This window comes from Alphaproteobacteria bacterium, from assembly GCA_016722515.1.
Classification (GTDB): Bacteria; Pseudomonadota; Alphaproteobacteria; order Rickettsiales; family JADKJE01; genus JADKJE01.
The window spans coordinates 1-40,940 of sequence record JADKJE010000012.1 but is presented as its reverse complement, the minus strand read 5'-3'; the positions used below and the strand labels follow the sequence as shown (position 1 = coordinate 40,940).

The window sequence follows — 40,940 nt, the reverse complement described above, 5'->3', positions numbered from 1 at the left end:
GTCACTACAACGAGTTTTGTCTCCATCACAGGTGCATTTCGACTCCTTGTTAGAGATACGGTCTAAAATCGCCTCCTTTGCTTTTCGTAAGTAATACTCTCGTTCGTCACTCTCAAAACAACCCTCACCTTTTGGCTCGGCCCTGTATATCGTGCCTCCACCACATTCGGGGTAATCAACTCTGAACTCTCCGTGTCGTAGACGTAAGTACCCTACCTGCTTGCCATCCATGAATGCATCGTACTGTTCAGGACAAGCTCCGCAGGTTTCTCTTAGTTCAATTTTATCCATGTTTATTTTACTTACTGATAAGGTCTTGATATGAGCTGGTGGGGAAAGGCAACAGGACTTACAAAGCTTCGTTACACTGTCTGCGGGGTTGTATACTTTTGCTTCCCCCTTTCATTCCCCCATCAACTCACATCTCAAAGAACTTATACCTTCTCCTGCTCAATAAAGTTGATTCCGTGTCTCTTGTCTACTCCGAATATGATTTCCAACAGCTTGTGAAACCATCGCTTCTTAAAGACTATAAACGTGCTGTGGGTTACATTTGATTCCTTCGTCAACCCGTTCCAAAACTCAAGCAAGTCCTCCTGCTTCTCGAAGATGAATATGCTCTTTGTTACGTTTGTTTTCTTCATACTTTTTCTTGCTCAATAAAGTTCACTTCTTCGATTGCGAGAGTCTTTAACCATGTTCCTAGTGGTAGACCCTTTTGGCGGGCGTATCGTTCCATTTTCCGCTTCTGTTCTGATGTATCCCACGTTAGGTAGGTACGGCGTTTCAACTGTGATTCTGGGTTAGTTTTTCAGGGTCCTGTTTAGCCTCATGTGGTCAGTCGGTCATCGTGGTCCACAGAGCAAACCTAGAGCGTCCAAGTCCTTTGCTTTTGCGTCGTTAGGGCTCTTGCTCATGCTCTTACACTTTCCTAGTATGATTTCACGGCCATTATTTGTAGGCGAAGCTGGAAACTGGTCTAGAGCTGTTTGATATGCGTCGTTCATGTTTAGTCAGTTGCTGATAAAGCAAGCATCGCGCCGAATATAAAGGCCCCCGTCACCCCGCCTGCCAGAAAGACCACCGAAAGAATAAGTACATCCATACTAATCAGGTTTTACTAGTAAAATCTCCCATCCTGCCAATTTGAAGTAGTGTCTCCATTGTGCGTCGGTTCCAAGAAAGATGTCCTCCTCATCTCGTGTCTCGTGCTAGTGTACAAGTCCCGCCTCCAAGTGAAGTTCAAAGTCGCGCTGTAGTTCGTCCATAATTAGTTCATTAGAAGTCCAATAATCCAGTTGCCCGCCGTCATCAAGACCGCAATCGTGAACATAACCATCCAAAACTTACGCGCTCCTGTCCATTCTTTTACCTTTCGTGTCTCCATTGTCTCTGCTTCTGGGAAGGGTTCTCCGTTTGGGTAAACGCTTCCACTCATATCTATAGGTTTCCAATGCGTTGCCTTTTTTGCTTTGTTCATAGTGTTTGTTTGAACTTACTGTCTAATACTTAGAGTATATACTAGATACTATAGGATGCAAGTAGGAAGGGGATAAGTCTAAGAATTGGCCTCAAAGAAGGCTTTTGCGAACTTCTGGGAGCAGAGCGAACGGAACTCCATATCGCTGTCAGGGTTGAAACAGGCGAACTCTGGTATGAATCGAACGTGGTTCTTGTGCATGAAGGCTAGGGACGGCTTACTGCGACCTGGTCGCTGATACAGACCTTCTAGCTTGGGTACGTCCTCCCATTTCTGGTAGACGCGCGACGGGATGTTGAACTTGCCCCACAACGCTGTCTTCTTTGTCCATGGGCTTCCATACCACCACGGCTCGTATTCGTAGGTTGGTTTTCCAAGATACTTTTTCAAGACACCCTTAGCAGGGTTTTCAATCACCCAAAACGTAGGGTTGCACTCCGAGATAATCCTCTGACACTCTTTGACTAGGAACATTCCCTCCTCTGGGTTGCGAGCCTTTCCGTTTGAGCGTGCGGTGGAGAACTCTGTGCATACGGGGTTGGCGATAATTCCGTATACATCCTGTGGTGGGTGGTAGTTTTCCACTCCAATATCTTTACCTACAAGGATTACTTCGTAGCCCGCGTCCTTCCACGGCTTTGTATCAGAACCCGTGTCAGCGCACAGTTGGAGAATCTTCTTCATCTATTACTCTTTATGTTTCTCTAAAAAGGAATATCTTGGGGGCGGATTCCTTCTTCTTCGGGTGTCGGATAGTCTGATGGGTCGTGAACAGTGATTTCTGGGCGACCCACGATATTCTTCTTCGTGTAGTCCACCAAGAACATCTTTACTGTGAGGAAGTAGAGCTTCCAGTCGTCTGTTTTCATTTCTGAGCGGTCTTTCTGTGGCTTTGGGAATCCGTGGAGTTCTTCTCGCTTGTCCCAGTCATAGAAGAAGTCTGAAATCTTGTCGTTCTGATAGACCGAGACTCCCTTCTTTGTCTTTCCACTATTCTCATCAGTAAATGCGTAAGGTTTGATAGAAACTTTCGCGGTGAAATCTAGGTTAGGCAGACGCTTCATCCAGTCAGAGCCGAAGTTCGTGCCTGTATTCTCTGACCATGTAACTTCATTCTCACCGTCAGTAAACGTGGTGCAGATGTTCTCGCCATATTCCGAATCTTCAAAGTAGATGCTCTTGATGTGGACATTCGACAGGTCTTTGTAGAGGAGTTCCCACTTACTGCCCTCGGTTCCGTCTTTTAGTTTGTATTCTCGAAGTTTTGCTCCTTCTGTTTCCTGACTCACTTTCTCATGGAACAAACCATCCGATTTTATGCTAATGAATCTCTTACCTTCTTCTTGTGGTGTAAGCATAATTATTGAGTTAAATCTGAAATAAGCATATCAAGTGTCGGCACAAGACCTTTTGCTTTGTATTCTTCATTCTTCTTTTTGAGAAATCCAAGGATGTATCCGTGGGCGAAGCTCGGCCCCTTGTCCATTTCTTCTCTAAGCTCCTCGTTCATCATGCGGGCGATAGACTCGGCATCCTTATCGAATACATCCGCGATTACGCACTTTGCCAATTCCCAATCCTTGTTGCCGATAGCCTCTCTAAAGTTCTCCTGTGCCGCCTTTAACCATTGTGTATCCATTTTGGTTTTGTGTTACCCCGTTAATAAGACCAGTATACCAGACGCGTGCGGGCGAGCAATCAAAAAGGGGATAAGTCGCTTGCATCTCCTAGAATACCCACTATTATAAAGGTCATATGAAGAAACCACAAAAGACTGTGAATATCAGACTTTGGAAAAAGACACGCGACAGATTAAAGATTCGGGCGGTCAAAGCGGGGGTCACTATGATGAAGTTACTAGACCAACTTTCACTAGTAAAATGACAATACCCTTTGCTGACAGCATCGCCAACCCAACAGCTTTCAAGACGGGGACGTTCGTAGACAAGCTGAGTGGTATTGGAGGAATCCCGAAGGGTTACATAACTGAACTATGGGGACGTTCTGGTGTCGGAAAGAGTACCCTCGCGTTGCAGATGGCTTCGGGCCTTCAGAAGAACGGAGTGAGGTGTCTGTGGGTTGATGTTGAAGTCTCATACACGCCTCTCTATGCTGACAAGCTCGGAGTAAACAGCTCAAAGCTCGGACTCTACAGAGATACGTTTGCGGAGGATATTCTCGACACCATTGAGGACGAGGTTTCGTCTGGTAACTGGGATGTCATCTTCTTGGACTCTGTGGGGGCGCTCATGTCTCGTGCAGAAGCAGAGAAGCGAAGCGGTGAGGTCGTAATTGCTTCGCAAGGCAAGTTGATTGCCCCGTGGGTACGCAAGGTTGTTCCACAACTCATTCTCAAAGGTGTCTCTATCGTCATTGTGAACCACGCCAAACAAGACCTGATGAGTGGAACGTGGCAACCATCGGCGGGAGAGAAACTTGTCTATCACAAAGCGTTCTCTGTGTACTTGAAGTATGCGGGTGAGACGATTAAACAAGGTGAGAACAAGATAGGTGAAGTAATAACAGCCGAGGTGAAGAAGAACAAGGTCGCCGCAACCAAGAACATGAAGATAAACGGCCACTTCATCTACGGTAGTGGGTTTAACACTGTGGCGAATCTGCTGGAAGATGCTATGGAGGCTGGGGTTATCACTAAGAAAGGCAACACCCTGTTCTTCGGTGAGGAGAAGCTAGGAATCGGCCTCCAAAGAGTCCGCAAGGCCATTGAGGAAGATGCCGACTTATCAGAAAGGATTAAACAAGCATTAGCGTGTAAAAATATCAAATGAAAACAATCTTTTACATAATATTCGGTGCGTTGATTGTTCTGTGCTTGCAGGCAATTAGAGCTGGGTATGTCCACGACCAACTCCAAGATGTCTTTGAGTTTGACCCTTGCCCGACCGTTTGGAGGGATATACAAACTTGGGACTCGAACACATGGTCTTGGACAAAAACTTATTGGCTTTGTAAGGAATAAATATGCCTTCATCCGACAGAATTGAGGATATGAAAAAACTAATTAGTCAACCTCCTATGAAAAACAAGATTAAGGTATGGGTTTGGAAGGGCGATTTTCCTGAAAACGTATACAATTGCCAGTCCATTGTGTACCACGAACTTGACGACTTGCTAGACACCTTGAAATCAGAGCTTGAGGAAGGTGGTTTGCACGATGTCATAAAGATTTCATGTAAAGAGATTACTAGGAAAGAGCTTGAGTCAATCCCTGAAGCGGATTAGTTACAAAACCATGCGAGACATCAAAAAAACAATCAGAGATTTCAAGGGTTACCTTGACGAAATAGGGAAGCTTGCGGAAAATTGTTCTCCTGAACAGCAAAAGGGACTAGATAACATTCTAAAAGTTCAGCTCACAATGATGGTTTCTTTAAGAAAAGCCAGCAAGCTCGGTGAAATCTCACTCTCATTCCTAGAAGAATGAAAACACTGACCATAAAACAGGCCATTCAACTCACTCGGCGTAACGGTCTAAAGATGGAACGGACGTGGAAAAGATTTTTAAGAAAAGACGCAAAGCGACCCTCGTAATGAAGAAAAAGACCTCTGAAATGAAAATCTATATATTCAAGCCATCGAGTAATTGGTCATACTGTGGGGGCGGTTTTGTGTGTATTGCAGAGTCTCTAGAACAAGCCCAGTCGCTCGCAGGCGACCACAAGTTGTTTCTAACACAAGAGGATGCAGATGATAAACCTGACAGTTATTACGCATGGGTTCTAATGGAAACTCTATATACCAACGAAACAGAGCAGCGAGTTGTTCTCTTTGACTATAACTGGGGCTAATGAGAATAAAGGGACAGAAGATACCAGATAATTGGGTGAGGTGTGACAAATGTTTGAAAAAATACGGCTTCATAAGCACTCGCGTATCACAGCCTCATAAGAACAGGGAAGTTTGCCTTACCTGTTTGGTGGAGGAAGATAGGGAGCGCGAGTTTCGCAGTGAAACTGAAAAGGCCACTCCTCCGTTACCAGAGAAGCGACCTTAGTTGAGAGATATATCTAGTGTCTTGGGTTGTTCCCGCAACGCGGACTGACCCGACACTTGACAGAATAGCATTTATACACAGAGTTGTCCACACAAAAGCTCTTTGACAGGGTTGTGGACGTAGTATAATTCTCTGTATGGACAACTTCGCTAGTTTAAAAACAAATATTTGTAGGCAGCATCCACAAGGTGGTTTAGGTTCTAGCGAGCCTGTCCAGCCGTCTTGTGGATTTTGCTTGTAAAACTATATGGCTAACCGACGAATGTTCAGCAATAGAATTGCGGGGTCGGCCAAGTTCCTTCAGATGCCAAGTGAGGCACAGCTCCTCTACTTTCACATGGTGCTTCGTGCCGACGACGATGGAGTGGTGGAGTCTTACCCACTTATGAAGCTACTAGGCTCTCCATCAGATGTGTTTAAGGTACTCGTGGCGAAGGGCTTTGTCCGACAGCTCAATGAAGACCAAGTGATTGTGATAACCGACTGGCTAGAGCACAACACAATCCGCGCCGACAGAAAGATAGACAGCATATACAAGAACCTGCTCGTTGAGGTCGCACCAGACATTCCACTCATAGAGGCCAAGCCCCGTTCAGACGTAGAGGATAACAGTAGGAGACTTGGTGGACAGTCCACGGACGGCTTAAGTCAAGTTAAGTTAGGTCAATTTGCCGAGCTTCGCTCGGACGGTGAGTACAAAATAGAAAAAGACGTAGACGAGAAACCTTCCAAAACCGATAACCGCGTCAATGACAAGCTGGCTGTCTTTCGGCTCTTTGGTGAAGAAAAGAAACCTTGGTGGATTCACAAGCAACAAAAGGTTGATGCACTCGCACTGTTTGACTCCTATAACCTTGACCAGTTGAAGAAGGCTGTCTCAATCGCTAGAGACAATCGTGATGACCAGTTTTGTCCGAAGATAAACACCCCGTCAGACTTGGCGAGGAGAATGGAGTCTCTGTTGGATTACAAGGAACGTAACCGAATCTCATGAGCCTCGAAAAATACAAAAGAATAGGTGAGGAGCTAGAGAACTCAGAGCCAAAGGTTGTAGACATCCTCCTGCTTTCGGAGGCGGCCAAGCTCCAAGCGCAAGACACAAGCAATCAAATTAGTTCGGGCTTCACAGACCTCGATGGCTGTATGGATGGAGGATTCCGAGAGGGTGATTTCACCATCATCTCTGGTGTCCCTGGCGACGGAAAAACGACCCTAGCCCGAATGTTCACCTTGAACTTCGGCAAATCAGATGTCCCATCGGTCTGGTTCTCACACGAAATGACCTCACGAGAACTCTGGGATTCATTCGAAAAGATGGGAGCCGACCCCAGCCTTGTATCCTACGTTCCAATGGAGCTAGAGGACGACATAGACTGGATGTTCGCCCATTGTGATAAGGCTATCGACGAGTTCGGAGTCAAAGCAATCTTCATCGACACGCTCGGCGACATCGTGAAAAGCGTAAAGAGCCAAAAGGAGCTACCAAACTATGCGACATTCCTCGCTCAAATCTGTAAAGACCTCCGTATGTATGCTATCCGTAGGAAAGTGATGATATTCGCAGTAGCCCACGCAACCAAGACAACCAAGAGTCGAACTAACGAAACAGACAACTCAGACATCGCCAACAGCAACGGCATCCCCGCCGCAGCGACCAACATCTTCCATGTTTGGAGAGATAACGATAGTGACAATCTGAGTTATGTGAAGATAGGAAAGTCCCGCCGTGATGGAACGAAGAAGAATCACAAGTTCAAGTTCCGCTTTATCGACAACAAGCTCATGCCCGAAGGTCGTTACGTTGATGTCGAGGGTGAGGGTGCTTTTAGAAAACTATAACTATGAAAAGAGAAATAGATTTTTCATGGATTGAGGAGATTCCTTTAGAGTTCAGACGAGAGAGGCGCAAGGAATACCTCCTAGAAACGATTAAAACCGTCAAGGCGAGGTTTTTCGAGGCTTGTAGGAAGCTAACCAAGTTCGATGCGTTTGAAGCCCTCCTAAAGAAAGAACCGTGGAGCACAGGAAAGATGCTTTTTTACGAACACGTTGGAAGAATCCACCAACAAGCGGAGCAAGAGGAGAGGAAACTCAATCGCCTCAACATGGAGGTACAAGTTTTCACTGGTAAAATCGAGGACATAACACCAGAGAAGATAGAAAGGGCGCGCGACTTCCCCATCGAGGAGATAATTGAGACAAAGAACGGCAGGGCAATCTGTCCATTCCACAACGACCACCACCCCTCAATGCACGTCACCAAGAATCTCTTTCATTGTTTCGCGTGTAACGAGGGAGGAGATTCAATCGACTTTGTGATGAAGCTAGAAAATCTGACCTTCCGACAGGCTGTGGATAAACTCAGCTATGGTTTGTAATTTTTACTGGTAAAATAAACACATGAACGAAGAATATCTAAGACAAACGAAAGAACTCGTTACCTCGATTCAAACCCGCTTCCTAGAACTCGGCGCACGCCTCTACAAAATCCATGAGGAAAAACTATGGGAAGGTTCCTTTGACAGCTATGTAGACTTCCTAGAATCCGCACGAATCAGCGAAAGCCAAGCCTCAATCTTCGCCAACATCCACAAATACTATGTCCTTGAAGGAGGAATACAGGAGGATAGACTCGCTCTCATAGGTTATTCCAATTTGCATCAAGCTCTGCCACTGATTCAAGCCGAGGGTGTGGAGTCAGCCGTCGTTAAAGCCCAGACACTTACGAGAGAAGAAATCAAAGATGACGTCCGAGGCATTAAGTTTGGTGACGAACACGCACACTCTCTTGGAGAAACCCGCTTCGCCTTTTGCACAGAATGTAAAAAACTTGTACGCCTTGAAGAAAAAGACCTCTAAAAAAGACCTCCTAAGACAATGGGGACTACCAGAGAAGTTCCAATGGCGTGGTCTTGCCTACAAACAGCCGTATCAAAAGGGTATTTACTGGTACTGGTTCAGCCTAGAAATCCGCAGGAGAGATGTAGAAAAGTATGGGACATGTGTAAGTTGTGGGAAGCCAATAGGGATGTACTGTGATGCGGGACATTTCATGCCCGCAGGAGATTGTGGGCGCGACTTAATCTTTGACCCACGCAACGTCAATGCCGAGTGTAAGGGTTGCAACGCCTTTGATAAGACACACTTGTTGGGGTATGCACAAAACCTAGACAAGAGATACGGAGCTGGTACGGCACAAAAGCTCCGTGACCGCCGCCAAGCCCACAAAGAATCCAAGACCCCCCTAAAAGATTTCACCGCAAAAGAGTATGAGGAACTGATTAAAAAACTACCCTCATTTAGAGAATCTTTCAAGTGCCTCCCAGATTAAGGCTTAACCAAGCCACCGTATGAGTTGTCCACTTTCTCGTTTTGAGAATCTTCTAAAACACTTGCACTATCCAAGCGGTTGGGATATAGTAAGGGTAGTTAGATATTGATATGGGTGTCTTTGAGAAGCACCTAGCGAAACGGGAGTTACTTCGAGTAAGGCTCGGCTAGCCATCAAGGCTACGACGAGATTGACCGCAAGTGAGAAGTCTTCCCAAAGCCCCTCATACCAGTATCTAACTTACTAGCACTAATACAAACACAATGGAAAATCTCAACAGTGTAATGGAACAGCTTAGCGAAGGAACGGAGTACGAGGTTACTTACTACAACGACAACGACGGACGCACTGACGACTTTGAGGATGATGGTAACTACCATGTTGTTCGCAACGGCCACCGCTTCTGCTTTGATGTCGTTCAAGACCGCGAAGTTCCCCTTAATGTCCAGCGTCAGCTCTCGACTCTCGTTGACACCGTTCTCAGCAATAACTAAACATGACAGATAAAAACCCCCACGCACAAGCCCTTGGGAGGCTTGGCGGTCAATCAAAGTCAGAAAAGAAGGCAGAGGCTTCTCGACGAAACGGAAGAAAGAACAAGCGCAAGCCAGTTTCACCAGTAAAAGTTAATAACTAACTTGCCGTCTTATCAGAACCACTTATCCACAGGTACTTCATAGTAGCTTGTGGTAGTATTAACCCATATGGAATCACTAACGCAAGACGACATCCGCAACATAATTGCACTTATTAACGCAGCACCAATTAAAGGCATGGAGGCAGGCACAGTCCTAGCAATCCAGCAGAAGCTATTTAAAATGCTCGATAAAACAACACCAGATGGAAAAGACACAACAGGAGAGGATAGATAGTTTCATCAAGGAATACGGCGAACTCGTAGAAAAGCACCAAGTAGACTTTGTAGCCTACCCACTTTATGTACCAGACGGACAGGGAGGCTTTAGAACAATCGTTCAGAACGCACCAGTAGACAAGACCGAGCGTCCAGTAGAATCACCATTTGTACCAGAACGATAATGTTCAAAAGGATTAAAAATCTGTGGAAGCTATCAGAGTTCAGGCCAGAAGAATCTGACCACGACGATTTAGTTCTAAAACGCGACATTTACAAGAAGAAGGAGCAAAAGTTGGCAACCATCGTGGAGGATGACCCAATAGAACAATTCCCAATAGAAGACCCAGAAAAGATATGATTAAACCCCTTAATAAGTTTGTACAGATTGAACCAGAGGCACACGAGGAGTTCGTTACCTCACAGCGTTCAACCTATGACGAGATTGGTATAGTGATTGAGATTGACGACGACCTTAGCGTCCCCATTAAGAAGGGAAGCAGGGTCTTTTTGATTCATGGATGGACGCCAAGTTTCCTAAAGGTGATGGAACGTACTACTGGCTAGTGCCTTACGAGAACATCAAAGCATACGAAGATGGACAGGTATCAAAAGAGTAACTGTCGCGGTGGCCACCTCCACAAGTACATCATCCTCAGTCAGCCACGAGGAGGTTTACTAGAAAGATGTGAACGATGTGGCGACCTTCAGTTCTTTCCATCAGATACGCCAAACTGGAAGTACATGGAATACCACATACGGCAGGCACTTCAACCAGACGACCCAATGTTTAAAAGAGAATATCCCAACGCATGATAGATAACATTTACAAAGGTTCAGAGGCACGAGACAAGATTATCAAAGGCATTCAACGATGTGGAGAGATTGTGGGTGGGACAATGGGTAGTGCAGGACACAACGCCATCCTTGAAACCTTTGAGATGCCAAACCATCTCGTTACCAATGACGGTGCAACAATCCTTGAATCCATACACTTTGCAGACCCGCTAGAGGAGATGGGACGTAGAATCCTCCTAGAAGCCGTCAAACGCGCAAACAAAGCCTCTGGTGATGGTTCTTCGACAACGTGCGTTCTTACAGCAAAGATTCTTCAAGAGGGGATTAAGCACCTCGGAGAAGTATCCCCAATGGAGATTAAGAAGTCCTTGGAGGAATGTGTGCCACTCATTGAGGAGTCAATCAACAAACAAAAGAGAGAGATTACAGTTGATGAGGTCGCAAGCGTCGCAACCATTTCAGCCGAGGACGAGTCAATAGGCAAGATGATTCAAGAGATTTACCAGCAGATTGGTAAGTCGGGCATCATTCATTGGGACATTTCAAAGACATTCAGCGACCACTACACCATTGGTAAAGGTATCACGGTGGACGGCGCAGGTTTCGCATCACAATACATGGCAGACATGGACGAGAAGACAGGTCAGTTCCAAAGTCTCGCACGTTGGACTAATCCTAAAATCCTTATAGTAAAGCAGAAGATTTCAAGCGCAGCAGACTTTAATGAGTTGTTTGGGGCCTTGTTTGCTAAAGAAGTGAAAGAAATCGTCATCTTCTGTGATGAGTACGAGGCAACAGTAATCCCAGACCTCATTCTTACCCGCGCCAAGAGAGGGTTTAAGACACTCCTTGTGAAGATGCCTGTCCTATGGAAAGACTGGTGGTATGAAGACTTGGCAAAAGCAACGGGCGCAACAATCATTGACCCACACGCAGGACTCAGCTTTAAGACTATGAAGCTAGAACACCTCGGAACGTGTGAGAACATCATTGTGGACAAAGAGAACACCTACTTGGATGGCATCAAGGACGTAAGTGAACACATCAAAGCCCTCGAAGACATAGCAACAGAGGATTCATTGCTCCGCGCATCACGCCTCAACACAAAGACAGCACGATACTTTGTAGGCGCAGCAAGTGATTCAGCACTTGCGTACAGAAGGCTCAAAATTGAGGACTCTATCTCGGCGTCGTGGCAAGCCCTGCAGAACGGTGTAGTAGCGGGTGGTGGTGTGACACTACTTGAAATATCAGAGAAGTTTCACCAGCGAAAGAATGTTGGTGAATCTGTACTAAACATCGCCCTAAGAGCACCATTTGAACAGATTGTAAGCAACGCAGGTATCAAACACGCTTGGGATGAACCATTTGATGGGCTTGGGTATGACACCCGCACCAAACAGCGTGTAGATATGTTTGAAGCAGGTATCATAGACCCAAGTCAAGTTGTTATAAATGCAGTAAGGAATGCAATCAGTGTTGCCGCATCAGTTCTCACATGTGACAGCATCGTTCTCTTGCCACGCCCTGACACAGCAGACCAAATCCTTCAAGCCATTATGAGTAAGAACATGCCTCGATGAAAGACATAATCGAAAAGCTCCTAGAAGAAGTTGATGCCGACATAAAGGAGCTTATGTTGAGTGTGGATGAGAATATTGGTGGTCAAGACTATTTTAAATGGCAGCTACTCTCTGACCCTATAAATGCAATTATCAACTGGCAAGCACTAAGAGATAGAAAACATGACTTGGAAACTCTACGCTAAATGTATGGGATGTAGAAAGAAGAAATTGTTTGTACGAACACGCAAAGTCGCGCTCCCAATAGGTAAAACAGCACAGTCAAAAGACTTGCTATGCACAAAATGCTTCAAAGCATTACGCAGTGTGTTATAATAATCACATGATTGAATACTCTCCTGAAAAGAATCCCAATGTAATTTCACTGGTGAAACAAACAGACGGTAATTGGATTGGCTACACACAAAAGTTCGGCCACTTCATAGAAATCAGAGACATAGGACCAGAGACAGTATTACAAAAGCTCCTCACACATGATGGAGTTTCACCCGTAAAAGAATAAATGGCTGAACTAGGTAGACCATCGGCAATAACGGAAGACGTACTCCGAAAACTAGAGGAGGTATTTGCATTGGGTGGAACAGACAAAGAGGCGTGTCTTTACGCGAACATCGCGCCATCAACCCTTTATAAATACCAAGAGGAGAACAAAGACTTTACGGAGAGAAAGGAAGCATTGAAGGAAACGCCTGTACTAAAGGCCCGCAGAACAGTATTTAATTCATTGGAGACAGATGTGAATAGTGCTTGGAAATATGTTGAAAGGAAAGACCCAGACCTCAATCCAAAGCAGACGATAGACCATACGAACAAAGGTGAGAAGTTTGAACCAAGCACAATAGTGGCTGATTTAACAACCAAGTTGAATGCAATACACAGAGGAGCAAGTCTCCCAAGCGATGGAGGGTCTGCCAGCCCTATGGACGATAAAGCATCAGATTAAGAATGAGGCTGGCTTCCCAATAGAGTTCACCAAGAGAAAGTTCTTGTGGGACATATACAACGACCTGTCTCCTAAACAGTGCCTCTTAAAGCCCCCGCAAATCGGGGCTACTGTTATGAATGCTATTAAGAGCTTCTATGTTGCTAAGAAGCTCAGACGACAGATTATCTATACGTTGCCAACAGCAGGTGACGTACAAGACATGGTCGGTGGTTCATTCAACCGCATCATCGCCCAGAACCCTGTGTTACTAGAGTGGGTTAAAGACCACGACACCGTAGAGCAGAAGTCAGTTGGCGACTCGATGATATTCTACCGAGGTACATTCACACAGAAGCAAGCGATGATGATTCCATCGGGCCTCAACATCCATGATGAGGTTGACGCTAGTGACCCAGACATTATCACGCAGTATCAGAACCGCCTCCAAGCACAGGAGGACGGAGGTTGGTCTTGGTATTTCAGCCACCCAAGCATTGCAGGACATGGTGTAGATGTGTACTGGCAACAGTCAGATATGAAGGAGTGGCAGATAGAATGTCCCGCATGTAAGGCTAAGCAAGTGCTCACATGGCCTGAAAGCGTTAATGTTTCCCGTGAAACATACGTCTGTAAGACCTGCAAGGAAGACCTACCAAACGAAGCCCGTGCCAATGGGGTATGGGTAAACAAGGATGGTGTTCCATGGTCAGGGAAGATAGAAGGTGACTACCAGTTCTCTGGGTGGCATGTTTCACAGCTCATGCTATGGAATAAGAGCGCAAAGGACATCATCACATCTTTCAACGACCCTCTAAAGGACAAACAGTTTTTTTACAACTATGTTCTAGGACTTCCATACGTATCGTCTGATGACCGCATTGAGCCAGCAGTTGTCCTTAGAAACTGTGTAGACCAAGTAAACGACCAATCATCAAGGACAATCATTGGTGCAGACACAGGCCACGGCATTCACTATGTCCTATTGAATAAGCAAGGTGTCTTTTACTATGACCATGCCAACGAGATAACAGCATCAAAGACACCATACGATGTTATTAAAGGACACCTCAATAAGTTCCCACGCTCTATAGCTGTCTTCGACCAAGGTGGCGACTTGATTGGTGTCCGTAAGCTCCAAGCAGAGTTCCCTGGGCGTGTCTTTCTATGCTTCTACCGCAAGGACCGCAAGAGTGTGGACCTCGTTCAATGGGGAGAGAACGACGAATACGGCAAGGTAACAGTAGACCGCAACCGCATGATGACCCTCGTTGTGGAGCAGATACGAGATATAGGGCGCGTCAGACTCAATGGTTCAAAGGATGAATGGGCAGAGTTCGCCTCGCACTTCGGCAACATGTACCGAGAGAGGATGGTGACCAAAGAGATGAAGGACAAGGACAACAAGGAGCTGTACGGTGCTGAGTATGTGTGGAAGCGTAATGGACCAGACCACTTCTGCCACGCCTTGCTCTATGCAGTTGTAGGACTTCAGAGATACGGAGGAGAGATGGCAAAGATAGTTGGGGATGATGTACTAGCGGGTATTCCACGAGGCAATATCGTTGAAGCTCCACCAGTAGATACCATCGTGGGCCAGTATGAGGCCCGAGCTTTTACCAGTGAAAACAAGGCGGTGCTATGACCTTTGACTTCCGAGCCTACAAGAGAGAATGGATGAGAAGAAAGCGCGCTCGGTTGCATATCATAATCGTCACTAAGAGAAAGGAGATAAACTAGCTGAAGGGTTCTGCCCAGAGTGTGAGATGAGACTCACTTCAGTCTTCCACACTGATTGCCCATATTTACATACACAGGTTGATAGACAGTCTGATACACAAAACTTATAATTCACACCAATATGGCCGACCCCCAAGACCCGTTTTCTTTAAATGTTATTGGTGTTACTGACCTTGTTGAGAATAAAACCAACAAAGTTCTAGGCTCAGGCAACTCACCTGAAGGTACAGGCGAGAAGTATGATGTCCTTGACCTCTCAATGGATGATGAGGAGCTTCTTGCGTTGCGTGATGACTGGGAAAAGAAGTATGCAGGCTACGAAGGTAAGTATAAGCCTGTATACGAGCGTAACCTTGAGTCGTATTTAGGACGAAAGAAGAATGGTCAGTGGCTTGTTGATGACGGTCCATTGGCTGCCAACCTACAGTTTGAAGCAGAGGAGACATTCCTTGCTGCAGCACTCGCCAAGAACCCAGAGCCTGTTGTATATGCAGACAACTCAGAGACTGGCAACAAACTCTCCACAGATGTTAAGACAATGCTTCAGTACCATGCTGACCAACTCGTCTTGCGTCGCAAGCTCGGCGTTATGGGTGCGCCAGTGGTCTATCTACCACCTTGGTGTTCTCAAGCATGGCTGGCGTTCTGTTAAGGATTCAGATGGCAAAGAGATAGGTGACATCTCCATTGAGAACCGCAAGATTCAGGACTTTGTGTTCGACCCAGAGGGCTATGTTGATGCCTACGGAGACTTCACATCCTACCTTGGTGAGCGCATCAAGAAGACTGCAGGAGAACTCATTGAGTTGTTCCCTAAGCATGAGGCATACATCAAGACAATCACAGAGGGACGCATGGGTACAGAATGTGTCTACACAGAGTGGTGGACTGACACCTACTGCTTCGTAACCTTCAAGGAGAAGGTCCTCGACAAGCACAAGAACGAATACTTTAAATACCCAGAGTCATCTACTGATGAGCTTGGACAGCCTATTCTTGATGATGTAGGACAGCCTATCGTAACTAAGCCCCGCAACCACTTCGCTGCTCCTAAGAAGCCTTACACGTTCCTTTCAGTCTACTCACTCCAAGAACAGCCTCACGACATCACAGGTCTGATTGAGCAGAACATTGCCAACCAGCGACGCATCACAAAGCGCACAGAGCAGATTGACTACAACGCTGACAACTCAAACAACGGCTACGCATTCTCAGAGGACAACTTCAACCAAGAGACAGCAAAGCAAGCAGCAACAGCACGACGCAAGGGCAACCCAATCCTCGTTCCTTCTGGTGGACCAATAGACCGAGCTATCTACCCACTGCCAGCACAAGACCTACCCGTAGGTTTCTTTAATGAGCTTGAAATCAGCAAGAACGACCTCCGTTCATCGTGGGGTATTCAAGGTATCGCCGCACAGCAACCAGACGAAGACCAGACAGCCCGTGGAATGATTCTCAACCAAGCACAAGACACATCACGTATTGGTGGTGGCATTGGAGATGCTATTGAACAGGTCGCAGACAACGTATTCAACTGGTTCGTTCAGCTCTACTACGTCTTCTACGACGAACAGCACTTCGCAGCAATCATGGGTAGTGCCAAGGCTGTAGAGTATGTAACTATAAGCAACTCAGACCTCACCACTCAGCTTATTGTCTCAGTATCACCTGACTCGCTCCGTCCAAAGGATGAGATTACCCAAATCAACATGGCACAGGCTCTGTTTGATAAGGGTGCAATCGGGCCTAAGACGCTCCTTACGATGCTCGACTTCCCTAATGCAGATGAAGCAGCAGGCGACGGTATCCTGTACAAGACAGACCCGATGGCTTACATGATGTTGAACTTCCCAGACCTAGCACAGCAACTTCAACAGGCACAACAACAGCAAGCGCAGACTCAGATGATGAACGAAGCGCAAGCTACTGGTATGAACACCGCAGCAACTGCAGCTAACACGCCACCCGAAGAAGTAACAGAACCAGAGAAGAACGTAGCTATGGACCCCGCATCAGCTGCGCTAAGCCAAGTTCCGCTTCCGTAACTTCCACAGGATTATTGCAACCCTAGACGTATAACGCACAATTAAGCCACATGAATGCTAAATCTAAAGCTCTCGGTAAGGTCACAAATACTGTTGGTTCGGCTCTTGCTACGCCTAGTCGCCTTTATCATGGCTCTCGCGCTAATCGCTTTAACCGCGAGGCAGGTGTTGTAAAGAAGGCCCGAAGCTACGGCAACGCACCATCATGGGATGGAGACAAGCCAACAGACGCATTTAAGTATCGAACCGCAGCAGATTCTATTAAAAACAAATATAAAGACGGAGTTAAATAAATATGTCACTTTCTAACGAAGACTACAAAGACATCAAGTCAGCCAAAGGTAAAGCGTTGGCCAATAAGGTCAAAAGGGTGACTAGTGACTACGGTAGTAAAACCAACTACCCCAAGAGAGACATCCATGTGAACGGAAAATACGATAGTACAACTACTTGGGCTAGAAGTAACAAAGAAGCAAGACAGAGATTTACAGAGAAGTTCCCCGAACACGCGGCTTCTAAAATACAAGTAAATAGGCAAAAATAAACCCAATAACTTTTATGTCAGACAAACTTACAAGTCTCAAAGGATTCGGAGAAGGCGACCCAAAGCCAGAAGCTAAGTCAAAGGCGTTGTCTAAGAAGACAGGGATGTACACCTCACCAACTGGCTCAAAGCACCGTTACGGTAGCAACAAGCACCGTTATTGGGAGTCAATTAAGAGGCGTGGAGAGGACAACGCCCGCGCTGGAGTCCCTAACGACTAAACAAACATATGTCACTCACACCAGAAGACAAGAAAGACGTTAAGGGAGCAATGGGAAAGGCTATTGCTAATAAGGTTTCACGTGTAACGAAGGACAAACCCACAGCAGCAAGTCTTAAACTAGGGCGCGGACATGTAAATGTAAAAGAAGTTCAAGGAAAAATTGCTTCTGTTACGTCAAAGTACGGCGACGCCAAGAACAAAGCCATCCATGCAAAGATGGGTAAGATGTCCGTCAAGAGTCATGACCCAGAAAAGGATTCTGCTAGGTTTTCAAGTACCAAGTCAACGAAGAATGGGGTCACACGATTCGGAGGCAAGGCGCACTTCTAGGCAGTTCTTTTACAGGTGAAATCGGGTTGTAAATCTCCCACAAAAGATTGGCGGTTTTTAATTAAACTAATAACAAAAGAATGTCCCTTGAAAAGAAGTTCTGCCCAGAATGCCAGCTTTACTTGCCTATAGAGAGGTTCAAGAAACTGACGACGAGTTCAGCCTTAGAGAAGTACCCCGATGGTTACTACTGGTGCTGTAGTGAGTGCTACAAGCAAAAGGAGTGGGTTTTCGTAAAGGGTGAAGAACCTAACAGCAGGAAGTTTAGAAGGAGGGACAAACGCATGAGGAGCGCAGTAGCCATAGAGAGGAAATATGGCCTGACACAAGAACAGCACATAGAGAAGATAAAGGAACAGGACAACTCGTGTGCAATTTGTGGAAAGAAAGATGAGGGAAGGGTTTTGTGCGTAGACCACGACCACAAGACAGGGAAAGTGCGCGGTCTGCTATGCACCAACTGCAATGTCGGCTTAGGTAATCTGAAAGATAGCATTCAGATTCTCCAGGCCGCTATTGGATACCTGAAAAGGTACGGAAGCGGTGATTTGACTTGAAATTAAAGTCTATTATCAGGTAATACTTGAAATTAAAGTATGCCACAGAACGAACAAGATGAGTTTCTAAAAGACCTCGAACCGCAGACAAGCGACCCATTTGAACAACCAACCACGCCATCGGTAACGGTGGATGAACCTGAAAAGGAGAGTGATGAGGAGAAATCAAATCGTCGTGAGCGACGCCTACAAGCCAAGCTCCAAGCGGAACGTGAGTCGTCAATCGCACTCGCAGCACGCCTTGAAGCCCTTACAGAAGCACAGAAGTTCAGTCGTGAAACTAATCCAGATGTGGATGACACCATCTCTAGGATTTACGGGACTGACACTCCTGAGGCTGTAGCGGCGACAACACTCCTTCAGAAAGCACTAGCTAACGCAGAAGACAGGGCAACCGAACGAGCAATAGCAAAGATTCGAGAGGAACAGCAACAGGAACGCGCATCAGTCCAACAGGAGGAACGAACTCTTGAAGGAATGATTGAGTCAATTGAGGACGAAACAGGTCTTACGCTAGATGCTCAGACACAAAAAGGATTCTTCACCTTACTTGAGAAGCTCTCACCAAAGGACTCTGATGGAAACGTAGTAGCCTACGCAGACCACCACGCCGTTTGGGACGAGTATCAAGCAAGAAAAACGCCAGTAAGCAGTCGTGCCAAGGACTTGTCATCCCGTTCGATGGTCAAGACAGGCACATCTCCCTCGACAAGTGTTGAAACAGACGCAACAGAGAGATACCTCAGAGAGAACGGACTTATTTAGATTTACACATAAATTATTATGCCTCCAAACGTAAACGTCACCACAACAACGAACCAATACTTGGCTCCTAAGTGGGTTGACCAGATTCTCCGCGACAACTACTTCTTCGGCAAAATCATGCAGAAGACGAAGAAGTGGAACGGTTCGCAGATGCTTTTCCCAATTAAGTACCAGAAGGGAGTTGCATCGGTAGCCTTCAACGGCTTCGACCTCTTGCCTATTACTCAGCAGCCTGTATCCGTCGACATGACGTTCTACCCTACCTTCGTAGCTACGAACGTCGCACTCGCAGGTTCAGACCTCTCCATCAACTCAACACCGATGCAGACAATGAACTTGATGAAGACGATGATGGAGTCACGCGCACAAGACGCAGCAGACGACATTGGTAACTTTCTTCAGGGTGACGGTACGTCATTCGGTGGAAAGGCTCCATCTGGTCTTGCAAACACAATCGACAACGGTACTGTCGCTTCAACTTACGGTGGACTTGCACGTGCGACCTACTCAGGTTTGAACGCAACAGTTACTGCTTCAGGTGGTACGATTTCACTCGTGAAAGTTCGTACTCTTTGGAACAACATCTCAGATGGTTCTATCATCCCTGACTTCATCGTCACGGACTACACCACTTGGGGTTACTTCGAGCAGCTTCAGACTTCATACCAGCGCAACAACCAAGACTTCTCTCCTGCATCACGAACAGTCGCACAGACAGCGGGTTACACAGAGCAGCGTTGGGACGGTATGATTATCTCCCGCGATAAGAAGGTCACGACTGGTTACTTCTACATGTTGAACCTCGGCCAGACACTCGACTGGTACGCACTCAAGTGGTGGGAAGGTGACCGCGTATCTCCTAAGTCTAAGAACGTCATCACAAACGTCTACGAAGACTCGATGTACGCACCAGGCGACGCATTCACATGGACTGGAATGATTAAGGCTTACAACCAGGGAACAGTAAACGGATTCATGATTCTCGGTGGTCAGCTCATCTGTACAGCCGCATTGCGTAACAATGTACTCACGAGTATCACAGGAGTTTAGTCATTAGCAACTAATTATAAATTGCTATGACTATCTACATTGAAGACAACCTTCCGAACATCCGAGACAACGGACTCAACACCCTTGAGGACACTTCGGTAGGTGGAAACCTTGCAGTAACTGGTACTTCAGCATTTACAGGAGTTGCGACATTCACAGCAGCACCAGTATTCAACGGAGGACAGACAGCAACGACGGTTGTTCAAAGCGCACTCGTTGGAGCTACTGTTGCCCTAACGGCAGCACAGTCAGGAGGTGTATTCATTAACCGTTCAACGTCAGGAACTCCATCATGGACTCTCCCAACGAACGTAGCGGGTCTTAGATACACTTTCGTAACAGCGAACACAACTGCTGGTTACACCGTCACAGGTGGAACTATCAAGGCAAAGACGAACGCAGCAGGTACTGCTATCAGCGGTACTACGCTTACCAACACACAGGCAACTGCAGTTGTTGGAGATGCGATTACTCTTGTTGCTGACGGCACTAACTGGGTCATGGTGTCCCAGACTGGTGTCTTCGGTGCTGCATAAACGTATGGCTAGAATTGCTAAGAAGAAAGAAGAAACCGCCCCAGAGCTTGAAGTAGCAGTAGAGGCCGCAAAGGAATCTATTTGTGAATCATGTAATGGAAGCGGTTTGAAAGACGCAGACAATCTTTGCGCCGACTGTGCAGGACACGGAAAGCGTTAAAGGCTATGCCGCCCTTATCGTCTGCCTCTCACTTCGGGGTCAGGAGGACGAAAGGGGAATTAGTAAGTTAAACAAAATTAAGTTATATGAGTCGCATTACACAGAAAGGAGCTACAGGACCATTGGCACTTGTTGCTAACGGTGCATTCCAAACGTCAACTGATTCGTCACTCGCAACCCTCGTTGGTTCACGCTGGGACTTGTCGGATGGACGCGAGGTTATCCTTGCTAGTGCATCTTCAGCTACCACAGTTGCCGCAGGTAAGCTCTACCAAGACCCTGCTCAGATTACTGACCACCAGAACCTTGCGGTAACTGCATACACGGCCTACTCAGCAAACGGAAACGTCCCTGCAAAAGTTACGTGTACTCTTGGTGCAACAGCAGTCGTAGCTAACCAGTACGCAGGCGGTTTCCTCATCGTGAACGACAACAACGGTGAAGGACAGTCACTTCGTATTGCAAGCCACCCAGCAGCAGACGCATCAGCTTCTCTCGCGGTAACGCTTGAGGAAGGTGCAACGGTTGCTATCACGACAGCTTCGGAGGTCAGCCTTCTTCCACCACACGGAAAGAACGTCATCATCTGTCCTACAGCCGTAACAGGCGCAGCAGTTGGTGTCAGCCTTTACGCTATCGCGGCAAGCGCATACGGATTCTTTGTTTCAAAGGGTCTTGTAGCATGTCTCGGTGATGGAACGATTGCAGTCGGTTCAGCAGTTTCACCTTCAAACGCAGTCGCTGGTGCCGTTGAAAACGGTGTCATCGCACAGGGCTTTGTTGGAAACGCAGTTCAGACTGGTGTTGATACCGAATACCGAGGTATCTTCGTCAATCTCTAGAGTTTTCACTCAGGGCCTACGGGCCTTGGGATGAGCACTTTAGCTCAGCTCTGATAAAGGGCTAACCACGCTGATAAAGCGCAAACATATGAATGATGTAATGAAAGTAGAGTCAACGCTTCCCGCAGACTTTGATGGAGTATTCAAGTTCACGAACTGGTCAGATGAGGAGTTCATAGGAGTATGGGGCAAGAAGGAATATCACTTCCCTGCCAATGCAACCTCCCCAATGATTATTCCTGAGCACTCGCCTCTTGAAATCCAGCAAATCCGTAAGAAGTTCGCAAAAGACTTGGCAGAGCGTGAGTTCTTTAAGGGTAATCACTACGAAACACTCCGAAGCCCTGAAGGTACTCTCGGAAACCGTACGATGTCAGGTATTCAGACGGCAGGTGCATACACCATGGATGACCTCGCAACAGGTATTCAGATGTGTTTGAAACCACTTGAAGTCAAAAAGGCATTCGTGGAATCAGTAAGTGAGACTCCTATGGAGGAAAAGCTCTCACGAAACGAGGATGGAGAACTCAATACAAAAGCAGTAGACAAGAAAGCCTCACTACGACAGCGTGCGCTTGATGGAGGTGGACTTCCAACAAACTAAACAATGAAACTTCTAACTAAAAGCGAAATAGACACCGCAAAGGCGAAAGACCGCCAGTTAGAAGTGTCTGAAGGTCTTAAAGTAGCCAAGAGAGTAGATGCCTTGCGTGAAACACACGCCGATGAGGAGGCTTCTCTAGAGAGGTTCCGCGTTACGACTGTTTCACGAATCAACGAGGAGATTAAAGCTGAGAATCTTAAACTTTCACTGGTGAAATCAGAGGTATCTGAGTATGAACGACGCAAAGCCGAGGCTCTAGTCCCTCTCGATGAGGAGTGGTCAAAGGTTAATGAAGAAAAGAACCGCCTCACCGAGAGGACAGTGGAGCTTTCCAAGCAAGACTCTATATTGCACGAGAAAGACCTATCATTAGACAAGAGAGACAAAGCACTACTAGAGCAAGAACAACGCGCTGACGGGGCATTTAAACGCGCACAGGGGCTTCTACAGGACGCCGACACTAAGAATGAGCAGGCAAACAAGATAATGCGGGATGCGGGAGCAATTATGAGGAAAGCAGAGGCAGAAAGTGCAGTAAAGACTGCCAACGCCGAGGAAAAGGAACGATTTGTAGAGGAACGAGAGAAAGCTGTCGCTAAGGAGGAGGAGAGACTACGCAGGAAGGAGATTCAACTTGCTAAAGACCTGTCGGCTCTCTGTGACAGGGAGGCATTACTGGAGAGAAATATTAAGAGAAATAAAAAATAGATATGGCAGATTCAACGGCTATCCTTTACCAACACGCTGGTCCGACTAATACACCTTCAATCGCAAGTGCAGCAACAGCTTTGGCTGCTAATCCTGCTCGTGGTGCTTGGATGATTCAGAACCTCGGTCAGAACGCTCTCTTTGTACGCCTTGGCGCAGGAGCATCAACATCAGTGTTTCACGCAGTTTTGAAGGGTAGTAGTGCAAACGACGATGGTACAGGCGGAACAATCGCACAGGAGGCAGGAACGGTTTACACAGGAGAAATCACAATCGCAGGAACAAGCCCACGTTATACAGTTCTAGAAATCTAGTATGATTACAGCCCCGAAGCAGTAAAACTCACAGAAGACCAGTCAAAACAGTTGGAAGTCTACCAGACTCGTCTTGGTGGCCTCACCGCAAACATTGAGGCATCCACACTTGCACTTGGTGCAGTACGAAAGGATGTCGTTAAAGCCCAGAAAGAAAAGGAATACGTAGACGAACAGTTCAAATCTTCTAGTGACGCTCTTGATGAAAAGAACAAGCAACTAGATTCCGCGACAGAGAGTCTTAAATCTACAAAAAGTGCGCTGGACTTGCTGATTAAGGAGAAGAAAGAGATTGAGGTAGGGCTTGCGGATAGGGAGTCCGACCTTGTAGAAAGAGAGTCTGAAATTGCACGTAGAGACAAGGAATCCGCAGAACGCTCGGAGGAAACAAAGAAAGAGTGGACGATTGTTATTAAAGAAAAAGAGGAGGTATCTAAAGCTAAAGACGCCTTCTTGGAGGCAACTAAACACGTTACGTGGTAGAGATACAACAACCAGGTGGAGGAGGCGGGACACCAATCTCTTTTGGCGACCCAACACAAATCCCTTACGTAAATGCAACGGGGGATGATTTTGACTACTCCACAGACCTTACTTGGAACGACTCTACAAAACAGTTTGTAGTGGGGGGTAAAGCGACGTTTGAAGACGGAATGTTCACCCCGTGGACTCGTACCCTTATTGTCGACCAAGGCGGACACGGAGACTACACAACTGTCAAAGGAGCCGTCGATTACGTTGCTACACAGACACCAACATCTACAACTCCGTGGCAGATTCTCGTCATGTCGGGAAAGTACGCTGAAAACCCATTCAGCATCCCCGCGTATGTAACTGTTAGCGGTTTCGTTCCTACAACGTGGGGCAACTTCGACACTGTTGTCATCGACTTCACATCTACAATCACATCGGGCATCGGAATCACAATGGTGAACAACTCCGACCTCGGTAACTTGGTCGTGAAGTTCGACGGATTCACCGCGACACAAACAGGAAACCTCACCCTCATCAGTGGTGCGAACAAGGTAACGGGTGTATTTGTTCAATGCTACGGATTCAGTGCCTACAATCTTATTGGTCTTTCTGCGAGCGTAAGCTCTGCATACATCACAAACTGTACGCTTGAAGTCGATAACTTCGGTGCTGGTGGCGCAAGAGCTATTTCAAGTGCTAGTGCCAACGCAAACTTCAACAACAACCTCATCAAGACGTATGTCGCTGACCATTGGGGATTCGAGTGTACGGCAGGAACATCTAACATTTACGGAAGTGTCTTTAGTGGCCCATCAAGCATCCTTAGAACAGCAGGTACTTTAAATGTTTCGGGAACCTCTTACACAGCAACAAGCGGAACAATCACGTTCACAAACAGTCTTTCTGTTGCTCTTGATACTTACGGAGTTGGTTGGGCGACCTCGCAGAAGGCTACAGCACAGAAGGACGTTTACGACAAGATTGAGTCGATGAGTGGCGACATTACTGATAGGGTCCCATACACAGGTGCAACAAATGACCTAGATTTGGGCGTATATGGCCTTCGTCAGACAAACGGTGGGGCTTTTTCATACATCACAAACGACGGAACTGCCTTGAAAATTGCAGGTCTAAATACAAGTGATGTAAATACAGTAGGTTTTACCAGTCAAATAACCAATCTAAGTGCTTTGTTCGACCTGAGTGCAATCACCGCCACAGATAAAAACTTTGCCTTTCCAAACCAGTCGGGGACGTTGGCTCTTACATCGGATATTCCAGCAGCTGGTTTAACACAACCCCAAGTGATGGCTCGTATTTCAATAGGATTTTAATAAAAACACATGCTACTTACATCAACGTCTGACTTAATAAGAATTGTATACTCTGCGGAAACCACCGTAGACTTGGATATTCAGGCTGGGTGGGCCGACCAAACGACAACGGCGTTCACACCAGGGAGAACAAACACAAATGAGACAAACGCTAGTGGTGCGACGGCAACGATTGTGGGTTCCCCAGATACATCAACACAGCGTCAGGTAAAGACGATTGTTATCTACAACGCACAGGCTACCTATAGCAATACCGTTACCGTTCAGCACTACGATGGTTCTCTTGCAGTAGATGTGTGGTCAGGAACTCTATCCCCAGGCGAGTCTGTTGAATACGATGGAACAAAGTGGAACAGACTTAATTCATCTGGGACACTTGTAACAAGCGGTCTTACTGCATCAGATGTGCAATCACAAACTACTAACGGCGCAGGCGTGTGGACAAAGCCAACATCGTTCACGCCAAAGTTCGTTGAGGTCATTATGTGGGGAGCTGGAGGAGGAGGTGGTGCGGGTGCCTCGCTGGTAACTGTTTCATGCGGTGGGGCAGGGGGAGGCGGTGGCGCATATAACCGCCGTATCTTTAGAGCATCTGACCTTGGTACAACAGAAGACTTCATTGTTGGTACAGGTGGAACAGCAGGTGCCCCTGGTGCTGCGGGTGCTGCGGGTGGAAACGGAGGTATTGGAGGCACAACAAGTTTTAGTACAAACAACTATTTAAGAGCGTTTGGTGGTGGTGGTGGAATTGGTGGTGCTATTTCTGGTGCTGCTGGAGGCGGAGGGGGGGGTGGAGGACAAGCATCTGCTGGAGCCGTTGGAACTACAGCCTTTGGTGTTGGTGGAGGCCCTGGTACTTCTGCAATCACTATTGCAAACCCCTCATGTGCAGGTTCAGGTGGCCCGATAACCGTAATCACTACCCACAACGCAATGTATGGTGGTGGAGGCGGTGGTGGACATACGGCAACACCAGCACAGGTTGTTGGTGGTAGCTCAATGTTTGGTGGAGGTGGAGGCGGGTGCGGAGGAGGAAAGATAACCGCTGGTCCAGCCGTAAACCAACCGTCTGCTGGTGGTGCGTCAAACGCATTTACCGCAGGAGGTGGTGGAGCCGCTGGTGTAAGCCAAAACGCACCAACCGCTGGAACCGCAGGTGCTGATGGCAACTCTCGAATAGGTGGGAGCGGAGGAGGTGGCGGTGGTTCAACAGTCCAAGCTGCAACCGCAGGTGCTGTGGGAGGTAAAGGTGGTTCACACGGTGGTGGAGGAGGTGGTGGTGGTTGTGGACATAACGCAGGGCTTGGTGGTGCTGGAGGAGCGGGTGGAGCAGGAGCAATCTACATATTCAGCTACTAGATACTTCCACAGATTTAAGACATTCAACAACAAAAGAAGTACCATACACAGTAAATATGTCAGACGCACGACTAGATGAAAACGGACGATACAGCATGACGGGTCTTCTAGACTCTGATGGGGCAACCATTACTAGAGTCACTGCCGACCCTACGAACCATGGTCTTTCGGCAGATGACAATACTACAGGTTCAGACAACGGTGGTGATTACGCTCATCTAGACGACAACTACCGACCTACCATGTACGCCTTATCCAGTGCTGACGGGACAACAAGGGTTTCGCTGTATGTCGATTCCACAGGTCACTTACTAATAGATTCATCGTAAAATGAAAGTCCCCTGCAAAAACTGTAACCAACCTTTTGAGGTAAGACCATCTCTTGTAAAGAAGGGTCTTAGGGTCTGTTGTTCGCATTTGTGTAGTAAAGCGTACCTATGGAGCAAACCTGAGTATAGAAAGCACATGTCTGAGGCTCATAAGGGCAAGCCTTCTGGGAGGAGTGGTGTGAAGTCGCCTGGGGCTGAAAAGTATCTAGGAGGATATGCTGAGAAAGGCGCCATCCCGTGGAACAAGGGACTTGAACTTCCACACCTCAGAGGGGAAAATAACTATAGATGGATTTCAGATAGGACTAAGCTTAAAAAAGATAGACAACATGCTTACGATGGTTGTTACAAAGAGTGGATGCGACAAGTCAAGAATAGGGACTGTTGGAAGTGCCAGATTTCCAACGGGGACTGCTCTGGGCGTGTCGAAGCTCACCACATTCTGAGTTGAGAAACACCCAGAACTACGTTACGAAATTAACAATGGTATTACACTGTGCCATTTCCATCACCCAAGAAGTCGGGTTGAGGAAGAAAAGTACGCACCCATCCTTTCGGAGATGGTGTTCGCTAAAGTGAAATAATTTGAGTAACGCACCCATTGACCAGAACACAAGACAAGGACTCATAGCTGTCTCCAATGCAGACGGAACTACAATCGTTCCTCTTTACGCTGACCCAACGACTCACAGACTTTTGGTGGACTTTGCTTCTGCAGGTGGAACAGTAACATCCGTTTCTGTGGTTACAGCTAACGGTTTCGCAGGTTCGGTTGCAACTGCTACGACAACTCCCGCAATTACCCTTTCTACTACGGTTACTGGCATCCTTTCAGGTAACGGAACAGCAATCTCCGCAGCTTCTACAACAGGTTCTGGTGATGTTGTTTTGGCTACATCCCCTACCCTTGTTACCCCCCTCCTCGGCACACCGACCTCTGGTAACCTTGCAAACTGTACTGGTTATCCAGTTGCGGGACTTGCAAACTTGGGTACAGGAGTCGCAACAGCACTTGCCATCAACGTAGGGTCTGCGGGTGCTTTCGTTACGTTTAACGGAGCACTTGGAACGCCATCTTCGGGGACACTCACTAGTGCAACTGGGCTCCCTATCTCCACAGGTGTTTCTGGGCTTGGAACAGGTGTTGCGACCGCTTTGGCAATCAACGTCGGTAGTGCAGGAGCCTTCGTTACATTCAATGGTGCGCTCGGCACTCCTTCGTCAGGTACTGTAACCAACCTTACAGGAACAGCCTCCATCAACATCAACGGCACGGTAGGAGGCACAACTCCGACAACTGCGACATTTACTACTGCAACTATCAACACCAGCCTGCTTCCTGACGCCAACGACGGGGCAGTTCTCGGTGCTGCGGGTACAGCGTTCTCCGACCTTTTCCTTGCAGAAGGTGGTGTCATCAACTGGGATTCAAGTGACGTTACTCTCACACAGACAGGTAACATTCTTGCGGTAGCAGGTGGAGACTTCCGAATCGCTACGGCAGATGTAGGTACAAACGCAGACAGTGTGCCAACGCTTTCAAGCACCAGCACTTTCACCAGTAAAACTCTTACTTCTCCAACGATTACAACGGCTTCCTTATCAGGAACTCAGTTGCTTGCAGAAGGCGCGTCTATTGGCCTTGACCCATCAGCATCAGCAGACGGTGCTTACTCAGGTATCACAATGACAGCAACTTCTGGTTATGCACAGGCATTTGGTGACTTGGTTTATCTCGACCCGACAGATTCACGCTGGGAAGCCTGTGATGCTAACTCAGCAGCAGGTGCAGACGGAGACTCTCGTGGAATGCTCGGAATGGTCGTGGTTGCAGGAACTGACGGCAACGCCTGTACGGTTCTCTTGCAAGGTGTGATTCGTGCTGATGCGAACTTCCCTACCTTCACAGTAAACAACCCAATCTATGTTTCAGAAACCGCAGGAGATGTGACCCAGACACAGCCAGTAACGACTGATGTGGTTATTCGATTCATCGGTGCGGCACTTACCGCCGACTCGATGTACTTTGACCCTGATAAGATTTGGTATACACACACATAGAATATGGCACTTATCGACAACCTGGTTTCCTATTGGAAGATGGATGAAGTGTCTGGCAACCGTGCGGACTCTCATGCCTCTAACACGCTCACCGACACTAACACTGTTGCGAGTGCTACGGGAAAGATTGACCTTGGTGCAGATTTTGAGAAGACCAACTCGGAGGTATTGACCATCACTGATGCGTCGCAAACAGGGCTTGATATAACAGGGGCCTTTTCGTTTAACTGTTGGCTGACTCTCGAAAGTTCAACAGGGTCAAACAATACTATCGTATCGAAATACACTGTCGCCAATGGTAAGGGATACGAGATATATATTGGAACGGCAAACTGGATTCAAGGCAACTTCACTGCTGCAGATGGTAGCTCATCAACTGGTGCAACAAACAATTCAGTTATCCCTGATGACGGCACATTCCGAATGGTGACTGTTACGTTCACTCCATCTGGTTCGGACCGAGTTAAGATATATCTCAATGCGGCAGTACAATCTATCCCATCACCAACAGATAGTGCGTGGGACATAGCGGCAACTGCTGACCCGTTTTGTATTGGTAGTAGGAACGGTAGTGCATTCTACGATGGAATTATCGATGAGTGTGGCATCTGGGACAAGGTTCTCACACAGTCTGAAATCGACCAGTTGTACAATGGGGGTGCGGGTCTAGCTTATCCACTTACCACGACAGCGATTAAAACGCTGGGAGGTTTGGCCATTGGGTCAGTAAAGACAGTAGGAGGATTAGCAATAGCATCAGTAAAAACAATCGGCGGCCTCGCATAATATGTCAGAAGAAGATATTAAGAAACTAGCGACGGCCTTGAAGGGTGGAGATAGAGACAGCTTTGCATCCTTTACATCGGGGCTTCGTACCAACTGGGTGTTCATCATCGCGGTTGCAGGTGTTGCCATGTGGGTATTCAATAGCTTCAGTGCTGTAGATGCAGTAAACGTCCAACAGGATGCGCAGATTCAGGCTATAACGGTGTCCATAACACAACTAACTGCAAACGTGGTCGCTCTTACCGCAAAGTCGGAGGCAGACAACCAGAACCAGAACCTAATCCAACAGGATATTGCGCTTATTAAGGCGGACATTGGGGCTATCAAAGAAGACCTTAAAAAATGAGCTACAACCAAGAAGACAAAGACATAGTAATCTCAGGTTTCGAGCAAGGGATTGCATCGTCTCCTCTCTTTGGTACTGCAAACATTCAAAATGCGAACATTTCAACTCAAAGTGGTGAGGTTATGGCTTCATACGGTAGAACAAGCCAAGCACAGGAAGCAATAACAAATGGAACTTTAACCGCCTCAGTAAGTGATGGAGCAACTCTTTTGGCGGCACCAGCTACCCTTAAAGCAGGTACTTGGGTCCGTGTAAGCTCCTCGACAATTACAAGCATCACAGCAGCAACCAGCCCAGCTACTGTTTCAGTAAACTACTTAGCAGTCGCAGGTGGTGGTGGAGGTGGTGGCTCGGATGACTCCGCTGGTGCGGCGGGTGGTGGTGGTGCGGGAGCAGTCCGAACAGGTACATCAAATCTTTCTGCACAAGATTACACCGTTACAGTCGGTACTGGTGGAGCAGGAGCTACTATACTTCTTCCTGGTACAAATGGTCAGGACTCCGTACTCGGTTCTATAGTCACTTCAACAGGTGGCGGTGGTGGTGGTTCTGGTGACCCTAGTGCCTCGGCAGGAAACATAAACGGTCAGAACGGTGGCTCTGGTGGTGGTGGTGGTGGAGCCAATGCTACTAACGGCACGGGAGGAACAGCGGGGACAGGAGGAAATGCTGGTGGAACAGGTCGTGTCGCTGCAACTGTCGCAGGTGGTGGTGGTGGTGGCGCAGGAGCAGTTGGAGGTAACGCTGCTTCAGGTGTTGGTGGTGCAGGTGGTAATGGTACTGCAAGCTCAATCTCTGGTGTATCGGTAACATACGGTGGAGGTGGTGGTGGTGGTTCAACAGGTGCTGCTGGAGCTGGTGGTACGGGTGGTGGTGGTGCGGGAGGGGATGGAGGTGGTTCAAGTGGTACGAATGGTACGGATGGCCTCGGCGGTGGAGGTGGTGGTGTTGGGGCTGGGACTGGTACTGGCGGTACTGGTGGTGACGGTGTCGTCATCATCTCGTATACGACAGGTGCTATGTTTGCCATTGGTGGAACTGTAACCACAGCGGGAGGAAACACAATCCACACATTCACAGAGTCTGGTACATTCCGAGTTATCACCATTCCAACTGGTGGACTCTATTACGTTTCATATAAGGATGCTTCCAACAAGATTAAGCTTTCGGCCAACTACGACCCAACTGGTGCAACGCCTCTAACTCATGGGACATCAGGTACAGCAACATTCAGTACGGTTGCAGTTCCAGCATCTGCGATAGCAAAGGCGGTTGAAATGTACACCACCGCAACAGGGGTAGAGTACCGATATTATGTTTTGGATTCTTCGGCATATCTTTGGGTGTATGACACTGCTATTTATGACAGCTCACTTGCCGCAAGTGGCGTTGCTACCCTATGGATGCTTACTGACCCAACCAACTATAGCTCTCTAGGACTAACAGGACTTGCCGTTCTTAATGGATGGGTAATGGAGATTTCTAATTATGGAATATACAGCAAACCTACCGTTGACCTCGGCAGGATGTTGCGAATCATTGAGAATGTATATCTGAACGAGCCATTCGCAACACATACCAACTATGCGTTAGTAGGTTCACAGGGGAAGATGTACTACTGCGACGGTAACTACCTTGGGGAACTGTTCCCGACCACATCTCTTGTTACGGGTGTAGCAAACGTACAATCGTATTCTCAATATACTGCCGCAACTACTACGGGAACGATAACTAAGATTTTCGGTGGTTCGTTGCCGTATGCACCAAATACTACCCCTCCATTTGGATTTGAGTTTGGAGCTAGAGTCCCTGTAGTGTTTTTTACTGATGTGTATGGAACTCTACCGACAGCAGTGACGGGCGGGACTGTATACTACATATCTTACAACCCATCCTCTAGCACATTCAAAGCGTATACCACTTCTAGTGGTGCTGTTTCTGTTGACATGTCGACTGGTGCATCTGGCAACCAATACTTCAACACGTTCTACCCATTCGGTGCTTCGGGAGTTGATGGTAGTTCTGCAACTGTCCAATGGTCAGGTCAGCGCATGAACCTTCCAACTTACGAGACAGCACAGTGTTTGGTGGAGATTGGAAATACTGTGCTTGTTGGGTGTGCTGGTAGTGTTTTGTACCCTTGGAATCAGGTGGATGCACTTCCAAGCGACCTTATCGCACTCCCAGAGGCCAACGTAAAAACTATGATAAACGTCAACAATATGGCGTATGTCTTTGCGGGTTTCAAGGGGAATATCTATATTACGAACGGGTCTGTTGCCTCGCTTGCACTTAAAGTCCCTGATTACTGTGCAGGAGTTCCAGGAACTGCCCTTACTTACATCGAGCCGTATTTCACATGGGGAGACTCCGCATACATACGAGGTCGCGTCTACTTCTCTATCCTTGACCAGACATCTGCTAAGGCAGGTAACTGTGGTGGTATCTGGTCGTTTGTACCAAGCCAAAACGTAGACCCGAACCAGAATGTTGGTATGGCACTCCGATTGGAGAATCAGAACTCTTACGGTTCGTACAACGGTGTGGCGACAATCATTCTTCCAAATGCTGAACAGCAGAACACTGTCTCCCCTCTTTATTGGTCTTTCTGGCAAAACAGCTACAGCACGGGAACGTCAACATTCGGTATTGACCAAACAGCTTCTACGCCAGTTACGCAGTTCATTGTAGAAACCGACCTTATTCCTACTGGTTCTGCACTTGATAAGGACACCTTCTCACAGATTGAGTACAAGGTTGCAAACCAGCTTCAGTCAGGAGACTCGGTTCAGTTGTACTACCGCCTGAACTCAACAGACGCTTGGACGTCACTTGGAAATGTTATTGAAGAAACCACCAAGCTATCGGGTTACTTCCAAGTGAACTTCCAAAAGAGTCAGTGGCTTCAGCTGAGGGCTGTATGTACGACTGGTGGCACAACTTCTTCATCGTTTGTTCGCCTAACGAACCTACGCTACCGCTAATATGGACGAGAACAAAATCCGACAAATCGTAAGGGATGAAGTGAATCGAGGTACTAACAAGTCTCGGTTTGAACTTAAGAGCATTCCGCGTCACGTCCACGATGGGGTGGATTCTTTGAACATTAGCGAGGACAATGTTCTTCTGACCAAAAAGCTGACTACGCAACTTATTCTCAGTGAATCGGAAACATTTACATTAAGAAACGTATACAATGTAAGTAGAATATCCTACCACGCTATCGCCTATGACTCGTCGTCATCACCAGCAACCAAGAAGGCAACAATTAGTGGCGAAATCATATTTGGTAAGTGTTCGGAGTTTACTGGTTCGGGCTCTTCAATCTCCACCTCTGGCTTGCCAATAGTGCCTAATGCGGGAAGCGGAAACACATCGGCGTTTCTTCAATCATCAAACTCGATTTATATTAACACTGGTAACCTTACTCATACATCAGTAACTGCGGCTCCTTATCTGGTTTACGCGCAAGACAATAGCACCATCTATGCCGTGCTAAGTCTCGATAGCTATAAGAACGACGAACTGACATTTACATCGTACATAGCGACAAGCTGGATTCTTAACGGTGTCCTAATAATAGAATAACAATGAAAACTTTTACCACGCTTACAAGTCTCGCAACGAATCTCTCAAACAACACATCAACGGATAACCAGTCCTTGATGGGTCAGCTTGTTTCTGACCAGCACCGTTACTTAATTCAAAAGTATTTCGATAACGAGAGGACATACACCACCGTTACTATAGGAGCTGAAGATTTGACTCTTACAGGGGCGTTGCTCGCAGGTGCTACGACAGCAACACTCACGACGACATGGACTGACGTAAGCTGTCAGCAGTTGGTGGTCTTCTCAAACTCCGACCAGAGGACTGTATTTTTCACACAGGGTTCTGCCGCTATTAGATGGCAGACAGGTCTTAGTGACTCTGCAACTACGGCAATCTCCACAGTTGGTGTTCAGTCATACCCTATTCCTGCCAATGTCAGCAAGATTAAGAACGACACCATCACGGTTGGACAACTTGTATTTACCCCAGCACCTGTTCAAAGCATCCAAGAGTGGACTATGTTGAATGCCCTACCGTACACCTCGGACATTCCAAACTACTTCTACATCTATAACAATCAGGTGTTGTTCTGGCCGATTCCAAGTACAAGTGGAAACATCATCACTTTCAACTACAAGGCGCGTGTTCCTGACCTTACCTTCTCCGATTTCACCACAGGAACCCTTAGTGGAATTGCCGTAGGAAGTAACGTGGTAACTGGTGTAGGAACAGGATGGGCGACACCATATCCCACAGGTGTAGACATTCTGCACTTCAATCTCCACCTTAAAATCACTCCTCCAAGCGGTGATGGCATCTGGTATCCAATTCAGAGGTTCAACAGCACAACAGAGGTGGTCTTAGCTTCACCCATTCAGAATGCGCCAAGCGCAACTGCGTCGGCCTATGTCATTGGTCAGCTCCCACTTCTCCAAGAGGACTTCCACGACATGCTAGTATTTGGGGCACTAAAGATTTACTTTTCATCTATAGTAGACAACGACAAGGCGTACAAGAAGTACGATACCGAGTACCAGTCTAGGCTTGACTTGTTGGAAGCATACGCTGCGAACAAGAGTGTGAACGTGGACTTGGGTGCTCAGCCGATACCAAACAACCCGAACCTTTACCTCTATGCACAGCAATAAACAATAATATGGCAGCTCTTAACAACACGGTAGCAACAGTCTTCAATAGGAATCGTGCCCTTGATAAAAGGGTTGGTAGCTCAGTCTCTAGTGCGTTCGCACAACCTGCCAAGAAGCAGGGTACAAGCCTCACCAAGTCATCACTTGCATCCCCAGGTCTTGTTACTATTGGTGGTTCAAAGCCTAAACCTGTCCAAGCTCCTGTATCAAATGGTTCAGGTAGCTATAGTGGAGTACCTGTTGTTTCTGGTACTAACGCCCAGATACAGTCGCAGGTCAGTTCAATAAACAATCCAACCCAACGACAGACAGCAAGTGTTTCACCAGTAAAATCAGCACAGCCAGTCAAAGGACTGCTTAACTTCCCAAGTCTTACAGGCAGAATTGCAGAGGCGTCTACACCAAACAGCACGCAGACACAGCTACTCCAAGACCTTAGAGGAACGGCGGGTAAGAATGAGCAGATTGCAGAGAACGCTCGTAAACTTAGCGAACAGTATGGAAGTGAAATCTCACGAGTCGGACAACTAGGTGCGGGCGCGGTTGCAGGAAACCTCAGCACAGGAACTAACGTGGTTGGTTCTGGTAACGCAGCTATCGCTTCACAGTCAGCCTCGTCCCGTATGAGCGCACTCGCAGCAGGTCAACAGGCAGCACTTGAGGGAACAGGCCAGCAACTCACTGCACAACAGCAGATGGCTAACGCACAGGCACAAGCCCTCGGTGGTGCTAACACCCAGCAATCACAGCAGATTGGTGGACTTGGGACCGCAGCAGGTCTTGCACAACCAGTACAAGTCCCCTACAGCAACCAGTTTGTTGACCCACTTACAGGACAGCCTTTCGGTGGCGGTTCTACTGGTGGTCTAAACAGTGTTGTCCAACCCCTTATTGAACGAGTGCGTCTTGGACAGATGAGCTATGACGACGCCGTATCAGCACTCTCAGGTTATGGACAAGGTGGTGTCAACGCACTCAACCAAGCTCTTGGTTCTAACTTCGATGTGGTGGGTTCTAATGCTGAAGCGTCAGCTAGAACAGCATCAACTGAACAGACAGGTACTATCGGAGGACAGATGCAAAAGGGTGCGGAGACTGTAAAGCAACACATGGTAACGCTCCTCGATGCTTATCAGAAACTGGGCGCGCAGTTTGGCATTCCGCTTATTAACAAGGGAATCAACTCTATTGCTGAAAAGTTCGGTAGCGGTCCTGTCCAGTCATACAACATCGCACTCAGCAACGTCCGAGATGAGCTTGCTAAGATTCTTGGTGGTGGTACTTCAACCGATGGTACTCGTGCCACGGCTAGAGAGCTTCTTCCAGACAATATGACCCCTCAACAGATTCAGGCATCTATTAAGACAGCTACCGAGTTGATGGACTCCAAGATTCAGGAATACACACGAGCACCAGGAGCCTCATCAGGATTCGGAGGTGGAGATATATTCGCAGAACAATGGTAAACAATGGATAACCTTGACCCACAGGCACTGAGTCTAGCCAAAGCAATCCGCAAGGCAGAAACGGGTTCTTCACAAGACCCGTACAACGCCCGTGGAGCAAGCGGTGAGTTTGGTGGGTATCAGTTCATGCCTGACACATATAAGGCACTTGCAAAGAAACACCTCGGTGACGAAAATGCCCCTGCGACGGTAGAGAATCAAAACAAGTTGGCATATTCGGAAGTCAAAGCTCTCAAAGATGCTGGCAATTCACCTGCACAGATTGCTTCCATTTGGAACTCTGGTAAGCCCGACTCATACAAGCAAGGTCTAAAAGGAACGAACTCCCAAGGTGTGCAATACGATGTTCCAGCCTATGTTGCCAAAGTAAGCCAAGCATATAGAGAACTTTCAGGAGTACAGACAGCAATGGCTTCTGAAGAAACCCCACAACCGAGCCAGCAGGTGCAAGCACCGCAACAGGAAGTTCCACAGCAGGAGCCAAAGAAACCGATATCGACGAAGATTGCCGAGATGACAGGTTTTGGAAAGACGGTGGACACCCTTGGTAGTCTTATTGCACGAGGTCAGTCACAGACAAATAAGAATTACATTGAAGCTCCTACTGGAAAAGAAGTTGCAGGTGCGGCATTAAACGTGGCATCTCTTGCAGTACCCGTCGCTGCAGGTGAGAGAGTTGCAGCAGGTCTTGCAGGAAGGTTAGCACCGAAGATTGCACAGACTGTCGGTAGAGTTGCTGCAGGTGGTCTTGTAGGACTTGGAACAGACGTTGCACAGGATTTGGAAGCTGGACGCAAGGTAAAGCCAGGACTCGGAACTGCCATTGGTGCAGGTATTCCTATCGTTGGAGCACTTGGTTCTAAGATTGCAGGACGAGTTGCGGGTGAATCTGCTGGTGTCCTTACTGGTGCAAGGTACGGTCCTCTTAAGCGAGGCTTTGAAGCATCCAAGGCTGGTGGCGAAGTTGGTGACGCATTCTCACAGGCACTCAAGGGTCAGATACAGCCAGAGCAGATTGTCGGTGAGGCTAGGGACGCGCTCGGTGCGATTGTCGGACGTAGAAGTTCGGAGTATGAAAACCTCCTGTCTTCTATGAAGGGTTCTAGCCAGCAACTTGATGTCACCCCTATATTTAAGGGCTTCAAGGAACAGCTAGGTAAGTTTGGTATCACAGGTACACCAGAGGCTCTAGACTTCAGCCGTTCAGTATTTAGATTCAATTCACAAGCACAGGCAGATATACAAAAGATTGCTAGCGAGATGGCAGACTTCGGACTCAAAGAGGGTGACAGAACATCTGTTGGTGTTGACCGACTCAAGAGGTCATTCGCAAACCTTTATGGAGAAAATAGGGACGCTAGGGCACTTGTTGAAGCTATGCGTGGCAAGACTAGGGATGTTCTCTCAAAGGTGGAAGGATATGACAAGTCCATGGCCCTCTACGGGGACATGACTGACGCTATTGATGACATTCGTAAGGGACTCTCACTTGGAGACCAAGCATCTACTGACACAGCATTTAAGAAAATTGTGTCCTCACTCCGTCAGAACCAAGAGTTCAGGAAGACTCTTATGGACGAGCTTGATAAGGAGACTGGTGGTCTACTTAGTGCAAAGGTTGCAGGTCAACAGCTTAGTGACTGGGCACCGAAGGGACTTATCCGCTCGCTCATTGGTACGGGTTCTCTTGGTGCAATTATGACAGGTATGTGGCCTGCGCTCTCATCACTTATAACAACATCCCCACGAGTTGCGGGGACGTTGGCAAAGATATTGGGTAAGACATCAAGAGACTTCCCTATCATTGAGGAGGCTCTTATAAAGGCTGCAACTAGAGGCGCACAGGCCGTAGGAGAGTAGTTACGCGCTTACAGTACCGACCTTGTTTCCACCGTTCTGAAACTTTGGTGGCACTACCTTTGGGGCTTCGACTTTCACAGGTTCTGCCTTCACTTCCTCTACTTTCTGTTCTTCTTGGAGAGCGTCAAGTTGTTTCTGAAGCATACGGATTTGTCGCACTAGATTACTAATGATTCTCTCATTCTCACTTGGGACACTAGCGTAGACGCTGGCACTTGGAAGCAAGAAAGCGAGTCCTACGAGAAGTCCTATAGCTACTTTTTTCATAACTGTATATTACCTCTTTAGCCTAATCCTGTCAATAGGATATCCACAGGTTCGTTGCTATGGGATTTTGCAGTGAAATAATACACATATATGCAATTCATCTATAGACCAGTTAAACCGTTTGTTGTTACGCAGTCTTTCGGTGAAAACAAAGCCTGTGTAGACCTAAAAACAGGCAAGAAGGTCATAGCATGTAATGGACTAAAGCCACCTAAGGGCTACAAGTCCCTCTATCTTGCAGGACACAAGGGCGTAGACATGAGAGCCACGCACGGTCAACCAGTTTATTCAGTCGCAGACGGTATCGTGGACTTCATCGACACCCAGCCTAAGTCGGGACTCGATGTTAGAGTAGTTACAGAACATGAGGGAAAGAAGTACCGAGCCATCTACGAACACCTCTTGGGCTACCAGAAGAAGGTTGGGGACAAGGTGTTCATCGGAGACTTGATTGGTTGGGCCGACAACACAGGCTACTCGTCGGGCGACCATCTCCACTTTCAGTTTGAGGTTTGGACTAAGGGTTCGTGGAAAGCAATCGACCCAATGCCGTTTATGTATCCGACTTATGCACTTGACATCGCACCGCTATATAACAAACTAAAGGAACTTATGGCACAACTTGCAGATTTACTGGCAGACAAGATGAGGAAATGAAATGTAAATACTGTAATGGAAAGAAGTTTAAGACACAGGGTAGATTTGGCGGACTCGCCTCATCTACCTTTTGTGTTTTATGTAGAAAAGTGCAAGAGCAAAGAACCCCAAAACAGATACGGGAGTTGCTCAAGATGACGAACAAGGTCAAACACTAAATACCGTACCTAGTAGTTCGTCGTCTTGAGGACCGCCTGTTCTTTAGAAAGGGGAGCAGCGATGCAGAAGACAATGTTGTGTCCGAAGTGCAACCAGTACAAGCCCACAACACGACATCACATTCTTCCGAAACGCCACTTCCGCGACAGGCATTCTCGAAGGTGTATCCTCTACATCTGTCGGGACTGCCACGACGCACTCGAACGAATCATCCCGTTCGAGAAACAGCCAAAGGACTTCTACTATGGAGTTCTGACTGGCTTCCTTCATTACTCCCCCACATAGGGGGGAGGCTTTTTATATTTATCCACAGTTTCGCTGTGAAATCGTTTTATCTTTGTTACCATTCAGGTAGTTACGGCGTACTACTCACCAAGTCAGTTCTCCTTTTTCGTATTAAGTACAGGTGCTACCGTAACTCGCCTGTACATCTGATGTTTTCGGACATCGGGTTCCCGTCGGGTAGGTCTCACTAAGTTGCGACACAACTACCTCACACCTCACGGGAACTCGGTGCATAACGCCGAAACTGTATGAAACAATCACCTAAATGGACTTTGAACACCACTGATGCAAAGAAGTGGGTTAAAAACACAATCCTATTTCTTGCACCGCTTTTCTTGATGTACTTTGCTTCGATTACCGCGCTTATTCAGGACGGACTCGCGCTCTCTGACTTCAAGATTCAACCACTCGTAGCAGGTGCTATGGTTCTCTACCTCTTGAACGTCGTAACCGACCTTCTCAAGAAACTTCAAGAAGGCCCAAAAGAGTAATGCTAGGTTTAGTTATAGGTCTGTCACTCCTAGCAGACCCTCTGAGTAGCCCCTTATTGGCCCCTAAATTGCCCGTAGACGAGACTTTGACCCAACAGACGATATTACCCGCATGGAGATACGAATTGAGCCAAAACGTCGAATTAGAGGCTCTTGCAGATTGTGAAAGCAACTTCAACGAGAAGGCAGTCAATGCACAAGATTCTGATGGATTTCGTAAGTACGGGTTATTCCAATATCACGTTCCAACTTGGGAATGGTTTGTCTCAATGATGAGGAAGGAGGGTCTTATCGAAGAAGATAGAGTTATGAACATTCTGTCGGGAGCAGACCAAATCACGGTGACGCGCTGGGCGTTTGCCAACGGATATGAAAGTCATTGGGGAATATGCCTCTAAAAATCTGTAGATATTGCTTTGTTGAAGTTGAAACGGAAGCAAAAGTGTTGCGTCCTATATGCACCCTCTGTCAAAGAAAACGACAGTTACAAGCTGTGAAGGATTGGTATAACAGACGTACCAAGGAGGAGTCAGAGGAAGCACCGTTTGTACCAGTAGTCATGGCAAATAGAGAGACAATGTATTATCCTTGGAAGCTCGACCCGTCAGTTATATTAGTTGTTGAACCTTAAATTATGGAAGATAAAACAAAGTTCGTAGTACCTCAAAGCGTATACGACTCAACAAGTGATGAGGGTAAGGCGCGAATCGACACAGAAGGAACGGTGGTTCCCGATGCGGAGTTCGTTGTTTTACAGGTAAAAGAAACAGTAGAAGAAACCGACGCTCGACTCATTGAAGAAGAAAATAGTGTAGAATCAGAAGCGTAGACTACTGTAATAAAGAAGCCGCCCAAAAGGCGGTTTTCTTTTTATTGGTTAATCGCCCAGAAAATATAGGCAAACCAGAGTACCCAGATAATTAGCAGAACTCTTAGGTTCATACTCTTATTGTTTAAGTGATT

Annotated in this window: 52 protein-coding genes; 47 read left to right on the top strand and 5 right to left on the bottom strand. The window is 47.2% G+C overall.

The window, feature by feature from the left end; translation table 11 throughout:
* Positions 1-1,270: 1,270 nt before the first annotated feature.
* The 4 genes from IPP74_14730 to IPP74_14715 form a co-directional block, all read right to left on the bottom strand.
* A complete protein-coding gene (locus IPP74_14730; GenBank protein MBL0320528.1) occupies positions 1,271-1,480 on the bottom strand; it encodes a hypothetical protein in 210 nt (69 codons plus the stop codon).
* A gap of 78 nt (positions 1,481-1,558) precedes the next feature.
* On the bottom strand, positions 1,559-1,954 hold the full coding sequence (locus IPP74_14725) for a hypothetical protein (protein MBL0320527.1): 396 nt from the start codon (positions 1,952-1,954) through the stop codon (positions 1,559-1,561).
* A 230-nt stretch (positions 1,955-2,184) separates the two neighbouring features.
* Complete coding sequence (locus tag IPP74_14720) at positions 2,185-2,838, bottom strand: hypothetical protein (GenBank protein MBL0320526.1); 654 nt, start codon at positions 2,836-2,838, stop codon at positions 2,185-2,187.
* A gap of 2 nt (positions 2,839-2,840) precedes the next feature.
* On the bottom strand, positions 2,841-3,119 hold the full coding sequence (locus IPP74_14715; protein ID MBL0320525.1) for a hypothetical protein: 279 nt from the start codon (positions 3,117-3,119) through the stop codon (positions 2,841-2,843).
* A 241-nt stretch (positions 3,120-3,360) separates the two neighbouring features.
* Between IPP74_14715 and IPP74_14710 the strand changes: the two genes are divergently transcribed.
* From IPP74_14710 to IPP74_14500, 43 genes are all read left to right on the top strand, one after another.
* A complete protein-coding gene (locus tag IPP74_14710) occupies positions 3,361-4,269 on the top strand; it encodes an AAA family ATPase (protein ID MBL0320524.1) in 909 nt (302 codons plus the stop codon).
* Between the two features lie 193 nt (positions 4,270-4,462).
* Positions 4,463-4,723 carry a hypothetical protein gene (locus IPP74_14705; protein ID MBL0320523.1) on the top strand — a complete coding sequence of 87 codons (261 nt, stop codon included), beginning with the start codon at positions 4,463-4,465 and terminating at the stop codon, positions 4,721-4,723.
* Positions 4,698-4,925, top strand: coding sequence for a hypothetical protein (locus IPP74_14700; protein ID MBL0320522.1), 228 nt, complete (start codon positions 4,698-4,700; stop codon positions 4,923-4,925). Before IPP74_14705 ends, IPP74_14700 begins: the two co-directional genes overlap by 26 nt.
* 64 nt (positions 4,926-4,989) lie before the next feature.
* Positions 4,990-5,289: a hypothetical protein gene (locus IPP74_14695; protein MBL0320521.1), complete on the top strand. Its 300-nt coding sequence runs from the start codon at positions 4,990-4,992 to the stop codon at positions 5,287-5,289.
* Positions 5,290-5,757: 468 nt separating this feature from the next.
* Positions 5,758-6,489: a hypothetical protein gene (locus IPP74_14690; GenBank protein ID MBL0320520.1), complete on the top strand. Its 732-nt coding sequence runs from the start codon at positions 5,758-5,760 to the stop codon at positions 6,487-6,489.
* On the top strand, positions 6,486-7,334 hold the full coding sequence (locus IPP74_14685) for a hypothetical protein (GenBank protein MBL0320519.1): 849 nt from the start codon (positions 6,486-6,488) through the stop codon (positions 7,332-7,334). Before IPP74_14690 ends, IPP74_14685 begins: the two co-directional genes overlap by 4 nt.
* Positions 7,335-7,336: 2 nt before the next feature.
* Complete coding sequence (locus IPP74_14680; GenBank protein ID MBL0320518.1) at positions 7,337-7,873, top strand: hypothetical protein; 537 nt, start codon at positions 7,337-7,339, stop codon at positions 7,871-7,873.
* Positions 7,874-7,895: 22 nt separating this feature from the next.
* Positions 7,896-8,354, top strand: a complete 459-nt coding sequence (locus tag IPP74_14675) for a hypothetical protein (GenBank protein MBL0320517.1) — start codon at positions 7,896-7,898, stop codon at positions 8,352-8,354.
* Positions 8,326-8,826, top strand: a complete 501-nt coding sequence (locus IPP74_14670; protein MBL0320516.1) for a recombination protein NinG — start codon at positions 8,326-8,328, stop codon at positions 8,824-8,826. Before IPP74_14675 ends, IPP74_14670 begins: the two co-directional genes overlap by 29 nt.
* A 263-nt stretch (positions 8,827-9,089) precedes the next feature.
* Entirely contained in the window at positions 9,090-9,320 is a 231-nt protein-coding gene (locus tag IPP74_14665; GenBank protein MBL0320515.1) for a hypothetical protein, read from the top strand.
* A gap of 210 nt (positions 9,321-9,530) precedes the next feature.
* Positions 9,531-9,698, top strand: a complete 168-nt coding sequence (locus IPP74_14660) for a hypothetical protein (GenBank protein ID MBL0320514.1) — start codon at positions 9,531-9,533, stop codon at positions 9,696-9,698.
* Between the two features lie 338 nt (positions 9,699-10,036).
* Complete coding sequence (locus IPP74_14655; GenBank protein ID MBL0320513.1) at positions 10,037-10,246, top strand: hypothetical protein; 210 nt, start codon at positions 10,037-10,039, stop codon at positions 10,244-10,246.
* Positions 10,247-10,491: 245 nt separating this feature from the next.
* On the top strand, positions 10,492-12,060 hold the full coding sequence (locus tag IPP74_14650; protein ID MBL0320512.1) for a hypothetical protein: 1,569 nt from the start codon (positions 10,492-10,494) through the stop codon (positions 12,058-12,060).
* The gene (locus IPP74_14645) at positions 12,057-12,245 is read left to right on the top strand and encodes a hypothetical protein (GenBank protein MBL0320511.1); all 189 of its coding nucleotides are present in this window, start codon (positions 12,057-12,059) and stop codon (positions 12,243-12,245) included. The genes IPP74_14650 and IPP74_14645 overlap by 4 nt, the downstream gene beginning before the upstream one ends.
* Positions 12,246-12,562: 317 nt before the next feature.
* Complete coding sequence (locus tag IPP74_14640) at positions 12,563-13,003, top strand: hypothetical protein (protein ID MBL0320510.1); 441 nt, start codon at positions 12,563-12,565, stop codon at positions 13,001-13,003.
* The gene (locus IPP74_14635; protein ID MBL0320509.1) at positions 12,960-14,627 is read left to right on the top strand and encodes a phage terminase large subunit family protein; all 1,668 of its coding nucleotides are present in this window, start codon (positions 12,960-12,962) and stop codon (positions 14,625-14,627) included. The genes IPP74_14640 and IPP74_14635 overlap by 44 nt, the downstream gene beginning before the upstream one ends.
* A 216-nt stretch (positions 14,628-14,843) precedes the next feature.
* Entirely contained in the window at positions 14,844-15,374 is a 531-nt protein-coding gene (locus IPP74_14630; GenBank protein MBL0320508.1) for a hypothetical protein, read from the top strand.
* Positions 15,316-16,770, top strand: a complete 1,455-nt coding sequence (locus tag IPP74_14625; GenBank protein MBL0320507.1) for a hypothetical protein — start codon at positions 15,316-15,318, stop codon at positions 16,768-16,770. Before IPP74_14630 ends, IPP74_14625 begins: the two co-directional genes overlap by 59 nt.
* Positions 16,771-16,820: 50 nt before the next feature.
* A complete protein-coding gene (locus IPP74_14620) occupies positions 16,821-17,063 on the top strand; it encodes a hypothetical protein (protein ID MBL0320506.1) in 243 nt (80 codons plus the stop codon).
* 2 nt (positions 17,064-17,065) lie between these two features.
* Positions 17,066-17,314, top strand: a complete 249-nt coding sequence (locus IPP74_14615) for a hypothetical protein (GenBank protein MBL0320505.1) — start codon at positions 17,066-17,068, stop codon at positions 17,312-17,314.
* Positions 17,315-17,543: 229 nt separating this feature from the next.
* A complete protein-coding gene (locus tag IPP74_14610) occupies positions 17,544-17,867 on the top strand; it encodes a hypothetical protein (protein MBL0320504.1) in 324 nt (107 codons plus the stop codon).
* Between the two features lie 284 nt (positions 17,868-18,151).
* Positions 18,152-18,424 carry an endonuclease VII domain-containing protein gene (locus IPP74_14605; protein ID MBL0320503.1) on the top strand — a complete coding sequence of 91 codons (273 nt, stop codon included), beginning with the start codon at positions 18,152-18,154 and terminating at the stop codon, positions 18,422-18,424.
* Positions 18,425-18,463: 39 nt separating this feature from the next.
* Positions 18,464-19,189: a hypothetical protein gene (locus IPP74_14600; GenBank protein MBL0320502.1), complete on the top strand. Its 726-nt coding sequence runs from the start codon at positions 18,464-18,466 to the stop codon at positions 19,187-19,189.
* Between the two features lie 18 nt (positions 19,190-19,207).
* Positions 19,208-20,239 carry a phage major capsid protein gene (locus IPP74_14595; protein MBL0320501.1) on the top strand — a complete coding sequence of 344 codons (1,032 nt, stop codon included), beginning with the start codon at positions 19,208-19,210 and terminating at the stop codon, positions 20,237-20,239.
* A gap of 26 nt (positions 20,240-20,265) precedes the next feature.
* Positions 20,266-20,775 (top strand): hypothetical protein, encoded by a 510-nt coding sequence (locus IPP74_14590; protein ID MBL0320500.1) that lies wholly within the window; start codon positions 20,266-20,268, stop codon positions 20,773-20,775.
* 4 nt (positions 20,776-20,779) lie between these two features.
* A complete protein-coding gene (locus tag IPP74_14585) occupies positions 20,780-20,935 on the top strand; it encodes a hypothetical protein (GenBank protein ID MBL0320499.1) in 156 nt (51 codons plus the stop codon).
* 86 nt (positions 20,936-21,021) lie between these two features.
* Positions 21,022-21,777: a hypothetical protein gene (locus tag IPP74_14580; protein ID MBL0320498.1), complete on the top strand. Its 756-nt coding sequence runs from the start codon at positions 21,022-21,024 to the stop codon at positions 21,775-21,777.
* A gap of 88 nt (positions 21,778-21,865) precedes the next feature.
* Entirely contained in the window at positions 21,866-22,381 is a 516-nt protein-coding gene (locus IPP74_14575) for a hypothetical protein (protein ID MBL0320497.1), read from the top strand.
* A 3-nt stretch (positions 22,382-22,384) separates the two neighbouring features.
* Positions 22,385-23,089 carry a hypothetical protein gene (locus IPP74_14570; GenBank protein ID MBL0320496.1) on the top strand — a complete coding sequence of 235 codons (705 nt, stop codon included), beginning with the start codon at positions 22,385-22,387 and terminating at the stop codon, positions 23,087-23,089.
* 2 nt (positions 23,090-23,091) lie between these two features.
* Positions 23,092-23,403 carry a hypothetical protein gene (locus IPP74_14565; protein MBL0320495.1) on the top strand — a complete coding sequence of 104 codons (312 nt, stop codon included), beginning with the start codon at positions 23,092-23,094 and terminating at the stop codon, positions 23,401-23,403.
* Positions 23,404-23,454: 51 nt separating this feature from the next.
* The gene (locus tag IPP74_14560; GenBank protein ID MBL0320494.1) at positions 23,455-23,886 is read left to right on the top strand and encodes a hypothetical protein; all 432 of its coding nucleotides are present in this window, start codon (positions 23,455-23,457) and stop codon (positions 23,884-23,886) included.
* Entirely contained in the window at positions 23,880-25,211 is a 1,332-nt protein-coding gene (locus IPP74_14555) for a hypothetical protein (GenBank protein MBL0320493.1), read from the top strand. Before IPP74_14560 ends, IPP74_14555 begins: the two co-directional genes overlap by 7 nt.
* Positions 25,212-25,220: 9 nt before the next feature.
* A complete protein-coding gene (locus IPP74_14550; GenBank protein ID MBL0320492.1) occupies positions 25,221-26,570 on the top strand; it encodes a hypothetical protein in 1,350 nt (449 codons plus the stop codon).
* Between the two features lie 56 nt (positions 26,571-26,626).
* Complete coding sequence (locus IPP74_14545) at positions 26,627-26,899, top strand: hypothetical protein (protein MBL0320491.1); 273 nt, start codon at positions 26,627-26,629, stop codon at positions 26,897-26,899.
* Between the two features lie 215 nt (positions 26,900-27,114).
* On the top strand, positions 27,115-27,345 hold the full coding sequence (locus tag IPP74_14540) for a hypothetical protein (GenBank protein ID MBL0320490.1): 231 nt from the start codon (positions 27,115-27,117) through the stop codon (positions 27,343-27,345).
* A 139-nt stretch (positions 27,346-27,484) separates the two neighbouring features.
* Positions 27,485-28,960 carry a hypothetical protein gene (locus tag IPP74_14535; protein ID MBL0320489.1) on the top strand — a complete coding sequence of 492 codons (1,476 nt, stop codon included), beginning with the start codon at positions 27,485-27,487 and terminating at the stop codon, positions 28,958-28,960.
* A 3-nt stretch (positions 28,961-28,963) separates the two neighbouring features.
* Positions 28,964-29,746, top strand: a complete 783-nt coding sequence (locus tag IPP74_14530) for a LamG domain-containing protein (GenBank protein ID MBL0320488.1) — start codon at positions 28,964-28,966, stop codon at positions 29,744-29,746.
* Between the two features lies 1 nt (position 29,747).
* Positions 29,748-30,092: a hypothetical protein gene (locus IPP74_14525; GenBank protein ID MBL0320487.1), complete on the top strand. Its 345-nt coding sequence runs from the start codon at positions 29,748-29,750 to the stop codon at positions 30,090-30,092.
* Positions 30,089-33,076, top strand: coding sequence for a hypothetical protein (locus IPP74_14520; protein MBL0320486.1), 2,988 nt, complete (start codon positions 30,089-30,091; stop codon positions 33,074-33,076). The genes IPP74_14525 and IPP74_14520 overlap by 4 nt, the downstream gene beginning before the upstream one ends.
* 1 nt (position 33,077) lies before the next feature.
* Complete coding sequence (locus IPP74_14515) at positions 33,078-33,680, top strand: hypothetical protein (protein MBL0320485.1); 603 nt, start codon at positions 33,078-33,080, stop codon at positions 33,678-33,680.
* A gap of 2 nt (positions 33,681-33,682) precedes the next feature.
* Positions 33,683-34,792 (top strand): hypothetical protein, encoded by a 1,110-nt coding sequence (locus tag IPP74_14510; GenBank protein ID MBL0320484.1) that lies wholly within the window; start codon positions 33,683-33,685, stop codon positions 34,790-34,792.
* 8 nt (positions 34,793-34,800) lie between these two features.
* Positions 34,801-36,258 (top strand): hypothetical protein, encoded by a 1,458-nt coding sequence (locus IPP74_14505; protein ID MBL0320483.1) that lies wholly within the window; start codon positions 34,801-34,803, stop codon positions 36,256-36,258.
* A 3-nt stretch (positions 36,259-36,261) separates the two neighbouring features.
* Entirely contained in the window at positions 36,262-38,118 is a 1,857-nt protein-coding gene (locus IPP74_14500) for a hypothetical protein (protein ID MBL0320482.1), read from the top strand.
* On the opposite strand, the gene IPP74_14495 is transcribed toward IPP74_14500, so the two are convergent.
* Positions 38,119-38,385 carry a hypothetical protein gene (locus IPP74_14495; protein ID MBL0320481.1) on the bottom strand — a complete coding sequence of 89 codons (267 nt, stop codon included), beginning with the start codon at positions 38,383-38,385 and terminating at the stop codon, positions 38,119-38,121.
* Between the two features lie 90 nt (positions 38,386-38,475).
* On the opposite strand from IPP74_14495, the gene IPP74_14490 reads away from it, so the two are divergent.
* The 4 genes from IPP74_14490 to IPP74_14475 all read left to right on the top strand — a co-directional run bounded on the left by IPP74_14490 (position 38,476) and on the right by IPP74_14475 (position 40,806).
* On the top strand, positions 38,476-39,042 hold the full coding sequence (locus IPP74_14490) for a M23 family metallopeptidase (protein MBL0320480.1): 567 nt from the start codon (positions 38,476-38,478) through the stop codon (positions 39,040-39,042).
* 692 nt (positions 39,043-39,734) lie between these two features.
* Positions 39,735-39,977, top strand: coding sequence for a hypothetical protein (locus tag IPP74_14485; protein MBL0320479.1), 243 nt, complete (start codon positions 39,735-39,737; stop codon positions 39,975-39,977).
* Positions 39,978-40,102: 125 nt separating this feature from the next.
* Complete coding sequence (locus tag IPP74_14480) at positions 40,103-40,375, top strand: hypothetical protein (protein ID MBL0320478.1); 273 nt, start codon at positions 40,103-40,105, stop codon at positions 40,373-40,375.
* 236 nt (positions 40,376-40,611) lie between these two features.
* On the top strand, positions 40,612-40,806 hold the full coding sequence (locus IPP74_14475) for a hypothetical protein (GenBank protein ID MBL0320477.1): 195 nt from the start codon (positions 40,612-40,614) through the stop codon (positions 40,804-40,806).
* Positions 40,807-40,940: the final 134 nt, after the last annotated feature.

Bases quoted from the DNA above. Each gene is read 5' to 3' on its own strand.
- IPP74_14565 (MBL0320495.1), top strand. From the start codon at position 23,092: ATGGCAGATTCAACGGCTATCCTTTACCAACACGCTGGTCCGACTAAT.
- IPP74_14665 (MBL0320515.1), top strand. From the start codon at position 9,090: ATGGAAAATCTCAACAGTGTAATGGAACAGCTTAGCGAAGGAACGGAG.
- IPP74_14635 (MBL0320509.1), top strand. From the start codon at position 12,960: ATGGAGGGTCTGCCAGCCCTATGGACGATAAAGCATCAGATTAAGAAT.
- IPP74_14525 (MBL0320487.1), top strand. From the start codon at position 29,748: ATGTCAGAAGAAGATATTAAGAAACTAGCGACGGCCTTGAAGGGTGGA.
- IPP74_14630 (MBL0320508.1), top strand. From the start codon at position 14,844: ATGGCCGACCCCCAAGACCCGTTTTCTTTAAATGTTATTGGTGTTACT.
- IPP74_14730 (MBL0320528.1), bottom strand. From the start codon at position 1,480: ATGAACAAAGCAAAAAAGGCAACGCATTGGAAACCTATAGATATGAGT.
- IPP74_14605 (MBL0320503.1), top strand. From the start codon at position 18,152: ATGAGGAGCGCAGTAGCCATAGAGAGGAAATATGGCCTGACACAAGAA.
- IPP74_14645 (MBL0320511.1), top strand. From the start codon at position 12,057: ATGAAAGACATAATCGAAAAGCTCCTAGAAGAAGTTGATGCCGACATA.
- IPP74_14515 (MBL0320485.1), top strand. From the start codon at position 33,078: ATGGACGAGAACAAAATCCGACAAATCGTAAGGGATGAAGTGAATCGA.
- IPP74_14570 (MBL0320496.1), top strand. From the start codon at position 22,385: ATGAAACTTCTAACTAAAAGCGAAATAGACACCGCAAAGGCGAAAGAC.
- IPP74_14485 (MBL0320479.1), top strand. From the start codon at position 39,735: ATGAAACAATCACCTAAATGGACTTTGAACACCACTGATGCAAAGAAG.
- IPP74_14575 (MBL0320497.1), top strand. From the start codon at position 21,866: ATGAATGATGTAATGAAAGTAGAGTCAACGCTTCCCGCAGACTTTGAT.
- IPP74_14590 (MBL0320500.1), top strand. From the start codon at position 20,266: ATGACTATCTACATTGAAGACAACCTTCCGAACATCCGAGACAACGGA.
- IPP74_14490 (MBL0320480.1), top strand. From the start codon at position 38,476: ATGCAATTCATCTATAGACCAGTTAAACCGTTTGTTGTTACGCAGTCT.
- IPP74_14600 (MBL0320502.1), top strand. From the start codon at position 18,464: ATGCCACAGAACGAACAAGATGAGTTTCTAAAAGACCTCGAACCGCAG.
- IPP74_14690 (MBL0320520.1), top strand. From the start codon at position 5,758: ATGTTCAGCAATAGAATTGCGGGGTCGGCCAAGTTCCTTCAGATGCCA.
- IPP74_14530 (MBL0320488.1), top strand. From the start codon at position 28,964: ATGGCACTTATCGACAACCTGGTTTCCTATTGGAAGATGGATGAAGTG.
- IPP74_14640 (MBL0320510.1), top strand. From the start codon at position 12,563: ATGGCTGAACTAGGTAGACCATCGGCAATAACGGAAGACGTACTCCGA.
- IPP74_14660 (MBL0320514.1), top strand. From the start codon at position 9,531: ATGGAATCACTAACGCAAGACGACATCCGCAACATAATTGCACTTATT.
- IPP74_14475 (MBL0320477.1), top strand. From the start codon at position 40,612: ATGGAAGATAAAACAAAGTTCGTAGTACCTCAAAGCGTATACGACTCA.
- IPP74_14715 (MBL0320525.1), bottom strand. From the start codon at position 3,119: ATGGATACACAATGGTTAAAGGCGGCACAGGAGAACTTTAGAGAGGCT.
- IPP74_14620 (MBL0320506.1), top strand. From the start codon at position 16,821: ATGAATGCTAAATCTAAAGCTCTCGGTAAGGTCACAAATACTGTTGGT.
- IPP74_14540 (MBL0320490.1), top strand. From the start codon at position 27,115: ATGCTGAGAAAGGCGCCATCCCGTGGAACAAGGGACTTGAACTTCCAC.
- IPP74_14610 (MBL0320504.1), top strand. From the start codon at position 17,544: ATGTCACTCACACCAGAAGACAAGAAAGACGTTAAGGGAGCAATGGGA.
- IPP74_14650 (MBL0320512.1), top strand. From the start codon at position 10,492: ATGATAGATAACATTTACAAAGGTTCAGAGGCACGAGACAAGATTATC.
- IPP74_14725 (MBL0320527.1), bottom strand. From the start codon at position 1,954: ATGTTCCTAGTCAAAGAGTGTCAGAGGATTATCTCGGAGTGCAACCCT.
- IPP74_14545 (MBL0320491.1), top strand. From the start codon at position 26,627: ATGTCAGACGCACGACTAGATGAAAACGGACGATACAGCATGACGGGT.
- IPP74_14680 (MBL0320518.1), top strand. From the start codon at position 7,337: ATGAAAAGAGAAATAGATTTTTCATGGATTGAGGAGATTCCTTTAGAG.
- IPP74_14580 (MBL0320498.1), top strand. From the start codon at position 21,022: ATGAGTCGCATTACACAGAAAGGAGCTACAGGACCATTGGCACTTGTT.
- IPP74_14655 (MBL0320513.1), top strand. From the start codon at position 10,037: ATGATTAAACCCCTTAATAAGTTTGTACAGATTGAACCAGAGGCACAC.
- IPP74_14505 (MBL0320483.1), top strand. From the start codon at position 34,801: ATGGCAGCTCTTAACAACACGGTAGCAACAGTCTTCAATAGGAATCGT.
- IPP74_14675 (MBL0320517.1), top strand. From the start codon at position 7,896: ATGAACGAAGAATATCTAAGACAAACGAAAGAACTCGTTACCTCGATT.
- IPP74_14685 (MBL0320519.1), top strand. From the start codon at position 6,486: ATGAGCCTCGAAAAATACAAAAGAATAGGTGAGGAGCTAGAGAACTCA.
- IPP74_14550 (MBL0320492.1), top strand. From the start codon at position 25,221: ATGCTACTTACATCAACGTCTGACTTAATAAGAATTGTATACTCTGCG.
- IPP74_14705 (MBL0320523.1), top strand. From the start codon at position 4,463: ATGCCTTCATCCGACAGAATTGAGGATATGAAAAAACTAATTAGTCAA.
- IPP74_14520 (MBL0320486.1), top strand. From the start codon at position 30,089: ATGAGCTACAACCAAGAAGACAAAGACATAGTAATCTCAGGTTTCGAG.
- IPP74_14720 (MBL0320526.1), bottom strand. From the start codon at position 2,838: ATGCTTACACCACAAGAAGAAGGTAAGAGATTCATTAGCATAAAATCG.
- IPP74_14710 (MBL0320524.1), top strand. From the start codon at position 3,361: ATGACAATACCCTTTGCTGACAGCATCGCCAACCCAACAGCTTTCAAG.
- IPP74_14510 (MBL0320484.1), top strand. From the start codon at position 33,683: ATGAAAACTTTTACCACGCTTACAAGTCTCGCAACGAATCTCTCAAAC.
- IPP74_14585 (MBL0320499.1), top strand. From the start codon at position 20,780: ATGGCTAGAATTGCTAAGAAGAAAGAAGAAACCGCCCCAGAGCTTGAA.
- IPP74_14595 (MBL0320501.1), top strand. From the start codon at position 19,208: ATGCCTCCAAACGTAAACGTCACCACAACAACGAACCAATACTTGGCT.
- IPP74_14495 (MBL0320481.1), bottom strand. From the start codon at position 38,385: ATGAAAAAAGTAGCTATAGGACTTCTCGTAGGACTCGCTTTCTTGCTT.
- IPP74_14615 (MBL0320505.1), top strand. From the start codon at position 17,066: ATGTCACTTTCTAACGAAGACTACAAAGACATCAAGTCAGCCAAAGGT.
- IPP74_14500 (MBL0320482.1), top strand. From the start codon at position 36,262: ATGGATAACCTTGACCCACAGGCACTGAGTCTAGCCAAAGCAATCCGC.